Here is a 47,690-nt window from a genome sequence, read left to right as displayed (position 1 = left end):
TTAGTTTGCTTATCGTTACATCAATTTTTGCAATTATCTATATCATTTTGCAATCTTTCTTAGTTTTTATTAGTAAATAAGATGCGTTTGCCCTGATCGCGCACCCTCCCCTTACTAACTATGATGTACACACAAGTTTTGGAGAGTTGCCCCACAGCCTTTTATCCCCCCAACCCCCCTTAAAAAAGGGGGGCAAAAACTTCTCAAAGTCCCCCTTTTTAAGGGGGATTTAGGGGGATCTCCAACGGTTTTGATTTTGTACAAAGATGTGTGTACACCGTAGCTTGCTAAGGGGGGATGGCATTACGCGGGAGGTGAATTTTCTGACAAATCATTTAGGATTGCTATAGAACTAGGTTAATTCTTTTTTATGTCTAGAGACGATAAATCCGAAGCTTTACGAAGGGGCGCATCTGAGATTATCGGTTATGAAGACTTTTTAACTGAACTAAAAACACGAATTTCTAACGTTCAATTATGGGCGGTAGTTGCAGTCAATAAAGAATTAGTATTACTTTACTGGCAAATTGGGCGAGATATTCTGAATCGCCAACAGCAGCAGGGTTGGGGTGCAAAAGTTATTAATCGTCTGGCGGCTGACTTGCAGAAAGCTTTTCCAGAGATGAAAGGCTTTTCGCTTCGCAACCTCAAGTATATGCGGGCATTTGCCGAAGCTTATCCAGACGATCAATTAGTGCAACAACCTGTTGCACTAATTCCCTGGGGTCATAATGCCCGTATATTGGATACCATTAAAGACCAAACAGAACGCTTATGGTACGTACAACAGACTATCGAGTATGGGTGGAGTCGGAATGTTTTAGTTCACCAGATTGAAAGTAAGTTGTATCACCGTCAGGGTAAAGCAACCACCAACTTTAACCGCACTCTGCCTCAAGCCCAATCAGAATTAGCACAGCAATTGTTGAAAGATCCTTACACTTTTGATTTTCTCAATTTAGGGAAAGATTTTCTAGAACGGGATTTAGAACGGGCTTTAATTAACCACATCCGCGATTTTTTAATAGAGTTAGGAGTGGGTTTTGCTTTTGTAGGTAGTCAATATCATCTTGAAGTTGGTGGTGAAGATTTTTATATTGATTTATTGTTTTACCACTTGCGTTTACGTTGCTATATAGTAATTGATCTAAAAATTGAAGAGTTCAAGCCAGAGTATTCGGGTAAGATGAATTTCTATGTTAGTGCGGTGGATAATTTATTGAGACACCCAGATGATCAGCCGACGATTGGGATGATTTTATGCAAGAGCAAAAATAAGGTAATTGCCGAATATTCTCTGCGAGATATACATAAGCCCATTGGTGTTTCGGTGTATCAGCTAAAAGATATTTTACCGGAGGCTTTGCAAGGTAATTTACCAACGATTGAGCAGTTAGAAGCTGAATTGCAAACTATGTCTATTGACATAGAAACACCAGATAAGTTGTAAATGTCATTCGCCAAATTTAACCTACAGCCTGCTGCCGTCGATGCTGTAAAAACCATTGATACAACTCTGGATTATTATATGTCTGCGTCCATGAGTCGTGCTCGGCTTCTGGGTAAACTGTAAATTTTACATTGTTGTTGTGGGCTTTGAGTGCAGAAACCATTATTTGCGACTCGCTTAAAGGAACTACACGATCCTTTCCTCCGTGAAATGCCCACACGGGAAGATTTTTTAACTGATGTGCTACTTCTGGATTACCACCACCACAAATGGGTGCGATCGCTGCAAATCTTTGGGGCTGTGCTGCTGCTAAATGCCATGTTCCGTAACCACCCATGCTTAAGCCAGTCAGGTAAACCCGATCTGGATCAACCGGATAGGATGAGATAACCTGATCTAGAAGGTAGTTCAATCGCTCTACATTCCAATCTGCACCGCGCGGACATTGGGGAGAAATGACAATAAAGGGAAAATCCGGTTGCTTCTCTACAATCTTAGCAACGCCGTGCTTTTTCACGTTATCTAAGTTAGAACCTCGCTCACCCGAACCGTGTAAACATAGGATTGTTGGTAAAAGTGGCTGTTGTGTTTTGTTGCGTAGGCGTAGCCCGTCGTAGACATCGCTTCTAGTAGGACTTAACCCATCGGGCAAGAATAGCAGGTAGTTGTAGCTGTCCTTAGAAGTAACTTGCTGTTGTGTTGACGGTATATTATTCATAACTATTGTTAATAATAGCTAATATTAATTAGTATCTATGCTCCCATGACGATCGCCACTTGATATACAACCTTGCCAAAGGGATTATGTCAGATCAACTCTGCAAAATATCATAGGCTAAAAAACATCTAATTTGCATAACTGAATTAAAAATAAGTCTTGTGAGATAGGCAACATGAGCGCCATAATTATGCAACTTTAAATACCGATTAGCTTATTACAGCTATTTGCAGGTAAATAGACAATGCGGTAGGGGCAATTGATGAATTGCCCCTACCGAGTGTAGTTTTGCTTAAAGAAGTATTACCAAATTCGATTTCCATTTTCGTCAACTCGTGCTTGCCGAATTACATCGGAAATCTCTTCAGCATCTTTGACGTGGTGGAGTGCCTTCTTTTCACCATTGGGTTCATCTACAACAAAGTAAGTTGGGACTGTGATTCTGTCGCCTGTAATATCTGGTACGTCATCAAGAGCTCTCTGTTTAGCCTTCTCTTCAACTGATTGAGGCTCATCAGCAATTCTATCTCCTGGATTTGCAGTTAAGTTTCTTTCTTTCACATTTGGCTCGTCACGAGAATCCCGATCTTCGCTGACTGGTTGATGAATTTGATTTTCTTGATTATTACTCATGGCTGTTTCCGGTATTAAAAAATGTGACTTGACTAAAAACAGCTTAAAAAATCAAAGGCATAAAGAGTTCTTTCTCTAGAGAGAGTTTGAGAATAGATTTTCTGAGAAACATATCTGGAGTTATATTTTAGCTCCGAGGTTTATAAATGACCTCTTACTCTAGAAATAAATAATAATAAACAAAAGCAAACTTTATGAAAATTAATCCCCAATTACAAAATCGACCTCAACCACTTTCTTTAATGCGATCGCGCCGTAGTATATTAGTAGACCTCTGTCGCTAAATCTAATCATCATGGAACATTCTTCTACAAATGGCAAAACTCCAGCGAGGATAAAAACGCGTCGGGATTTCTTAACCTATATGCTAGGTACTACAGTTGCATCAGTAGCGATGGGATATCTATTTCCCAAAGTCAGCCAAAGTCGTGAGATAGACCTAGAAACCCTTTGCTCACTTTATCCAAAGAATTCACGCTGTCAAAATTATCTTCCAGGATCAGTAGCACTGGCTAAAGACGACAAAGAAATTGACGCTAATACACTATTAGCAACCGCAAAGCCGGGAATTCCAATTCTGGTAAAAGGCTTACCAGACCATAGCGTTGATTATCTGATTATTCAAGACGGGCCAAAGATTGCAGAATACGCGATCAATCCAATCTGCACCCATTTAGGATGTACAGTTGAATGGGATCTTGAGAAGAATCACTTTATTTGTCCTTGTCATGGATCTCAATACGATTCTCAAGGGCGAGTCGTTCATGGGCCAGCTAACCGTTCCTTACCACTAATCACGGTAGTAGTCAAGCAAAACCAAATTCGTTTAGTCGATCGCAAACCTGCCGTAGATCCTCGTTAACCTACCAGGATCAAATCAAATTTAACAATACCACCATACTTTTTCAGCAATTTATAAATCATGAAATACTAACAAAAATTACCCCATGATTTAAATTTGTCGGATAAGCTGACAACAGCAGTTTAATTCTCAAAACCATGACCGCAAGTAGCCCCAAAATTTTAGCCCTGGACTTTGATGGAGTAATTTGCGACGGATTAATTGAATATTTTGAGGTAGCATGGCGTACCTACTGTGAAATTTGGTCTCCTACAAACGATACACCACCAGATGATTTAGCTTTGAGATTCTATCGCCTACGCCCTGTAATTGAAACTGGCTGGGAAATGCCAGTTTTAATCAAAGCCTTGGTAAATGGAATTCCTGATCAAAAGATTCTTCATGAATGGGGAAGTATCACGCCACAACTGTTGTTAGATGACAAGTTACAAGCAAAAGAAATTGGCGCGAAACTAGATAATCAGCGAGATGAGTGGATTACCAAAGATTTATCTGGTTGGCTGAATCTGCATAGATTTTATCCGGGTGTAGTAGAAAAAATAAAATTAACTCTTGATAGTGGAGTTAAGCTATATATTGTGACAACTAAAGAAGGGCGTTTTGTCCAGCAGTTGTTGCAACAAGAAGGGGTGAATTTACCACCAGCATCAATCTTTGGGAAAGAAGTGAAGCTTCCTAAATATGAAATTTTGCGAGAATTAATCAAGTCAGCAGTAGACAAGTCAGTTAGTCTCTGGTTTGTAGAAGATAGACTCAAGGCATTACAGTTAGTCCAACAACAAGGAGACCTTGAGGATGTGAAACTTTTTCTTGCAGACTGGGGCTATAATACCCAACCAGAAAGGGAAACTGCCCAAAATGACCCGCGAATTCAGTTGTTATCACTTTCTCAGTTTGCCAAAGATTTCTCAGCTTGGCTTTAATATATTAAACATCTGATGAAAAACAATGCAGAGACGTAGCATTGCTACGTCTCTACAATAGATTTCTTGCATAAATCAAAAAAAAGAACCCCACCCCGCCTTTAACTTACGTCAAAGTCTCCCCTCCCGAAGAGCGGGGAGGGGTGTTAGGGGACTTTTGTAAGAGGTCTAATATTTCTGAATAATAAGAAATTAGGAAAACTCCTAAATCCTAAATCCTAAATCCTAAGTCAGTTTTATGCTTGATCTCACAAAACTAGCGCGACAAATGCAGGGTTTAAGTCAGCATCTTACCTTAGAAGCTGCTGCCAGTCGTCAGCGTTTAGAATTGGCACAACAACATCTCAAAAATGCTTACGAATGTCAACAAGATTTAATCGATCGCCAGGAAAAATGGCGCGATCGCATTTCCTTTGCTAATGCTACCCCGATTGAACCCCTAGAAACCTGCATTGATATCCCAGTTCCGCCAAAAATTCATACTGTCATTGCTACCGATGGTTCCCAAATTGCCCCCAACCATCACGAAATTGCTTATTGTTATCTCTTAAATATCGGCAGAGTCATCTTACACTACGGACAAAATCGCCATCCGTTACTCGATAGTTTGCCAGAAGTATTTTACCGCCCAGAAGATTTATATATGTCTCGGCAGTGGGGAATTAGAACTGAGGAATGGATGAGTTTTCGCCGCACTGCTTCAGAAACAACGGTGTTAGCAGAACTTGCGTGTGGTGCAGTTCAAGGGGGAACACCAGCCCTAGCGATGGTAGATGGTTCGCTAATTTATTGGTTTTTAGAACAATTGCCGATGGATGCACGCGATCGCATTTTACCCCCGATCCTCGAAGCTTGGCAGCAGATGCGTGATGCTCAAATTCCGTTGATGGGCTATCTTAGCGCCTCTCGCAGCATCGAAACAATGAACTTTTTACGGTTGTTAGCTTGTCCCCATCCAGCGCCAGACTGTAAAAGTCATTGCCCAAATCAGCTAGAAAAAGTACCTTGTAAAATTTTTGAACAATTGCGAGATACTTCTGTTTGGGCTACCCGACTCAAACCAGGACAACGCAGCACCCTTTGGCGCAGTAATTCCCCCATTCTCGAACTCTACGGCGATCAAACCATTTACTTTTGCTACGTCCACGTTGGTACTGAAATCGCCCGAATTGAAGTTCCGGCATGGGTTGCCGAGAATGCAACCATGTTAGACCAAGCACTGGGACTGATGTTAGCACAAGTGCAAAAAGGATATGGCTACCCTGTAGCGATCGCTGAGGCGCATAATCAAGCAGTAGTAAAAGGTGGCGATCGAGCGCGTTTCTTTGCCCTTCTCGAACAACAAATGATTAAAGCTGGTTTGAAAAATGTGGGAACTTCCTACAAAGAAGCCAGAAAGCGCGGGAGTATTGCTTAAATCAGAGTCTGAAACGAGACGCTGCGCGAAGCGTCTCGTAGGGAAGGGGTACGGGGGATGCAAAGATACGGAGAGCTTATTCTTTCCAGAGTGCCACTTGCTGTTTAACTTCCCTCATATCCAAATAATCGTGAGCAAAAGCTTTCCGTAAAAGTGGATGAGGAATAAATTCATCATATTTTTGAATTTCTGGTGCTTCTGAAGTACTAATTAAATGTTCTGGGGTAATTCTTTGTTCACACAAGGAAGCGATTTCAGTATAAAGATGTTTAAATTTATCCTTGCCTAATTTAATTGTTAAATAATAGGGGTTTACTCCGCCAATACTGGTAATTTCCAACGATTCCCGACAATAGCAGTTGAGCAATCTTTCTAAGGTGCGATAAGCAACTGTACCCATCCAAGGAAAAATGCAGCATTTACCTTTTTCCAATTGCACAATATTCTGCTTATCTAATCCAACCTGCTGCGCCAAATGGCGAACTTGACGTAAACGTTGCAAAGCATTTTTTTGCAAATAACTATACTCGATATTTTCAAATAAAACTTGCTGCATTCGTTGCAAAACTTTGCTATGAATAATACCACCACCACCACGCCAATAAATACTAGCTTTACCCTCAGCTTGTTTCACAAAAATAGCCTTCTTTTTAAAGTCTACTTCTACAACTTCCCAAGTTCTCCCAGCTAAAGCAAATTGATTACCAACAGGAAGTGGCGTGACAATACTGCCAATTTCGGTTGCACCTTGCTTAACAATATATTCTTGTTGTTCAGCAAAGACAGCATAAAACTGAAATTTTCTCACCACCTTTTCTCCTGCCAAACCCAGGATTAATTTACCTTGTTCAGTATGCTGAATATGACCAATATCAATTAAATAACGCAGCAATAGTTGTAAATCTTCTTTGGAAATCGCGGCAAAGGGCGGTAGACTAAAAATCTGTTTCCCTAGGGTATTAGCGGAAATTTCTCCTGCTGCTGTTAAAATACTCATTGTCTGGTGATAAAGCAAACTCAAAGGATATTTAATTGGTCTGATTGGTTCAATCCATTGTTCCTCTAAATAAAGTTGAATGATCGCGATACACTGCAAAAGTTGCCAAGGGATTTGCTCTGGTAGAGAAGCTTCTGGTAATGGCTTATCTTCAGCGCATACAAAGCGCATATCAGCAGCTTCCCCTCTTCTACCGCTACGTCCCAAGCGCTGTAAAAAGCTAGCTACAGATAAGGGTGATTCTAACTGAATAACTCGCTCTAAATGACCAATATCTATACCTAATTCTAAAGTCAGAGTGGCGGCGGTAACAGCTGGATTGTTGGGTTCACGCATGGCATTTTCAGCAGTTTGCCGCAAGCTAGCAGATATACTTCCATGATGTACATGATATATATCTGGTAGTCCTTGTTCTGTAGCAATTTGTCGCAAAGATGCAATTACAGATTCGGTACGGGTGCGATTATTAGCAAATATCAGGCATTTGCGAGACTTGCTGAGGTTGAAAATATATTGTTCATCAGCTTTCACCTCTGATTCATCTACTTCATCAGTAATATAAAAATGTTCTACAGCTAGTTTTATTTGCCGTTTTATGCCGTCGATTTTGGGTGTAATCACTGGCTTATCTGTTCCTGAGCGCAACCAATCTTCAGCTAGTGAGTAATCACCAAGAGTTGCCGATAAACCAATACGGCGCGGTTGTGTTTGTGTCAATTTTGCTAAACGTTGTAATTGGCAAATAATTTGACAACCACGTTCTGAACCCATAAAGGCGTGAATTTCATCAATGATTACAAACCTTAAATCACCAAATAAGCGAAGTAGGTCATTATTTTTGTTAATTAACAAACTTTCGAGAGATTCTGGGGTAATTTGGAGAATGCCTTGAGGATTCTTTAAAAGTTTATTTTTCCGACTTTGAGAAACATCACCGTGCCAGTGCCAAACTGGAATATTTGCTTGTTTTAGTAAGTCGTTGAGACGCTCAAATTGATCATTAATTAAAGCTTTGATTGGACTAATATATAATACGCCGATGGTGGCGGCAGGATTGCTATGTAATAGAGTCAAAACTGGCAGAAAGGCTGCTTCTGTTTTACCAGCAGCAGTTGCAGCAGTAACTAGCAAGTGAGCATCAGTGTCAAATATAACTTGACAAGCGGCAATTTGAACTGGCCGTAATTCAGTCCACTGGTGATGGTAAATATATTCTTGGATGAAGGGTGCGAGTCGGTTAAAAGCATCGCTCATATTTTTTATGCTAATTACAGTAGATTCCAGGTAACTGAACCAAACAGCTATGGCTGATCAGTACAAACATACTCGACTTTGGCAGCAGAGATTGTGAGGAGTTACAAAGTCTTCTACACTGACTGCATAGGTTTTAACTCTCTCTGTTAGGCTCCTCATGACGGACAACGATTCTGAATACATCAGGCAAACTGAAGCCACTCGTGTACGTGTACTAAGCGAAGCACTACCTTATATTCAACAATTCGCCGGTCGCACTGTTGTTGTCAAATATGGTGGCGCAGCCATGAAAGATAGCACACTCAAAGACAAAGTGATCCGCGACATTGTATTCTTATCGTGCGTGGGCTTGCGGCCAATTGTTGTCCACGGCGGTGGCCCAGAAATTAACAGTTGGTTAGATAAGCTGGGCATCGAACCACAATTTAAAAATGGTCTGCGAGTCACTGATGCCGCCACAATGGATGTGGTGGAAATGGTTTTAGTTGGTCGAGTTAACAAAGAAATTGTCGCGCTAATTAACCAAGCTGGTGGATTGGCTGTAGGACTTTGCGGTAAAGATGGTAATCTATTTACAGCCCGTCCCCAAGGTCAAGAAGGCATCGGTTTTGTGGGGGAAGTCAGCAATGTCAATATCAAGATTTTGGATACCCTCGCTAGCAATGGTTATATTCCGGTAGTGTCTAGCGTCGCCGCAGATGAGACTGGGCAAGCTTATAATATTAACGCCGATACTGTAGCTGGAGAAATCGCTGCTGCACTAGGAGCAGAAAAGTTAATTTTACTGACCGATACCAGTGGAATTTTAAAAGATTACAAAGACCCATCTACTTTGATTCCAAAAGTAGATATCCGCGAAGCCCGCGAGTTGATTGCCAATGGTATCGTTAGCGGTGGGATGATTCCCAAAGTTAGTTGTTGTGTGCGATCGCTTGCTCAAGGAGTCCGTGCAGCACACATCATTGATGGTCGCATTCCTCACGCCCTATTACTAGAAATCTTTACTGACGTTGGGATTGGAACAATGATTCTCGGTTCGCAGTTTACGTCGTAAGTGTTAGGAGTTAGGAGTTATCTGCTCCCTACTCCTCACTTTACTGGGGATAGGTGATGAAAACACGCGATCGCCCCCCACTAAATGGTGTACGATGCCAGGAATTATTGATAATCACCGGATTAACTCGGCTTGAGTCTCGAATTACTGGATTAATCGGCGGGGAGTTTCTCACGTTCTGCCTTAGCTGGGGATAGGAATAATCGGGGTAATTAGTGCGTTGTGGCATTAATCCCGTTGCTGGCTCTACAGGTATAGGTGTGGGAATCGGACTACCAGGCGATCGCTGGGCGGAAGTTGGAGCAATACTTACCCCCATAACAGCTAAAGTCATGCCGGCTAGAAGCCAATTCAGTTGCCAATGCTTGATTTTTAACATATTTTGTTCACCTGCATTTGATACCGGAATTTTTGATCAGAAAATAGTCGCTGCTACTTAGTTAAAATTTTAGAAGTTTATCCACTTTCAGATTGCCAGCTTTTGAAAAGATTCCAAAAAGATTGCTGGCATTGGCAAAATTAAACAAAATTAAAATAGTGCTGATTTTTTTATAAGACGTGAGTGCAGAAAGTTTAGACATTGCTAAAACCCGCTACCAGGCTGGAAAAGTTGCCTTTGAAAATGGGCAATACCGCGAAGCCGTAGAAAATTTAGAAAAGGCCAGCGCCCTATTAGCTCGTAATTCTCGCCTTGGGGGAGAAGTAGAAATTCATCTAGTGACAGCTTATGAAGCGGCTGAACGCACTGATGATGCGATCGCTCTTTGCGAAAGACTCAAACGCCATCCCCATTTTGAAACCAGCAAACAAGCCAGGCAGATGCTTTATATCTTAAAAGCACCAAAGCTGATTAGACCCAGCGAATGGATGACTCAAATCCCCGATTTGGGCGCACTTCCCGATAATGAACTCAAAATTTCTGTAGCTGCTAAACCGACTAAATCTTCTGTGCAGCAGAAGCCTAAACCTACAGAGCCAGAATTTGTTGATCTCAGTCAGGTCAATACCAAAGATAATCGCTTTATCTGGGTGGCACTAATTGCCATTGGTTTAACCATCTCGTACTTGGTTTGGTTGAGTTTTTCAGGAACCCCTAGCTGATAAGCTGTCGCGCATTTAATTTGCACAACTAGGGCGCTCATGTTGCCCACCCCACAAGAGATTTATTTTTTGGAGGATGCAAATTAAAAGATTTTTAGCTTATAAAAAACTCCATCCCCTTGTGGGTGGAGTTTTTAGTCATTACTCATTACTTAGAGCTTGCTGAAAAAGAAAGAAAAGTTCACAGTATACAGATTATCTGACCAAAGAAGTATATTCAGGTGCAAGAGTTGAGGGTAAAATGGCTCAAAATCCTTGCATAACCGCGACCAGCAGTACTTTTATGTCTATTTTTCAAAAATAGACCTTTTTCCCAGTCTAACATAATTTAAAATTATCTTCTGGCTAGCTATAGATAACATAAAACTATCTCTGTTCCTGCTTGAATAACTGGTCAACCCTTGAAATTGCTTTTTTATGACTTTTTCAGCAAGCCCTACTTATTACTCATTACTCATTACTCATTACTCATTACTCATTACTCATTACTCATTACTCATTACTCATTACTCATTAGTACCAATGAACGGGAGGATATTTCCTGCTGTGTTCCTTCCTACCCTTCTAGTACGTCGGTCACTCAGCATTAACGTGGGCTACCAACTGCGTTATAACCCCTTAGAATCGATTATATACTCGCTTAATTATTAGTACTTTGTGAAGCTTTTTCTGGAAACTAAATTTTAAATATCTCCTCCAGCACGAAGCACTCTCTATGACACTTGCAACAAATAGGTCATACAGTGCCCCATCAAAAAGTAAACTACCAGCATGGCAGCAGCAGCCAAAGCAACCAATGTACCAGCTAACATGAGAGAAAATTCTTTACTCTCATAGGCTCTTTCCATTAAGTGCAGCGACCACGCTACCAAAGCTACATCAAAAAGTAAAATAGGAAGCAACATATTTCTTAATATTTGTTAATACTTGTAAAATAATATTAACACCCTTTTAAGGAAGTGTGTCTAACCTCAGATGGATGTCATAACATGGAAAATGCTGGATCAAAACAGTGTTCTTACTGGCACATTGCGATCGCGCAAATAATTTTTGATTTCCGCTACGCTTAACTGCCCGTAATGTAATAGGGATGCCAGTAATGCTGCTTCCGCTTTGCCTTCAGTTAGGGCAGTGTAGATATGTTCACAATTACCTGCACCACCAGAAGCAATGACGGGAATTTCTACAGCGTCAGCAATTGCCCGTGTGATCTCGATGTCATACCCGGCTTGGGTTCCATCAGCATCCATACTTGTTACTAGTAGTTCTCCGGCCCCACGTTTTTCAACTTCTTGTGCCCAAACTAGGGCATCTAAGCCTGTATTTTCCCTGCCACCCCGCACATACACATCCCAACCTGGATTTTCTGGATTATTTCTGCGTCGGGTATCAATAGCAACAACTATGCACTGATTACCAAAGCGATCGCTTGCCCGATTAATCAAGTCTGGTTCCCGCACTGCCGCAGAATTAATACTAACCTTATCTGCACCGGCTCGTAACAAAGCTTTAACATTTTCTAAGGATTGAATGCCACCACCCACAGTCAATGGAATAAAGACCTGTTCAGCAGTTCGGTAGACCACATCTAAAATAGTAGCTCGGTCTTCATGAGTAGCTGTAATATCCAGAAACACTAACTCATCAGCACCAGCTTCGTTATAAACCTTGGCCAGTTCTACCGGATCGCCTGCATCTTTGAGATTGACAAAGTTAACTCCTTTTACAACCCGTCCCGCCTTCACATCTAAGCACGGTAAGATTCTTTTAGATAACATAATAACTTTTGTACTTCTGGATAATTGACCGGAATTTAAATTTTAAATTGGAGCGGGTATTCTCAACCGAAAATTTTCACGGATATTGGGTATTGGGCATTGGGCATTGGTTATTCTTTCTCCCCCTGCTCCTCCTGCTCCCCTGCCTCGCCCAGTCCCAAGTCTCAGTTCCAAGTCTCCAGTCTCCAGTCCCAAGTCCCTTAAAAGATAGCTGAATTATGGCGATAATCTCCTCGAAAAAACAGCCTCCAGAACCCAACGGAGAATCAAAGCAGCTTCGAGAGTCGGTGAAAGCACCATCCACAGAAAATATTTTGAAGCCGGAAGCTGCTATTGATGAACAAGAACAGCAGGAAGAGGGTATTCGGCCAAAGCGATTTGCTGATTACATTGGGCAAAAAGATTTAAAGGATGTACTAGATATTGCCATCAAAGCAGCCAAGTCTCGTGGTGAGGTGTTGGATCACCTACTGTTGTACGGGCCGCCGGGATTGGGCAAAACCACAATGGCAATGATTTTAGCATCGGAAATGGGGGTAAATTACAAAATTACTAGTGCGCCAGCGTTAGAACGTCCACGAGATATTGTTGGGCTACTGGTGAACCTCAAGCCAGGGGATATTTTATTTGTGGATGAAATTCATCGCCTCTCGCGGATGACGGAGGAAATTCTCTATCCGGCTATGGAAGATTATCGCTTAGATATTACTATTGGCAAGGGTTCTAGCGCTCGCATCAGAAGCTTGCCGTTGTCAAAGTTTACCTTAGTGGGAGCTACAACCCGGGTAGGTGCTTTAACTTCACCACTGCGCGATCGCTTCGGTTTAATTCAAAAACTCCGATTTTACGAAGTTGACGAACTGACTAAAATTGTACTGCGAACCGCTCAATTACTCAAAACCCCTGTTACAGAAGATGGTGCCGCAGAAATTGCCCGTCGTTCACGGGGAACGCCGCGGATTGCTAATAGGTTACTCAAGCGAGTACGTGATTATGCGGAAGTAAAAATATCTGGGGAGATTAATGAAAGCATTGCATCTGAGGCATTGCAACTATTCCAAGTAGATCCCTGCGGTTTAGATTGGACAGATCGCCAGATGCTAAGTGTGATAATTGAACAATTTAACGGCGGGCCAGTAGGGTTAGAAACAATGGCAGCAACAACGGGTGAAGATACTCAAACAATTGAAGAGGTGTATGAACCTTACCTCATGCAGATTGGGTATTTAACTCGGACTCATCGCGGGAGGATGGCGACAAAGGCAGCATATAAGCATTTGGGATTCACGCCGCCTAATGAACAGTTGTCATTATTGTAATTATGGGCATTGGGCATTGGGGATGAGTCTTTGATACTCGTGAATGAGTCTTTAATACTCGCTGACAAGTCTTTGAACTCCGTGAATGAGTCTTTCTCCCTGACAAGTCTTTGAACTCCACTCCTCTGCCCCATGCCCCATTTTCAACATAGATGCAGGTAAACCTAGATGATTAAGTTGATTGGTATTTTTCTGAGTCTGTTACTTGTGTTCGGCTGGGGTACTCCAGTTATGGCAGAATCTCAACCGCCCATTACTCAAGAACAGTTAAAACAAGGCGATGAGTGGGCAAATCAAGCCTTTGCAGCGACGAATCAAGGTGATTTTGCGACGGCTGAAACTTACTGGACAAAGATTATTGAGCAATTTCCGACAAATGCGGGGGCATGGAGTAACCGGGGAAATTCGCGGGTGAGTCAGAATAAGTTACAAGAAGCTCTGGCAGATTATAACAAAGCGATAGAATTAGCGCCGAATGTCACCGATCCTTATTTGAATCGGGGGGCGGCATTGGAAGGGTTGGGAAAATGGGACGATGCGATCGCAGATTATAATCATGTCTTAGAACTCGATCCCAAGGATGCGATGGCGTATAACAATCGGGGAAATGCCAAAACAGGTTTAGGAAAATGGGAAGATGCGATCGCAGACTACAAAAAATCTAATGCGATCGCCCCAAATTTTGCCTTCGCCCGTGCTAACTACGCCCTCGCTCTGTATGAAACTGGTCAAAAAGAGCAAGCAATCCGTGAGATGCGAAATATTGCCCGTAAATACTCCAAATTTGCTGATGTGCGTGCCGCCCTCACAGCTGCATATTGGGTAAATGGAGAACAAGGCGAAGCCGAAAGCAACTGGGTAGCAGCTTATGGACTTGATAGCCGCTATAAAGATATCGACTGGGTAAAAAATATCCGTCGTTGGCCGCCCAGCCTAGTTACAGCTTTGGATAAGTTCTTGAAAATCCAGTAGAGGTATTTGACCTCCAGATTGTAGCGGCTTTGGATAACTTTTTGACACTTTAATAGGGGCATTTACTATGAGATTGATCAAAATACTCTCTGCACTTACTGTTGAAACTATCAATTGGTTCTATCCACTAGTCTTGACCATTGTGACTTGTTTTCTAGAGGCTTGGCTAATCTTTAGCATATTTCCAGAAATCAACACCCTGGTTCTGATGGCAATATTTCCCATTCTCTACTTGTTCTGGTTATTTCTATTTTTATGCCTGAGTACATTGGGTACAACCCTTCTGTTTCTGTTTGTAAAAAAACCAAGATTTCTAGAAATTGATGTCCTTGAGGATTTGCCATTACTGATTAAAATATCACCCATAATTAACTCTTACAGGATAATGCTACTGCTCGATACATTGCCTGGGCTGAATTACTTAAAAATGTCTCCAACTGCATTGAAATGGCTCAGGAATTTGGCAATGCGAGCCTATTCTCCAAAAGTACATATAGGTAAAAGGTCTCTAGTAGTTGCATGGCTACAAGATCCAGATTTGACATACATCGGCGACAATGTTGTTATTGGCAGTGAATGCCATCTTGTTGCTCATGCTACTAATACATCTGATGGGAAAGTTAAATATATTTCAGAACCAATTATCATTGGAAATAAAAGTACTATAGGTGGTAACACTCGAATCGGAATGGGTGTCAAAATTGAAGAGGAAGCAATAGTAGAAGTAGGCAGCAATGTACTTCCTTACACACGTATAGGACGTGGTGAAATCTGGGGTGGAAATCCTGCTATTTTTCTCCGCAAACGAAATGAATATGTAAACGAGGCAAAACCAAAGTCTTCGTTTCAACAAATAGATTCCTTAGAATTGAATGAAATAATTGCTAATGCTATTCGTTTGACACCAGAAGAGATTTCTGATGACCTAAATAGCAGCAACTGTATGACATGGGATTCCCTCGCTATCATGTCAATTGCTGCTGTATTATATGACCGCTTTTCAATTCGTGTTCCTGCCAAAGATATTTTCCAACTGAATTCTCGAAAGTCAATCGAGCAGATAATTACCGCCCATACAGATAGTTATTCTCTAGAAAAAAGTTCAGACATTGTATCTACTCCTAGCGAAAATATTGAAATCCAAAAAAATCCAGAGCTTTTACCGCTTTACGATCTAGATATCGTCACTCAGGTACTTGCCCGTCGTTTTCGAGAATCGATACCAAAAAGTAATACAAAAATTGTCATTGCTGCCAGTTTTACTGCACAACCACTAGGTTCTACTTTAGAACTCTGGTGTCGAGCTTTCGGCATTCCATTATCTGTTGAATTTGGTGAATTCAACCAATTGGAACAGACTCTTCTTTCTCCAGACAGTGTTTTTATGAATAATCCAAACGGGTTAAATATAATTCTGACTCGCCCAGAGGATTTAATCTCCGATGAAGATCAGGACGGAATGATTCGTGGTGGTCAACTGTTGGATGCTATTAGTAATTATGCTGCAAAGAAAAATGGTCTGATTGTGTCGAATTTACCTCTAGCAGTTTCGCCATTTTTTCATGGCAAGCATCAACAGGTAGAGAAAGTACGCCTTTGGTGGCAAGAACAACTGGAGAAATTGGCAGGAATTTATATTTTAGACTTTGCAAGAGTTGTTGAGGAAATTGGACGAAAAAATTCACAAGATGCTTTATTTGAGTCAATTGCTCGCGCTCCTTATTCACAGATTGTCTATCAGAGACTAGGAATTGCTATTACCCGTTTAGCGCATGGAATATTTATTCCTGCTAAAAAAGTTTTGGCACTTGATTGCGATGGTATTTTGTGGGGCGGTATCGTCGGTGAGGATGGTATTGATGGCATAGCTTTGAGCAATGACCAGCCTGGCCGCAGTTTTCGTCTATTTCAGGAAATGCTTTTAGCTCTCAAAAAACGCGGTATTCTCCTAATACTTGTTAGCAAAAATCAGGAAGCAGATGTCTGGAATGTATTTGACAATCATCCTGATATGGTATTGCAACGCTCAGATATTGCTACTCATCGGATTAACTGGAAGGCAAAATCTGCCAATTTGCGCGACATTGCTGAAGAATTAAACTTGGGTCTGGACTCTTTCGTTTTTGTGGATGATTCCCCAATCGAATGTCTGGAAGTGCAAACTAATTCTCCAGAAGTAACTGTTGTTACCATGCCAAAAGAGCCGGCACTTTATGTTGAAACTCTTTCTAAGCTCTGGTGCTTTGATTCTTCAAATATCACAATCGAAGATAAGATCCGAACAGAACTTATGGCGCAGGAACAACAGCGTCATAAATTACAGCAGGGTGTAACTAGCCTGGAAAGTTATTTAGAATCCTTGCAATTGGTTGTAGAAATTCGGTCTGCCGAAGAAAGAGATTTGCCACGGGTAGCCCAATTGACGCAGAAAACCAATCAGTTCAATCTTTCTTTAATTCGCCGTTCCTTAGCTGAAATTCAAGACCTTCACAAATCCAGTTCCATACTTGTGCTTAATCTTAAAGACCGCTTTGGTGATTATGGTCTTGTTGGTGTAGCGATTCTGAAGCAGAATAACGAATGTTTGTTTATAGATACCATGCTGATGAGCTGTCGTGCTTTAGGACGCGGAGTGGAACAATCTCTTTTGTGGAGTATTTTTGATTTTGCTGCTCAGAAGAATTTAAATAAGATTGTCGCTCCTTACTCTTCAGGTCTGCGAAATGAGCAGGTGAAAAGCTTTCTTTTAAAAATGGGTTTTTCACAAACGCACTCAGATGTTCTGGAAGCCGAGGTAAAAAAGGCTACCAAAAAGCCTGGGCATATAAAAACGCTGGTTTGGATGCCAAATTTGGTGTAGTTTAGGATCTGCTCTGGAGGCAAATGTAATGTTAAGCCTCCAGAAATGCGATCGCATTCTCAAACTTTCTAAACCAAACTAGTCTCCCGAACTGCCTGATTTTGCTCACGCTTCCCGGTAACAATCATCTGTACACCTCCTCCTGGTCCCAACAGCGCCCCCTTACGGGCTGGCTGCACTGGTTTGCTATCAGCTAATTCCATCTGCCAGTGAGATAGCACTGTTGCCAAAACTACCTTCATCTCAAACAGCGCAAATGCCATCCCAATACAGCGACGGTTCCCGCCACCAAAAGGTAAATATTCAGAAGAAGTAAATTGCCGTTCTAGAAAACGCTCTGGTTTAAATTGCTTTGACTGCGGATATAAATCTTCTCGATGATGGGTCAAATAAATGCAAGGAATCACCAAAGTACCAGGATTCAACTGATAACCCATGATTTCTAAAGGATATTTTACCAAGCGATTTAATGCCAACATTGCCACTGGATATAAGCGCAGAGTTTCTGAACAAACAGCACTCAAATAGGGCAAGCGTAAAATAGCATTTGGGTCGGGGTCTTTACCCAAGCTATCTATTTCTTGCAGTAGTTTTTCACGCACCTGTGGTAAATGGTGAATCCAGTACAAAGCCCATGTTAAGGAAGTCGCCGTTGTCTCGTGACCCGCCACCAAGAGGGTAATTAACTCATCGCGTAACTCTACATCCGTCATCGGCTGCCCCTCTTCATCACGAGCTGCCATCATCAAAGCTAGGATATCAGTTCGAGATGGGTCAGGTTGCTGTTTGCGATCCTGAATCTCAGCATATATGAGTTCATCCATTTGCTCTCGTAAACGCAGGAATATACCCCAAGGACTCCAAGAACCTAAATCTCGTTGGAATGATGGGAAAACAAGCATCATTGCTGTAACAAAAGGCTGCTTGGGATTCAGGATTTTCAGCAGCACTTTTTTGAGTTTTTCATAACGTAGCCCATCTACTAGACCAAATACAGCTTTCAAAATCACCTCTAAGGAGATTGTTTGCACAGATGGCAAAACTGTAAAGGATTCCCCAACTTGCCATTGACTAATTACTTGCTCTGTGATGTCGCGAGTTAACTGACCATAAGCTAGCATTCTTTCTCCATGCAAAGGAGGTGTCAACAACTTTCGTTGGCGCTGATGAGGCTTACCTTCTAAAGCGAGTAGTGATTGCTTTCCTAATAAAGGCGATTTAATCCCCGCTGGTTCACCAGAGTCTAACTGTTTTGGGTCTGTGGTAAAAATCTGTTGAATCGCCTGAGGATTACTAGTGAACACTTGAGGAATAAAAACTGGGCCAATTCGGAGGGTGAACGTATCACCATAGCGTTTAGCACAGGCTTCCATGTATTCTAAAGGATTAGTCAGCCACTTATATGTCTGTACCCAAGGATGAGTTTTAGGGCCGTTAGGCAGTTTAAGTGCAGACATTTTTATTAATCTCCCAATGATTAAAGCAAGATTCTTATCAGCAAGTTATTCATGCACCCCTAGCTTGATTAATCTTAGAACATAGATCGGGGAGATGAACTTACCAATTCTTGAATCTGCTTTGGAGTCAATTCCTGCACATTACGCAAAACTACTGCTGCTCCTGCTGCTATTAGTGTCTCACTGTATGCATCACTACGCGCGGCTGTTTCCTGGACGTGGGGCGGTAAAACGCCTACTCCAATCCAAGGGCGAGAAGAATCTAGACCCCGTGCTTTCTCGACGGTATACATATCTGCTACCGTATCTCCCACATACACGATCGCTAATCTTTCCTCAATTCCATTATCTAACTGACGAACTGTGGCGAAAAGTCCAGTGGGGTCAGGTTTCCCTGGCGCATCTTCCATCGCAATCAATACCGGAGATTGCAAACCCAGGCGTTTTTCCAAAACATAGTTAGCAGAAGCACGAGTTGCACCGCTAAAAAATCCCCAAGCAATCCCGGCTTGGGTAAGTTGCTCTAAATAGCTAGGTTGTAATAATAAGGGTTCATTACAGATATACCCTGTAAAATTATTTGGATCTGTCCCTCGGTAACGCGATTGAAAAAAAGCAACGATCGCACTGTAATCTAGTTGCAGTTGTTCGCGGCTCTGTTTTTGGGTTTCAAAGTAGCGGTAAATTAATTCCTGCGATGCTTCCCAATCGTTATTCCACAAGCCTTCAGACTTGAGTTGGTCAATATCTGGTGGGGTTGGCCGATATGCTTGGGTCGTAAAATATTCTACGGTATCTGCGAGGGCCCGGTGATAGGAACCGCTAACATCGCGCACAACGCCATCAATATCGAAAATAGCGATCGCTTTTGCAGAAGTTGGTTCAGTCATGGGTAGAGAGGAAAATAGTTTTATAGAACCCATTTGATATCTTTTAGGCGAAGCAGATTTATCCCCAGATTATCACCAAAATCCAATTTGAACTCTCAGTCAAACCATCAAAAGCTGAAAAAGAAGCTACTGGAAAATCTGGCTTTGGCGTCAACTCTACACGTACTCCACCAGGGTTTTGGTTTGATTGGGTGCATAGGTAATCTTGCCACCATTAAAATATTTGTCTTCCAGCGCTTTACAGCAGTTTTCATGTATTTGAACCACATCTGTCGTAGGGGCACAGCAATGCTGTGCCCCTACCGCGTGGTCTATTTACCTGAAAATAGCTGTAATATTCTGCGCCGCTTTATAGAATTTCAAAGTCCCTCTCCCAAGTTTGGGAGAGGGATTTAGGGTGAGGGCGAAAACTACAGTTCTCAACTTAGATAAGGTTTAATTATTTAATTCTCATTTCTGACGAACTAATCCTTGGGGAAATCCTGGTGGTAGCGACTTGACGAAATAGACCTTGACTGGTTCATCCCGATTTGAGTTCTTCACATAAGATGTACTTAGAAAAGGACGATATTGAGTCTGGTGAGCAAGATATACTTTCATGAAAGCTGTACTAAAAGCCTGAAAATGAATGCGTCCCAATTCTGGGTCACTTCCAGAGAAACGGTTAGAAGATGGTAAAATTACGCTACTCACACCAGCAATCAAATCGGTATGAGTCCCTTTGTCACCAATACCCAAATACTTGTCTTTGGTAGTCAACCAAGAAAATGCTTGTACTTGTTCCAAGAAGACGGGAGTAACCGTGTCTGAGGCTCCACCAGCAATGACTACAGGGATTTCGATTCGGCTCATACCTGCTTGCCCAAGAATACTACTAGTAATTGGATTCAGAGCAATCACAGCTTGAACTCGGCGATCGCGTAAATCTAGGTTGCTTAAGTTTTGTTGTATCTGTTCATAATCAGGAGAATTTTTTCCCAGTGCTAAAGTACGACACTGCAACAACAACGACATATTGACCGAATCAGATTCAGATTTACAATCTTTGTGCAACTGATTAATATTGATGCGTGCGCCAGCTAAGACTAAGGCTGTGTAACCACCGAAAGATTGTCCAATCACACCGACTTGTTGAACGTTGATTTTTCCTTGTAGCCAGGGATCAGATGTTGAACGCTGCTCTAATTGATTAAGTACAAACGTTACGTCTAAAGGTCGGTCAATTAATTCTGTGTCTGCAAATACTTGTTGGCTTTTCCCTGTGAGTAGTGCTTCCATTTGGAGAGAATCACTACCAGGATGCTGAGGAACAACAACAGCAAATCCGTATGATGCTAAATTTTCTGCCAAGTAAGCAAAACTCTCGCGATCGGAACCTAGTCCATGAGAAATGACTACAACTGGTGCAGGTGTTTGACTTTTAGGTAAATAAATATCGGTTTGAATGACTCTAGTTTTAATACTTCCAGTCAGGGATTTACGATTAGTATCCACAAAGGCGATCGCTCTCTTCTGCCAAGAAAACGCCCCTGACTTGTTGTATAACTCCGGTAATTTTGAGATATCTATAGGTGGTTCAGTCGATATTTCTGTATTAGACTGTTGCTCAATTACAGAGAGAGCTTGATTTGTCTCCTTGTTCAGAGTTGAAAGTTTATTCATCAGTGCCAAAAGCTCTTCAGTGTTAATCCGAATACTCTGTGAAGGGAAGTAGCGCATCGTATTCAGGAGTGTTAATCCCTCTGGATCAGCCGCCGCTAGAATCAACGCCGCACGAATTGCATAAAAACCGTTTTGTCTTGAATCTGTTTGAATCAATTCACCCGCAGATTTTAACATCGATTCTCCAATTTCTGAATAGAGAAATTGAGAGACTGCTACGGGACTTAATTTTTGTTTTTCAGTCAAAACCTGGCGCAGTTGAGCAATATCTTCTGGTTTGAGGTACTTTTTATATGATGCTAGTTCACTGCTAATTTTACCTTCTTGAGCATAAGTTTTTAAATCAGTAACAGGAAGAGAAAATTCTAAAAGACTGTAAGAAAATTTTATTTGTTCAGCACCGAGATCTGGCATCATTCCCATACTCAACAGCCCGATCGTGGTACCGACCCAAGAAGGAATTTTAAGTTTCATAGCATGGTGTGAATGAGTAATTTGAATCACAAACAAAATCAGCGTTCTTTCTTTTTACTTTTGCCTTGTTGTACTAGTGGTCTGTCTCATTAAATTTGAGTGATAAGAGAACGAACCGCAAAGGACGCAAAGAGCGCGAAGAAAGAAAGAAAGAAAGAAAGAAATTGAAATTTGATTTACCCCGCCAAATTAATGGGACAGACTACTAGTAGTCCACCACACCAACTTTCATGGGTGAATAAGTTCGTAGTTAGGACTTTAGTCCTTAATTTGAGCGCTAAAGCACTCACTACAAACCAAGCATTGTTGACTTGGCGGACTACTAGAAGGAAAAAGGATTTGACTTGTTTGTTTCATTTGTATCGTGTGGTGCGACGCTCTCAAACAGTTAAGCAGGGGCATCTCCCTGAAACTTGACGACTGTTCCTTGACTCTTTCCATTCAAAGAGGCTAATTCTCCAGATGGAGTAGGTTCAGGCGATTGGGGCGGTTTACCTTTAGAGGCAAAGTCTGTGAGGTTTTTGACCACCACGTAAAGGACGGGCACCAGCAGCAGGCTCATGATCACGGAGATAAATAACCCACCAAACACCGCCGTACCAAGGGATGTCCGGCTGGCTGCACCAGCCCCGGATGACAGTAGTAGGGGAAGGAATCCACACAGGGAGGCGATGGTGGTCATGAGAATCGGGCGGAGTCGCTGTTGAACTGCATGGAGTACGGCTTGGGCGATGGTCATTCCTTTCTCCCGCGATTGGTTGGCAAATTCTACAATCAAAATCGCGTTCTTACTCGCCAAACCAATCAGCATCACCAATGCCACCTGACAGTACAAATCGTTGACTAACCCGCGCACTGAGACAAATAACAGAGCGCCTAAAATGGCAAAGGGTACTGTCAGTAGGATGATGATTGGGTCGATGTAATTTTCGTACTGCGCGGCCAAGATGAGAAACACAGCCACGATACCAAAACCAAAGATCAAAATCGTTTGTCCGCCAGACTTGGCTTCTTCTCTAGAAATTCCTGTCCAGTCGTAACCCAAACCGGGCTGGTCGATTTCCTTAAAGGTCTGCTGCATCGCTGTAATTGCTTGCCCAGAACTGTAACCGGGCGCAGCATTGCCTTGAATCTTGATGGAGCGAAATAAGTTGAAGTGGTTGATGGTTTGCGGCCCAGTAATGGGAGTCACTTTGGCGACTTCATTTAGTAGCACCAGATTACCACTTCGGGAACGGACATTAATTTGACCAATATTATCTGGAGAGTTCCGAAACTGTTCATCTGCTTGGATATATACTCGATAACTGTGCTGAGAGAAGGTAAAATCGTTGACGTACTGCCCACCCATGTAAGCGCCCAGAGTATTCATTGCCTCACTAAAATCGACATTCAGGGCTTCTAAGCGATCGCGGTTAATGTCAATCTGGTACTGGGGGGTGCTGGCAGTAAATTGAGTGAATACTTGGCGTAAAGCGGGGTTTTGATTGGCTTTGGCAATTATTTGTTGTGCGATCGCCAGAAATTGATCGATACTCAGTTGTCCGTTGCTGCGGTCTTGAAGTTGAAATTCAAAGCCACCTGTTACCCCATAGCCAGAGACGGCGGGTAGGTTGGATGTAAAGATCAACGCATCTTGATTTTGGGCAAAGATCCCATTTAGCCGTTGCACGATCCCCTTCACCGAATGTTCGTCACCCTGGCGCTCTTTCCAATCTTTCAGCTTAAAGAAAAATGTCCCCTGATTTGGGCCATTGCCATTCAGACCAAAACCGGCAATGACGAGAGAGGTTTCCATTTCCGGCACTTCTTTTTTCAGAGTTTGAGACACAGTGTTAACAATTTTTTCGGTATAAGCGAGGGAAACACCATCGGGAGCCTGAATCAGACCGACCATAATACCTTGATCCTCATCTGGCACAAATCCACTGGGGACGGAAATATATATAAACGCCGTTGCCGCCAGTCCGAGGATAAATAGCCCCACTACAAACATGCGGATGCGGATCAGGAACTTGCTCAGACTCTCGTATTGCTCCAGTACCCAGCTAAAGCCCCGGTTGAACTGACGAAAAAACCAGCCCAGCAGCCCTCGCCCTTCACCCTCGGTATGATGCAGGAAGAGTCCAGACATACTGGGGGTGAAACTCAGGGCATTGAATAAAGAAATGCCGATGGAGAAGATAATGATCAATGCAAACTGCCGATACATGATGCCGGTCGCCCCCGGAAAAAAGGATACCGGGATAAATACCGCCATCAACACCAAAGAGGTGGCAATCACCGCCCCAGAAAGCTCCCCCATCGCCTCAAAAGCCGCTTGCCGTCGGTCTAAACCTTGTTCCATCTTGGCAGCAATCCCCTCAACGACGATGATGGCATCGTCTACCACCAAACCTGTTGCCAGTACTAATCCAAACATGGTCAACGTGTTGAGTGAGAAGCCGAAGAGATAGGCAAAGGCCAATGCACCAACCAAGGATACAGGAACAGCGATCGCCGGAATAATTGTCGCCCGCCAATCTTGCAAAAAGATGAAAATCACCAGCACCACTAGGGCGATGGCTTCCATCAGCGTCTTGAGTACTTCTTCGATTGAGACTTCCACAAACTTGGTGGTGTCGTAGGCAATGACGGCTTTCACCCCTGGAGGAAAGTTTTTCTCCAGCTCTGCGATTTGCGCTTCCACCGCTTTGGCAGTATTCAGCGCATTGCTGCCCGGAAGCTGATAGATCAACATCGCAACGCCGGGTTTGCCCTGTACCAATGCCGAAGTTGTATAATCCTTCGCGCCTAACTCGGCTCTTCCCACATCCTTGAGTTTAACCAGTGTCCCGTTAGTGTCAGACTTGATGACCAAATTCTCGAATTCCTCGACATCTTTTAATCTACTATTAATGCGGAGCGGGAAATTCGATTTCTGATCCGTCTTCGTGGGCGCTTGACCAATCGACCCTGCTCCCACCTGAACATTCTGAGAAGTTAGGGCACTGCTGACATCCGTTGCCGTTAATCCCCGACTGGCTAGAGCGTTGGGGTCAAGCCATAGCCGCATTGCATATTGGCGTTCACCAACCAAAGTTGCATCCCCAACACCAGGAACTCGCTTGATAGCATCGGTGATGTATAGGTCAACATAGTTACTCAAAAAGATGTTGTCGTACTCGCTATTTTCGGCATAGAAGCCATAAACTAGGAGAATGCTGTTGGAACGTGCTAGGGTAGTTAATCCAGTTTGGCGCACAGACTCAGGTAAACTTGGTTGGGCGATCGCAGCTCGATTCTGCACGTTAACTTGGTTAATGTTGCGGTTGCTAGCTGGATCAAACAGAGTTGAAATGGTGCTGGAACCGTCATTACCACTGCTTGAAGTCATGTATTGCATCCCCTCAACCCCGTTCACTTGCCGCTCAATCACGGTTGAGACGGTATCTTCAACGGTTTGGGAATCTGCGCCAATATAGACGCTGGTGGTTTGCACTTGAATGGGGGCAATTTCTGGTAAGTTGTTAATCGGTAGCAATGGAATGCAAATGCCACCAATCAGCAAGATTAGGATGGTGCAAACTGTTGATAAGACAGGTCGCTTGATAAAGGTGTCTGCGATCGACATGATAATTACTCCTAATGCCGTTTTTTTAGAAAGCTGCGCCAAATCCTAGCTTTTTTTTCAACGCAAAGGTACGCGGAGGTTAGCGCAAAGGTACGCAGAGGTTTTCTAATAATTAGGCGCATCTTCATAGAGAATTCTTTGCGTCCCTCTGCGCTTACCTCTGCGCCCCTTTGCGTTTAAACTAAGACTGTGGTTGAACGGGTACGCCATCACGTAGTTTGAGAAGATTAGACACGGCTAGGCGATCGCCTGGTTTAATTCCCTCTAAAATCGGATAGGCATCGCTTTGCACTTCGCCCAACTTCACAGGTTTTTGATGGACGACGAATTGCGGCTTTTCCTTAGATTTGTCTTCTTGCACCACAAAGACAAAACTCTGTCCACCAATGCGACTCACCACTTGAGTTGGAATCAAAATCCCCGGTTGCTGGCTCCAGACAATCCGAGCGCGAACATATTGCCCATCCCGCAATTTGCCACCAGAATTAGCAAATCGAGCTTTCACTAAAATAGATTGAGATGTACTCACTTGTGGCGAGATAAAGTTAATGCTGCCAGTAGTTAAACGCTTACCTGTGTTGGCATCCAGTAGCTGTACAGGTAATCCCCGACGCAGTTGAGCAGCATTGTTGGATGGCACCGAAATTCGCATATCTAGGGCATCGTTTTTGGTAATTGTGGTCAAGGTTCCGCCAATATTCACGTAATCGCCCACTTTGACGGAAAAATCGCCCACAATCCCATCAAGCGGTGCAACCACCTGTTTCTGGTTCAGGTTTACTTGATTTGAGGCAACTTGAGTCTGGGCTTGCTGCACGTTCGATTGTGCTTGCTTGACACTGGCTTGGCTGGCGTTCATATCATGTCCGCATAATTAGTTATGCTAACCACAGTCAATACACCCCACCCCCAGCCCCTCCCCGCTTGTGGGGAGGGGAGACAAAGCATAGCTTTGGCGGGGGTGAGTTTCTTCGAGTTTAATAAGCAATCAAGCGGACATGATATCACCTGCTTTTTAGCAGCATTTAGGGTAGCGATCGCTGCATCTAAGTTGTTTTGAGCAATATCGAGTTCTTGCCTTGCCTGTGCGCCTTCTGTTACAAGCATCTTGGTTCGCCGGAACTGCACTTGCTGTAATTTCACATCTGCGGCGGCTTTAACTTCATTGGCTTGTTGTTGTTCAAGTTGTGCCTGGGCGGTTACTACAGCCGCCCGATTGGAATTAACCGTAGCAATGGCGCTGGAAACATTGGCTGTAGTCTGATCCAAACTTAAAGATAGAATCGGCGTTCCCTTGCTGACGCGATCGCCACTGGCTACAAATATGCGTTCGATTCTCCCCTGAATTTGCGGTTGCAGCGAAACACGCTGCTGGGCTTCTAATGTGCCAACAAACTCGGAGGTAGATTGAACTTGACTCGATTCAACAGTCTGCACCTTAACCGGAAGAGGCGGTGGCGCTGGTGGTGGCGGAGCTTCTCGCTTGCCTAATAATTGCCAGCCCACAAAGCCCCCACCCCCAATTAGCAGAACTGCCAGTATGACCCAAAGCCATGTCTTGCGCTGTCGCGGGGGTTTAGAAGCGGTTTCTTCAGTATTGATAGGAGCTGTTGACACTGGCGCTAAGACTGAACCAGAGCCGTTTGCAGCACTGTTTTTCAGATCAGCAGTTGGCTCAGAAGATACAGATTCAAATGGGCGATCGAGTGACATAAGATATTCAACTCCGTCGGACAATTTTAGATTTTGGATACTTCGACTTACCTCGGCCCCGGCTCCATCGAGCGAAGTCGAGATGCTCGGCACAAGTCGCTCAGTACAAGTTTTAGATTTTGGATTTTGGATTGACTATTAAGGAATCATTGGTCAAGATTCGTAATTCAGATTAAATCTGGGTTTCCAGGTTTGAATCTGTCGCAAATATTTTTCAAATTGGTATAAATTACACAATTTTCTGACTTACAGAAATGAAGCTTTAGAGAATTCTTGACAAGACTTTAATCTCTGCGTTCAGCAGTCATTTGCCAAATTCTTTCTAAGGTTTGAATTTGCCGTAGCCGAATTGCTATTGGTTTATGATGTCTTGTATGCCGCCTGCCAACCCCAACTCCGATACAGAAGAAGATTGCTGCAACACAAAGACAAGCTACAAACAAAAGGTTGCCAGACAAACTATCAACCTGGTTGGGTGAATAGGTGAGGTCAACTTGATCAACTTGTTCAGTAATTGGAGTTGCAAATTGAGGGCTTGCTGTGAGGTCAGCTGAAGAGAACCTGTTCATAGTAGTATGCTTCTCTTAATCATTAGTATTACCAAAGGCTGAAGTTATTACCAAAGGCTGAAGTTTGCTCCTTGTTGATAGGCAACCTGAGCGGTAGCAAGCTGGGGATTCAACGGATCGATGGCACAATCTCCCCCTGCAAATACTTCTGGAAAATCTGGCAGTTGTAGAGTGGGTTTAACTAGGAGGCGATTGTGTTCATCCCGGTTTTCAGCCGGAATCGGCAGCGAGTCAATCACGGGATTTGTCGCATTTCCAGTTGTCCATATCACCGTAGCGGCGGCTAATCTCCACCGTTGCCCATTGCGCTCAAACTCTACGGTTCCCGGATGCACCGCTTTGACCTCTGATCCTAGCAATATATTCACAGAGGCAGTTCGCTCTTGCAGCGCCGACTGTGCAGTTTCCTGGAGGCGATCGCTTGCGGAATCTTTGAGAATCTCAGAACCACGCTGCAAAATTACAATCTGAATCTCCTGTGGGTTCCCGCCTAAAGGGATGTACCAAGTTGGCAGCAAATCCGCCAGTGTTGCCGCCATTTCCACCCCAGATGCACCACCACCCACGATCACAACAGTCAGCATTGCACGCCGTTCCTCTATATCTTCGGTTTGGGTTGCCAACTGCAAGCGGTTTCGTAAGTGCTGTCCTAACGCAAACGTATCATAGGCGGTACGGAATGATAGCGTATGTTCTTTTGCCCCAGGTATAGCAAGGTAACTTGTAGTGCTGCCCAATGCCAATACCAAATGACTGTAGGAATACTTTAAGCCAGAGTCTAGCTTGACCTGCTTTTGATCCACGTCTATTACTTCTACTGTACCAAGCACAAAGGTAATACCACTGTTGTGCAGCAATGCATCGTAGCGGGGACAGATTAACTCTAGCTTGACTTCGCTACTGAGCAGTTCATATAGCAGTGGCTTAAAAACGAAGCACCACGATTGGTCAATCAAAATAATCGGGCCGGAATGTAAATCTCTAAGATGGAGTGCTGCGAACAATCCTGCAAAACCACCCCCTAGAATCAAAATCGGCGGATTATCATTTTCATGGATCTGTGCTGGCGATCGCATTTGTACTCTCCTTGATTTTTTTTCGGCTGAGTTAGTCCTAGCAGACGAAACAGTTTTGTCTTGTCTAAAAGTAATAATAGACAAAACTGTTTCGTCTTGTCAATGATGTATAATAGAAATCAGTCAATAGTGTTAGTGGATGCCCAGCAAAGCGGGAAATTGAGTGATGAGTAAGGTTAAGAGTGTTGAGCGGGAGTTATCCCCCGAAAAAACTGAAGCGATTCTGCGTGGAGCGATGCAGGAGTTTATGGAGCATGGCTACGCAGGAGCCAGAATCGATAAAATTGTGGCAGCCGCAGGGGTTTCTAAAGCTACAGTCTACCGACGCTTTGCCGATAAGGAGTCATTGTTTACCGCCCTAATCCAACGAATGGCAGAGAAAGTAAACTTTTTTGAGCAGCAAGACTTTCCCTCATGCGAAGAAGAACCCGTTGTATTCTTGAAACTTCATGCTACAAAAATGCTGAACTGTGCTGCTCAAAACCCGCAAGATATAGCACTTTTTAGAATCGTCATTGGTGAATCAGGTCGCTTTCCAGAACTAGGACGCGCTTTTCTCCAAAATGTTGAGAAACCAAATCTTGATTTTCTCACCCAATACTTTGCTACTCATCCTAAACTTCAGCTTACCGACCCAGAAGTTGCAGCTAGAATGTTTATCGCCACGCTGCTCCATATTGTGACTACGCGAGATTTGCTGCATGGTGGAGATATTATGCCAATAGAGAGCGATCGCCTCATCAATGGCTTGCTCGATTTGATTATTCATCCAAGCAAAAGCGTGAGATTATGACTCCGGTAAAAAATCAGAGTCAAGGACTTGCTCTAGTTTGACACTCTCAGGTCTGAAGACACTGAGATTCTTAGTTCATCGACGTACCTTAAAATCATCCATCCTTTCGGCAATACTTAAACCGGAAACCCGTTTATTGAACAAAGTTTCTAGTCTAATTTGGTTGACCCCAGGTGGCTCTCATCTCCCTAAGCGTTAGAGAATCGTTTCTCTAGTTCCCGTATGCCCTACGGTACTTTGTACAATCAATAAATAGTGTTGTTTACTGGTCTGAATGCGCGTTGGCATCCTAGCTCTGTTTATCGTGGTTTACTCGCTACCCACTATCCATTATTTTTTCCTAGCCAGTCGTTTTGGGGTTGGTTATCCATTTGTGCTAGCGGTTATTCTACCTGTGGCATAAGTATATTATTCCACGCCCCGTACCAAAAATTAATTCTGAATGCGGTTAAAACCGTGGTCAGTGAGCTTGCCGAACTGCACGAGTTGCTTATATCTCAGGGCTAAAGCCACTGAGCTTTACGCCTACCAGCTAACTTGTAAAGGGAGATTGTTCGGGGAAAGTGGCGATGTCTAATCCAGTTTCAATCACTGTTTGGTCATTTGATAGACTATTGCGTTAAAATAAGCGATCGCTATCCTAATTAAGTAATGCCCGGAAATTCCCGGAGGTGTGATTGACCAAGTTTATTTTGAAAATTTTGTGGTTAGACGAAAACGTTGCTCTAGCAGTCGATCAAATTGTCGGCAAAGGCACTAGTCCTTTAACTAAGTACTTTTTCTGGCCCAGAAATGATGCCTGGGAAGAGTTAAAGAAGGAATTAGAGTCCAAACATTGGATTACTGACGTGGATCGTGTTGAGTTGCTTAACAAAGCGACAGAAGTGATTAACTACTGGCAAGAGGAAGGTAGAAACCGTCCAATGGCAGAAGCTCAGTTGAAATTTCCAGAAGTTGCCTTCACAGGTAGCGCCTGATATTACACAACATTAGCTAGATTCTACAAGCTGCCACAGTTTGATAGTCTTGTCTCGGCTGCCACTTGCAATTAATTGTGTAACTTTGCTCACAGCAACAGCAGATACTGAGTCTACATGACCAGAGAGAGTAACAATCTCTTCTGCTGTGCTTACCCTCCAAAGTTTAACTGTTTTGTCGCAACTTGCACTTAGGAGTGTTTCGCCATCGGCACTAAAAGCCACAGCCACCACAGACCAAGAATGGCCTACAAGTGTGCAAATTAGCTGACCAGTGTTTACCTCCCACAATTTAATAGTGTTATCATCACTACCCGTCGCCAAAATTCGACCATCAGGACTAAAAGCGACTGTCAAAACCGCCCATGCATGACCCGAAAGGGTGCTTAACAAGCTATAGCATGGGCGGTTTTCAACAGGAGGCAAAGGGGCAGGGGGCAGGGGGAAAGTGGGAATGTCCTCCGCCCCTTGTGAGTGGTCTTTTAACTCAGCACTATTCATATCCCCCTGCCCCCGTTCGGCTACGCTCACGGCAAGCCTGCTCCCTGCTCCCCTGCCTCTTGTTGGTATCTGCCACAGGCGAGTTGTCCTGTCATAACTAGCGCTGGCTAAAAGTTTTCCATCGGGACTAAATGCCACTGAGCTTACTTGCAATTGGTGTCCAGTTATGGTATTTACTTCTCTACCAGTATTTACATCCCAGAGTTTGATTGTCTTATCCCAGCTACCGCTAGCGAGAATCTGCCCATCTGGACTGAAAGCAACTGATTTTACAGCGTGGGAGTGTCCCAATAAGGTGCAGATTTCCTTTAATGTCTCAACCTGCCACAATTTGATACTTTTATCATCGCTAGCAGTTGCCAGAATTTGACCATTTGGACTGAAGCTAACTGATTTTACAGCTTGGGAATGTCCTGATAAGCTAGCTAGGACTTTTTTAGTATTTAAATCCCACAATTTGATGTTTTTGTCATCACCACCAGAGGCTAAAGTCTTACTGTCAGGACTGATGGCAAGGGCGTTCACACTACTCAATGTCCCAGAATGCCCAGTTAAAGTATGCAAGCATCGCCAAGGAGAATTTTGGATTTTGGATTTTGGATTTTGGATTTTAAATTCCATACCCATTGCTTGCATAACTTCATTAGCTGATTGAAAGCGGCGGTTAACAGGGTTTTGCAGCAGCTTGTTGAGAATTTGCGCCAAGCGATCGCTTACCTTAGTAGTAAGATATTGTTGCCAGACCCAACAATCGTTAGCAATATCAAATAAATCAAAGGGAGGAATCTGGGTAAGTAAGTAAATGCAAGTAACACCTAAGCTATATAAGTCACTAGCAAAAACTGCTTTCCCCTTCGTTTGCTCTGGTGCAGCGTATTCTGGACTGCCGATACTGGTTTCAGATGTTAGCCGATCAATTTCTGTGAAGATTTTCGCAGTGGTAAAATCGACTATGACGAAATCCCCCTTTTTGGTAATTGGGGATCTACGGATGATATTGTGGGGTTTAATGTCGCGGTGGATGATGTGGCGTAGGCGTAGCCCGCCGCAGGCATCGCTAATAAACTGCAAAACTGGCAACACATCTTCTAAAAGTTGCCAAATCTGAGTTTCATTAAAAGCGCCTTCCTCTTCAACCACCTGAGCTAAATTACTGCCTACAATAAACTCCTGTACTAAATAAAAATGCCCGTTCTCCTGAAAATAAGCGAACATTGTAGGAATTTGGGGATGATTCCCTAATTCCTCTAGCTGTTGCGCCTTTTGCTCAAAAGTTTTAAATGTTTCGGATTCGGGCGATAATTCTTGAACGACGCAAGGAATTGGCGGAAACTCACCTTCATCTACAGCCAGGAAGGTTTTACAGAATCTTCCTTTACCAATCTGTTTGAGTAAACGATAACGTTCTTGTAAGAGCAAAATTTCTCCACCAGAGTTATAGAGTGGGCATCCTACCCACTCTACAAAAACAGAACTTACGGAAACAATAGGGGACTGACAAATAAAAAAATACTCAACTACTTATTGTGGGGTGGGCGTCTCGCCATTAGTGTCAAGTTAAGCTAAAACTTCCTACGTCAATAAGCATTTATGCTTAAAAATGTGGTTTGAAAGGGACAAAAAACGAACTTTTTCAGGGATTATTAATGCTTTGTTTATCAGCATCACTCCCAGTTTGCGTATAAAACTCATAAAAAAGTTCACATTTATACTTAGTTCCAAACAAAACCTATGGTTGACAAATGGGTTTTAACCTTAAGTTGACACTAATGGCGTCTCGCCCGCCCGTATACAAGGGCGGGCGAGACGCCCACCCCACAAGATTGGGTAATTTATTTCTTGTCAGTCCCTAGCCGAAAAGAATTATTTTCAGGTAGGGGCAATTCATGAATTGCCCCTACCTGATGTTGCTAATGTTGCTTATCCATTGGAAAATTCACAACTATCGGTGGAAGACCGTTTTCTGCGGTTGGTTCTGCTTTGGTAATTACTGGTTGTGGATGCAAAGGCGTTGGTGTCAATTCACCCTTACCGGCTTGATTCCATAAAATCATGGATAGTAGTCCATCCACTAAGCCGTTATTGCTGCCATTACCGCTAACTAAGACATCTGGAATCAAACGGACATGGCGATCGCCGATAATTTGCATCAGTTGCATTGCTGTATAACCTTGGGAACCCAAAGCTTCCACCCCAGCACTGTATGTTTCAGCTTTGGCGTTACCTGTGGCTCGAATCCCTTCAGCCTCAGCCATTGCCCGGAGTTTTGTCCCCTCAGCTTCACCGTTCGCCTGCTTAATTTGAGCTTGGGCTTTCAAGTCAGCAATATGTACACTCTGCTCTGATTTCACCATTTCTTGCTGAATATCAGCCAGTGCGGTTTCCCGGACAAGTTGTTGCCGTTGGGTTTGTGCCATCTGCTGGACTTCGTAAGTCTTGCGTTCTTCTTCGGCAATTTTCCGATCTGTCTGTGTCTGCATTAGTGATGCTGGTGGCTGAATATCACCAATGAGGGTGTCGATCGCTTGCACGTCATAAGCCCGCAATGCTGTTTTAATATACTCAGCAGCCTCAGTTTGTCGCTCACTCCGAGCAGTCAGAAAGTCTAGTACAGTACAGTTTTGGGCTGAGTTGCGGAAATAATTACCGATGGTCGGTTCTAATACATGGTCTACCAGATTTTGCATTGCACCAACGCGAGAAATTACCTTCGGGGCATCTAAAGCACCCACATGGATAATTTGGGCTACTTCCAAATCAAAGGCAAACCCATCACGCGATCGCACAGTTAAAGAAGCTAATTGAGCATCATAGCTGTGGCGTTCAGTACGAGCTGACCAGTTTAAGACAATGTTGGTCGTTGGCACTAGTTCCATCTTCATAATCCGAGAATTAATCGGGTGCTTACCAGGATATAGCGGTTCGACCCATACACCCTTATGTCCCTGATTCACCAAATTACCGTGGGTAAAAGCTGCACCACTGACATCTTGATGTGCCTTACCCACGAAAGAAATCACTACACCCACATACCCAATGGGAATTTCTGTCATCGGTACTTGCTCAACCTGCACAAACCAAGGATTCAAGTTCCAAGAACCAGAAAGCAAAGTCTGCTCTTGTAAACCTCGCCGCCCACCTCCATTAATAAATTTTTGACCATTTTGGAAGTTGTCGTGTTCGTCAATTATGGGGCCTGCGAGTTCACCAGCAGAAATTGGTACACCATCTAAGGTAGTGACAATGCCAACTTTGTCAGATGCCAGACTGTACACCCGCAACTGTTCTGGAGTCATGCCATGAGCGCTGGCATTTGATGCCATGATGACTTTAAACAGGGCAGTATTCATGCGGTATGTACCAGCCGTGAGAAAACCCATTTGCCGCCCTTTTTCCCCGCCTTGGGTGAGGAATTTCCGAGCATCTTGGAAGTTGTCGCAATCCACAATTTTACCCAAAATCCGCTCTGGTGGGTTGGATGCTCCATCTGCCGCCACAATCAAGGCGATTTCACCTTGGGGAACGACAATTACCGATTCTTTTTTTACAGAATACTGCCAAGGCCAATGGCCCCAGTGCCAACCAGGAGCTAAAGTATCTGCCTGCAAGCCAGCTTCGCCGTTGAGGGCAATCAAACTGCCGGCGGGGAGTCCGCGCCCGGAAAGGGTAAATTTCCTCACGACAATGCCAACTTCACGTTCGCCAATAACCACCAATCCGCCAAAGAATAGGGGGATGAATATGACGAAACCGCCGACAAGTACGATGGGAACTAGTACAAAAGGATCAATTCCAGCAGCTTGATATTGAGTCGTGCTAGTTTGTAACTGGGCAATATTTGGTGTAGTCTGATTTAGCTGGGCTGATGCCGAAGTGATTTCTTTGGGAGTAGTTATGTTTACAGAAGTAGCATTGGCAGAATGCATACTACCAGCCATCGCTAAGGTTGCTACGATGGATGCTGCAAAATTAGCTACCTTATTTTGTTTACGCTTACCAAGGGAAAATGAAAAGCTTTTCATAATTTGTGCCCATTTGGGCAACTAATTAGCTAAGTTAACACTTCACCAGGGCAAGCCTTGATTTCTTAAACTTGACGTAATTTTTTTTTTAAATTAATAAATATGTTGTAGGTTGGACATTACCCAACCTACAAAGTTGAAATAGAAATTGACATACTCCCTGACCTGAAAGTTCAGGGATTCTGGATTAAAACAGCAACAGCAGGCATAGCCCGTCTTACATCACCTAGCCCAACAGACAATGCCCTGCCTGTTGGCAGTATTCTACCAAAAAGCCGTCCTTTATGACCGGGCTTTAGACCCAAATTTTCGGTAAAATTAGACCAAACCGCCAGCCGCTTGAAAGCGAGCGCGGGCGCGTTTGAAGCCTTGGGTTGCCTTGATTTGGGCTTGGCGATCGTCTCCTGAAACTTGATTTAGACTTGCTTCTGCTTGGTTGTAAGCAGCACGAGCTTCATCAAGGTTAATTTTGTCGCCACGTTCAGCGCCGTTAACCAGAATTGTCACTTCATTTTCTTCGACTTCGGCAAAACCACCCAAAAGAGCGATCGCTTGCCAATTCTGATTTTTGGCGGCGCGAACTCGCATCACACCAATATCTAGGGCGGTCAAAAGTGGTGCGTGTCCAGTTAGGATACCTAGTTGACCAGTAGTGCTAGGCAAAACGACTTCTTCAGCTGGGGCATCCCATACTGTTTTGTCTGGGGAAATTACACGAACGGTTAATGTCATTTATCTTTTGTCCTGTGTCTTTTGTCTTTTGTCAGTTGTCTTTTGCCATTAGCCATTAGCCATTGAACTAATGACTAATGACCAATGACCAATGACTAATGACCAATGACTAACCTTTCATTTTTTCAGCTTTGGCGATCGCTTCGTTAATATCGCCAACCAAGTAGAAAGCCTGTTCTGGCAAAGCATCCAACTCACCAGACAGAATCTTTTGGAAGCCTTTGATGGTATCTTCCAACTTCACGTACTTACCAGGAGAACCGGTAAATACTTCTGCCACAAAGAACGGCTGAGACAAGAAACGCTCAACTTTCCGGGCCCGTGCTACAACGAGACGGTCATCTTCAGACAATTCATCTAGACCCAGAATGGCGATAATGTCTTGGAGTTCTTTATAACGTTGCAGAGTTGATTGCACCGCCCGAGCCGTATTGTAGTGTTCGTCACCTACAATGTTAGGCTGAAGCATGGTGGAAGTGGAATTAAGCGGGTCAACTGCGGGATAAATTCCCTTCGATGCCAAACCGCGAGACAGCACTGTTGTACCGTCCAAGTGGGCGAAGGTGGTAGCAGGTGCGGGGTCGGTGAGGTCATCCGCAGGTACGTACACTGCTTGAATGGAGGTAATGGAACCCTCTGTAGTCGAGGTAATCCGCTCTTGCAGTTCACCCACGTCGGTTCCCAGTGTCGGCTGATATCCTACGGCTGATGGCATCCGACCCAGTAGCGCCGATACTTCCGAACCTGCTTGTACAAACCGGAAGATGTTGTCAATAAACAACAGCACATCCTGCTTGCTCACGTCCCGGAAGTATTCTGCCATTGTCAATCCTGACAGACCAACCCGCATTCTGGCTCCAGGTGGCTCGTTCATTTGACCATACACAAGAGCAATTTTGGAATCATTAAGGCTCTCGTTATTGATTACCCCAGATTCGATCATTTCGTTGTAAAGGTCATTGCCTTCACGGGTGCGCTCACCCACGCCAGCAAAAACGGATACTCCACCGTGCTGAGTAGCGATGTTGTTGATCAACTCCATCATGATCACGGTCTTACCAACACCAGCACCGCCGAATAGACCAATCTTACCGCCGCGTCGATAGGGAGTCAGAAGGTCAACAACTTTAATCCCAGTCTCAAACACTGAAGGTTTGGTTTCCAGGTCGGTGAATTTGGGGGCAGAGCGGTGGATGGGTAGAGTTGTCTCAGCGTTTACAGGTCCCCTGTTGTCCACAGGTTCGCCAAGGACGTTGAAAATCCGGCCCAAAGTGGCTTTACCAACTGGTACGCTGATGGAAGCGCCTGTATCGGTGACTTCAAAACCACGCACTAAGCCTTCGGTGGAACTCATCGCCACAGTCCGCACCTGGTTGTCGCCCAGCAGTTGCTGTACTTCAACGGTGATGTTGATTTCCTGTCCAGCTTCGTTGGTGCCTTTGATTTTCAAAGCGTTGTAGATTTGTGGCAATTTCCCGCCGGGAAATTTAACGTCTACAACTGGCCCAATGATTTGGGTAATGTAACCAATGTTTGTTTTTTCTGCGGTTGTGACCATGCTGCGCCTAATGAGTGAAGCTAGATTTCAGATAAGGTCGGAGAAGACATAATAATAAGCAATGTCACCTTTCACTCTAGCACCGGACGGGGACATAACTCCCTTAGTAATTCCTTAAAAAGGAGTTTGGCGGCTGTGGTTGTAGTCTTCATCCTGACCTTGATCCCTAATCTCATTTTTGAGATGCGATCGCCCTAACTATCACACGCTGTAGCTAAAGATGCCAGTTTCTAAATTTACTAGCTATTTACACTTACACGAAAAAAGCTAGATTTTGATACCTGGCTTTTGTTTGATAAATTAAAGATTCTATTAGCAGTGAACTTGCTGCTTTTGCTTGCGCTTGAATTTAGAGGTGATACCAAAAGCACCCAAACCAAGCAAGCCAATCAAAGAAGCTGGTTCAGGAACAGCAGCAGTGTGATATGTTACATTATCCAGCACTAGAGTAGCATTGTACCAATTTACACGAACTTCATCAACCAGTCCTGTATAACCCGATGACAGAAAAGTTGGTGTAGAAGAAGGTGTAAGTGATGCAGATGTTGCCTGTAGTGTTCCTCCATTGTAGAGTGAAAAGCTTACTGGAACAGAGAAATCATATCCAGCAAAATAACCGCCATCAAATATTACGGGTGATGCAAAGTAGAATGGAATGCTGGTGGTTGGCCTAACACCCCATTTGCTAGTGTTCCCATAGATTCGGTTCGGAATTGACTTAGGAGGGTATGGGTTTTGAGCAAAACCGTAATAAATCCAATTATTATCCCATTGGATTCCACCATAGCCATCGGGTACTAGAAGGTTATTATCTGTTGGAAGGTTATTACTTGTTAGATCGTCAAATGTTACGACAGTAGAGGCATTGGCATTTGTAGAAATGGCTACAGCTGACAAAGTACAAGTCAAGAGTGTAAGCGTTGCGCGGAAAACGTGATAGGTCTTCATTAATTAACCTCGCTGTATCTAAATACACACAAATTTAGAAGCAAAATTACAGCAGTTTTCATGTATTTAGACCACAATTATAAGACCTAACCCCCAGCCCCTTCCCTACAAGGGAAGGGGAGAAAATCAAAGCCTCTCTCCTCGTAGGAGAGAGGTTTGGAGAGAGGTCTATTTGTGGTTCATTTACCTGAAAATCGCTGTAAACAAAATCTCCTCTAGCAGGCGAAGATTTAGCCTTTCGTTGCGATCGCACAGACAAGCAGTATTTACTAGGCTACTGGTATATTATTATTAACTTGATTTCAGCTAAATCGTAGCACCATGAACATTATTGGTAAATAAAGTTGAAAAAAAAGTATTATTACTGATGTTCACTAAAAATTATAATAGTAATTTGTATTAATCTAAAATATAAAAATTGCCCAAAGTATACTATATAGGAGATTTCCGAGAAAGAAAATACCTGTGTTGGCGAGTTTCGACACTTCGACTCCTTTCGACTGCGCTACCTCGGCTCCGCTCGGCACAAGTCAAGGCAAGCCGCTCAGTGGATCATATCTACAAACTACATTTCCAAAACTTCTGAATATCCATAAGATAAAGATAGATGCAAAAAACTGCTTTTAGCCAAGCTGCGATGTCTGGTTTGGCCGTAGCTGTGGCTTGATTTTCACACTTTCACCGAGCAACAGCTTATGAATTTATCGTCAGCGCGACAATATTTTTATCAGGAGATCCAGCAGTCTGACGATCGCATTGACCTGGCAAAGGCAGCTTTGTATATTGCACTAGAAGAATATCCCAACCTAGACCCAGAGGAATACCTCAACGCCCTTGATACAATGGCATGGGAGTTACAAGAACGCCTGCCTTCTTCACGATATCCTTTGCGGATAGTTCAAAGTATTAATCAGTATCTCTACGATGATTTAAAGTTTTCTGGTAATAAAATTGACTATTATGATCCTCGCAACAGCTTTTTGAATAATGTAATTGACCGCCGATTGGGGATTCCCATTACCTTGGCGCTGGTTTACCTAGAGGTTGCTAGACGGATTGATTTTCCGATGGTGGGTGTGGGGATGCCAGGACATTTTCTGATTCGCCCAGATGTTCCAGATATAGAGATTTTTGTGGATGCTTTCAATGGCGGTGAAATAATATTTGCCCAAGATTGCGAGGAACGGCTTTCTCAACTTTATCAGCAACCTGTGACGCTGCAACCAGAATTTTTAGCTGTAGTCAGTAATCGGCAATTTTTGGCACGGATGCTGACAAATTTAAAATTTATTTATATGAAACAGGAAGAGTTAGAAAAAACGCTAGCAGCAATTGAGCGAATTTTGCTGCTGTTTCCTGGTTTAACTTTAGAAATGCGCGATCGCGGTTTGATCTATTATCAACTCGGTTACTACCCCCAAGCCGTAGACGACTTACAAAATTATTTAACAAAAGTTCCTGATGCCCACGATGCATCTATGATTCGGCGGTTACTTACCGAATTGGGGAGTGGGGAGTAGGGAGTGGGGAGTGGGGGGATAATCACGAATTACGAATTATAGTTGTTCTTCTGCGACTCGTTTGAGGCGGCGCAGTTGGGCTTGCATATCTTCTTTTGTCCAAGATGCGGCAAAGGTGTTGAAGCCCCAACTAACTAGAGGGTTAGGGATATCGTACTCAAAACGGTTGAGTAAGAGTGTTCCCTTTTCTGTGGGTTGACATTCCCAGCGATCGCGCCCTTGAAAAAATCCCTGAAATTCCCAGACTACCAAACCCGGTTGTCGTTCTACAACTACGCTATTCAACGTGGGTTTCAGTAAAGGAATTTGAATGATAAAACGGCTTTTACTGCCGATATCGGTACTCCAAGCTTCGCCCACAGGTTCGCAACGGAGGACGGGATTGAGCCAACGGTGCATGAGAGTTAAATCGCTAATACAGCGCTCCACCACCGTAGCTGTAGCATTAATTTGAATCGATTGTGACAAAACTTGGGACATTCCACATCTTTGGTGCTGTTGCTGCAACTTAGAGTAACGCAAAATTTAGGGGAGTGGGGAGATGAATTAATAACCAATAGACATCTCCAGGAAAGAAAAAAGACCCCTCTCCAAACCTCTCCCCGAAACGGAGAGAGGCTTTAAAACCCCCCTTCCCTACGAGGGAAGGGGGTTAGGTCTGGGTGCAAATTTGTGGTATCTAAATCTTTTTCGGAGATGTCTAATGCCCAATGCCCAATACTGAATGCCCAATGAATTGATATATATGTATGTGTTTACTGGTAAATTGATAGGCAAAACACTGACTCAGTGTTTGCGGCGAATACTTAAGCATAATTCCCGAAAACCATGAACACAACTTGGCAAGGAATAACCCAGGTGATTGGAGTTAATTTGTCCACGGTGCAGCAATTTTTGGCACAATCATCGCCCAGCCTGCCACCGATACAACCAGCAGTGAATCAAGGAATTGCTGATGTGCAAGGTATTGTTCAACAGTTGATTCTGTTTACGCCCCGTCTACTGGGGGCGGTGGCAATTTTGTTAGTCGGTTGGCTAATTGCAGCGATCGCAGCAGCAGTAACCCAAGGAATCCTCAAGCGCACAAACATCGATAACCGCATTGCCGCAGGGGTAACAGGTCGTCAAGATGTTCCCCAGGTGGAGAAAATCGTCTCCGGCTTAGTTTTTTGGAGCATTATTCTGTTGACGGCGGTAGCTGTTTTACAGACATTGGATCTAGAGGTAGCCTCTCGACCCCTGAATAGTTTTCTTGATCAACTTATTGGCTTTTTGCCCAAGTTGGTTGGTGCGGGAATCCTTTTAGCAACCGCCTGGTTTTTGGCAACCATTGTCAAGATTATCACTGTGCGCTCATTGCAGGCATTCAATCTGGATGAGCGTTTGAATCCAGAACCAGAAGACACAGTACCTAGCCTCAATCAGTTGTCTCTAAGTGAGACCATTGGCAATGCTCTGTATTGGTTTATATTTTTACTGTTTCTCGCCCCAGTTTTAGATACTCTCGGACTGAGACAGGCTCTACAACCAGTACAAGCTCTAATTACCCAAGTTCTGCTAGTTCTGCCGAACATTTTAGCGGCGGCTTTAATTGCTGTAGTTGGCTGGTTCATCGCTAATGTAGTACGGCGGATTGTGACGAACTTGCTGGCGACAACTGGTATCGACCATTTAGGCAGTCGGTTGGGATTATCTGCAAGTGCAGGGGTGCAACCTCTATCGAGTATTCTCGGCACAGTTGTCTATGTTTTGATTTTGATTCCTGTAGCGATCGCAGCCCTCAATGCCTTGCGAATTGATGCGATCTCAATACCTGCGATCGCCATGCTGCAACAGGTTCTCAATGCCCTACCTGCCATCTTTACAGCCGTAGCAATTTTGATTGTGGCCTATTTCATCGGGCGGTTTGTCGCGGATTTAGTGACAAGTATTCTCACCAATTTAGGCTTTAATAACATTTTCACTATTTTGGGTCTGACAACACCCAGCAGACGAATCGTAATTTCCACAGAATCAACAACCCCCAATATTCCCAGCCGCACTCCATCGGAAATTGCAGGCATTGTTGCCTTAGTGGGTATCATGCTGTTTGCAACGGTGGCGGCGGTGAATATCTTGAATATTCCCGCCCTGACAGCATTAGTGTCTGGTATTGTGATCATATTCGGGCGGATTTTGGCGGGATTGGTGATCTTTGCCATTGGCTTATTTCTGGCAAATCTCGCTTTTAACATCATTACCAGTTCCGGCGATCGCCAAGCCCAGATTTTGGGTCAGGTGGCGCGGATTGCCATCATTGGTTTAGTCTCGGCAATGGCACTGCAACAGATTGGAGTTGCTAGTGATATTGTGAATTTAGCCTTTGGACTTTTATTAGGTGCGATCGCAGTTGCTATTGCCCTAGCCTTTGGTCTTGGGGGACGCGATATTGCACGAGAGCAAGTTCAAGAATGGCTAAACTCTTTCAAAGGTAGAAACTAAAAATTGATGAAGGCGCAATTGACTTTGTAAATATCGGTAAGTGCAGCCCATAGCATCAATAGTCAAAAAAATCTACCGGCAATTGTGCTTAAAAGATTGAAAATTAGAGTTTAGAAGCTCGGAGTTTGAGTGTATAACTTGACGTTTCAAGTTATACACTCAAACTCCGAGTTCTGAGGTTGAAATTCCAGGTTAAGAGTCGCGCAATCTCGTTTCCAGAATATTTTTTAAATTAACATACACAAAAGATATAAACCGATTACTATCTCTTTAAAAAATTCGCAAGTAAATTCATTATTAATGCTGAGGTGATTATCAGTTTTAGAAAGAGAAACTGGAGCAAACACTTCACACCAGAAATGAAAGGTTACTAAAAAATGGATTTTATCAACCAAGCACAGAATTTTGCAGATACGGTTAAAGATAAAGCTCAAGAAGTAGCCAACAATCTAGTAACCGGGATGGATGAGGTAGTTGATGGAATCAAAAACGCTACTGTCGAGATGACTACTTCAAGTATCCATACAGTTAATGATTTACAAAGTTTGTCAACCATAGCAGCACAATCAGGTTTTCAAACTATTCAAAATGTTAGTAAAACATTTGAAAAAACTGCTGTTGGAGTTGCTGCATCTAGTATGGTTATGGCTGATGCTTTGCAAAATTTACCAAAGACAGCTGCCGAATTAGCCCTAGAGATGCCCAAGATTGCAAATAGGCTGAGATATCGTGCTGGTGTTCGGGTGGGAGACTTACCTCGCTCTGATGCCGATGTCATGAAGCTTTTTGAGAAAATTCCTGGCACATCAAAGCTTGGAGGCAAAGAATATACAATTCGTCAATTTCTTCGGGATAAGCATGGTAGCCACATCAATCCACGTTCCCAAGGTGGATCGAATGCTGCTGATAATATCCTTTGGGAAGTAGGTGCTGACAATCTCCATCGGGGTGCGAAAGTAATGACTGTTGGCGAGCAGTTTTATATTCGGGTTTATAATGCAGTAGATTCTATTGTCAGCAATTCTGCAACAATTGCTAAACTTGGCATTACTGCAACGGGAACAGCTATTCTCACCCAGGTTGTAGTAACCGCGATTTCCTACTCTTTGGATCTTTATCGGGGCGACATTACTGTTGAAGAGTATAAAAAGTTAATTTTTGAAGCAGCAAGGGCAGCAGGTATTGCTACACCAATTGTTTTTTTGATATTGGTGGCTGTGTTAGCTTTATTTCCAGAATTTACAATTATTTTGTCGTCACCACTAGTTGTTGCAGGTTTTAATTCTTTATTTGGTATTGCTATTGCTGTACCCATCATTCACTCGCTAGTGCGTCATGTCCAAGCTGGAGGTTTTGGGATAGAAGCTGCTGATGCTTACAAGACTGCATTTGATGGTTCTACGCTCTGAAATAAGCTGTTTCAGTGGGACTGGGAATAGTACCCCTCTCGTGCGTAAGCATAGCTCGCCGGAGGCATCGCTGCGCGAACAAAACTTGGTTGATGTCTGAATCCCCTTCCAAGTTTTCCTAATCCCCAGCGATGCACTGAGCTTGTCGAAGTGTCCCTAGTCCCCAGTCCCTTTTTCAATCTATCAAAATAGTGAATTTATTTAATAACTAATGACGCAAAAACTTCTATCTAGGGATCGATATGGTTAATCAGCCAAATGAAGTAAAAATAGTATACTAAATCACATGAGATTGTATTCTATGAAATTGAACTATGTTACCAAACAGCTTTCCACAGTAAAACGCTGGATGGCTACAACAGTGTTTTGTATGTTAGCGATCGCTTTCCTTTGGCAAGGCGCATTTTTCTCGAACACCTCAGCAATGGCTGATCCGGCTGCAACCTTGATCGCATCATCAGACGCAGGCGATCGGGTTCAAGAAAAAGCCAGTGAAGATGCTGGACGAGCCAAGAATTTCATCCAAGATGCGGCAGATAAAGTTAAGCAAGCTGCTAAGAGTAATGCCAATAAAGTTGACCAAGCATCAGACAATGGTAGCTTTGTTGAGCGCAAAGCCAAGAGAGATGCGGCGACAATTCAAAAAAGAGCAAATGAAGATGCCGATCGGACTCAAAAAGCAGTAGATAAAACCAAAAATGCTGTTGAACGCACTGTTGATAACATCAAGGATGCTTTTGGTAAATAGAGAATAGATATAGAAATTCTATTTTGTAAGAATTTTAACCCGCAGATCCCCGACTTCGTAAAAGTTGTCGGGGATCTTGTTGTTTACTTGCGATCGCTCACAAAATTAGCTGCTGTTACCGAAGAATAGAAGAAACTATTGTTAAATATTTCCCAGTAATTATGCTAGATATATAGTTAGAAATGAGATATTTAACTTTCTTTTGTACTAACTTTAAAAGGCAAAAGTGAGTAATTCACTTAGGAAACTTCCGCAACTTGCTTCATCAAAACTTGTTTTTCTATACGGACTACAGACTATTTTTAAGTAGCATCACTAATTGACAAATGTGTTATAAGTTTAACTGATTGCAACCTTATTTGACAAATTGTGAATGGATCACAAATTTTTCACCATTATCAATTAAGAAGTTATACTTTCCACTACAACTTAGTAACAATATAAGAGTTTGATTCTGTGGACAACCCGACCGTGGGAAAATCAAAATACCGAAACTCGAAGTTAGAGAGGAAAACCTTATAATATGCATCTGAGCGAAATCACCCATCCTAATCAGTTGCACGGTTTATCTGTTCGCCAACTGCAACAGATTGCCCGTCAGATTCGAGATAAGCATCTCCAAACAGTAGCAGTTAATGGTGGACACTTAGGACCAGGGTTGGGTGTTGTCGAATTAACACTAGGGCTTTACCAAACACTGGACTTAGATCGCGATAAAGTGATTTGGGATGTAGGACACCAGGCTTATCCCCACAAACTGCTGACAGGACGCTACGATCGCTTCCACACCCTCAGACAAAAGGACGGAGTTGCAGGTTATCTCAAACGCTGTGAAAACAAATTTGACCACTTTGGGGCTGGACACGCTTCTACAAGTATTTCAGCCGCATTGGGCATGGCTTTAGCGCGAGACTTAAAAGGGGAAAAATTTAAAGCCGTTGCGGTGATTGGCGATGGGGCACTAACTGGAGGTATGGCTTTAGAAGCCATCAACCATGCCGGACACATGCCGAAAACTAATCTGTTAGTTGTTCTCAACGACAACGACATGTCTATATCTCGCAACGTCGGTGCGATTCCCCGCTATCTCAACAAAATGCGCCTTAGCCAACCGGTGCAATTTATTAAAGATAATCTTGAGGAACAGTTGAAGCAAATTCCCTTCGTGGGTGAATCCCTGTCTCCCGAACTCGGACGCATCAAAGAAGGGATGAAGCGCTTGGCTGTTCCCAAGGTAGGCGCAGTTTTTGAAGAACTTGGCTTTACCTACATTGGACCAGTGGATGGGCATAATCTCGAAGAATTAATTGCCACCTTCCAACAGGCACATCAGATACCAGGCCCAGTCTTGGTACACGTCGCAACAGTTAAAGGCAAAGGCTATGAAATTGCCGAACTAGATCAAGTTGGCTACCACGCTCAAAGCCCCTTCAACGTAGCAACTGGCAAAGCCATTCCTTCTAGCAAACCTAAACCCCCAGCTTATGCCAAAGTCTTTTCTCATACTCTAGTGAAACTTGCCGAACAAAACCCGAAAATCGTCGGCATTACTGCGGCGATGGCAACGGGGACAGGCTTAGATAAACTCCAAGCAAAACTACCCAATCAATATATTGATGTTGGCATTGCTGAACAACACGCAATTACCCTAGCAGCAGGACTTGCAACCGAAGGGATGCGCCCCGTTGCCGTTATTTATTCTACCTTCTTGCAACGTGCCTACGACCAGATCATTCATGATGTCTGCATTCAAAATCTGCCAGTATTCTTCTGCTTGGATCGGGCAGGAATTGTTGGTGCTGATGGACCCACACACCAAGGTATGTATGACATTGCCTATCTGCGTTGCATTCCCAACATAGCAATAATGGCACCCAAAGACGAAGCAGAACTGCAAAGCATGATAGTAACTGGTGTTAACCATACCAGTGGACCGATCGCAATGCGTTATCCTCGTGGCAATGGCTACGGCGTTCCCTTGATGGAAGAAGGTTGGGAACCTTTGGAAATCGGCAAAGGAGAAATTCTGCGTACAGGCGATGACGTGTTAATCGTCGCTTATGGCACAATGGTTTATCCAGGGATGCAAGCTGCGGAAATTCTCAGCGAACATGGCATTGAAGCAACTGTAATTAATGCCCGTTTCGTTAAGCCTTTGGATACCGAGTTGATTTTGCCTTTAGCTAAGAAAATTGGCAGGGTTGTCACTTTAGAAGAAGGCTGTGTGATGGGTGGGTTTGGTAGTGCGATCGCAGAAGCTTTACTAGATGCAGATATACTAGTTCCTGTCAAGCGATTCGGTGTACCAGATGTATTGGTAGATCATGCTGAACCCAATGAATCTAAGACAGAACTAGGCTTAACTAGCGATCAAATAGCAGAGAGAGTGTTGCAAGCTTTCTTTAAGCAGCAAGTATCTGCTGTGGTTTAGTTAATTCTTTGTAAAATGAATCGCCCACACTTGTTACTCAGGTGTGGGCGATTTGCTTATGAAAACGGCAAGTTTAATATTAGTAATATCATGTTCGGTTAAACCTTAGTCAATTACCGAAAATTATCAGGTATTAAATAATTACTGAAATTTATTTTCATTTCTCCATTATCTGTATACTTAATTTAGTTAATTAGTAGGATCATTATACCATCAATTCAATAGCAGGATCAATTTAGTAGCAGGCGATCGCTTTATAGTTTTCATGGGTTCGACGAATGAAGTTTAACCCCGTATTTTGTCGTGGTCTTTTTCAAAAACCAAACCAAATTCCGATTGATTGAGAGTGAAGAACAACATAATAATTAATATTTAATATTAATTATTGAGTTCAAAAAAATCATGTAATAGATATTACATGATATGTCAAATTCTGTCTGCACATTTTAAACCCAAAAAAGCACAGTAAAACTATGGCTATTCAAGGAACAAACAGGAACGATAATTTAGTCGGCACTTCTGGAAATGATACGATTCAAGGCTTAAACGGTAATGATACCCTTTCTGGGCTAGGTGGTAATGATCAATTATCAGGCGGTGCAGGTAATGATGTCTTCAAATTGGCATACTATCAAGAAAAGGATGTCGTCATTGATTTCGTCCGAGGACAGGACAAAATTGACGTCAGAAGTCTGAATATTAGTGATTGGACTACCTTGCAAACGCTAATTAGTAATGACAATCAAGACAATGCTTTGATTACGACTTTTTTTGGTGG

The 47,690-nt window shown here is 43.3% G+C and carries 37 protein-coding genes and 1 pseudogene; 18 read left to right on the top strand and 20 right to left on the bottom strand.

Annotation, left to right across the window (positions count from 1 at the left end; translation table 11 throughout):
- The first annotated feature begins 370 nt into the window (after positions 1-370).
- A complete protein-coding gene (locus tag V7K50_RS25900) occupies positions 371-1,450 on the top strand; it encodes a PDDEXK nuclease domain-containing protein (protein WP_334965139.1) in 1,080 nt (359 codons plus the stop codon).
- A 16-nt stretch (positions 1,451-1,466) separates the two neighbouring features.
- On the opposite strand, the gene V7K50_RS25895 is transcribed toward V7K50_RS25900, so the two are convergent.
- Positions 1,467-2,168 (bottom strand): prolyl oligopeptidase family serine peptidase, encoded by a 702-nt coding sequence (locus V7K50_RS25895; RefSeq protein ID WP_334965137.1) that lies wholly within the window; start codon positions 2,166-2,168, stop codon positions 1,467-1,469.
- A 303-nt stretch (positions 2,169-2,471) separates the two neighbouring features.
- Positions 2,472-2,801: a hypothetical protein gene (locus V7K50_RS25890; protein ID WP_334965135.1), complete on the bottom strand. Its 330-nt coding sequence runs from the start codon at positions 2,799-2,801 to the stop codon at positions 2,472-2,474.
- A 295-nt stretch (positions 2,802-3,096) separates the two neighbouring features.
- Here V7K50_RS25890 and V7K50_RS25885 point away from each other — a divergent pair, with 295 nt between their 5' ends.
- From V7K50_RS25885 to V7K50_RS25875, 3 genes are all read left to right on the top strand, one after another.
- Entirely contained in the window at positions 3,097-3,663 is a 567-nt protein-coding gene (locus V7K50_RS25885; RefSeq protein ID WP_334965133.1) for a Rieske 2Fe-2S domain-containing protein, read from the top strand.
- Positions 3,664-3,800: 137 nt separating this feature from the next.
- On the top strand, positions 3,801-4,586 hold the full coding sequence (locus tag V7K50_RS25880; RefSeq protein ID WP_334965131.1) for an HAD family hydrolase: 786 nt from the start codon (positions 3,801-3,803) through the stop codon (positions 4,584-4,586).
- Positions 4,587-4,824: 238 nt separating this feature from the next.
- Positions 4,825-6,003: a DNA double-strand break repair nuclease NurA gene (locus V7K50_RS25875; RefSeq protein ID WP_334965129.1), complete on the top strand. Its 1,179-nt coding sequence runs from the start codon at positions 4,825-4,827 to the stop codon at positions 6,001-6,003.
- Between the two features lie 76 nt (positions 6,004-6,079).
- On the opposite strand, the gene V7K50_RS25870 is transcribed toward V7K50_RS25875, so the two are convergent.
- Positions 6,080-8,254 carry a DEAD/DEAH box helicase gene (locus V7K50_RS25870; RefSeq protein ID WP_334965127.1) on the bottom strand — a complete coding sequence of 725 codons (2,175 nt, stop codon included), beginning with the start codon at positions 8,252-8,254 and terminating at the stop codon, positions 6,080-6,082.
- 157 nt (positions 8,255-8,411) lie between these two features.
- On the opposite strand from V7K50_RS25870, the gene argB reads away from it, so the two are divergent.
- Positions 8,412-9,308 (top strand): acetylglutamate kinase, encoded by an 897-nt coding sequence (gene argB / locus V7K50_RS25865; protein ID WP_334965125.1) that lies wholly within the window; start codon positions 8,412-8,414, stop codon positions 9,306-9,308.
- Positions 9,309-9,348: 40 nt separating this feature from the next.
- Here argB and V7K50_RS25860 read toward each other — a convergent pair whose 3' ends face one another.
- A complete protein-coding gene (locus tag V7K50_RS25860; RefSeq protein ID WP_334965123.1) occupies positions 9,349-9,687 on the bottom strand; it encodes a hypothetical protein in 339 nt (112 codons plus the stop codon).
- Between the two features lie 179 nt (positions 9,688-9,866).
- On the opposite strand from V7K50_RS25860, the gene V7K50_RS25855 reads away from it, so the two are divergent.
- Positions 9,867-10,409: a hypothetical protein gene (locus tag V7K50_RS25855; RefSeq protein WP_334965121.1), complete on the top strand. Its 543-nt coding sequence runs from the start codon at positions 9,867-9,869 to the stop codon at positions 10,407-10,409.
- A 713-nt stretch (positions 10,410-11,122) separates the two neighbouring features.
- Here the strand turns inward: V7K50_RS25855 and V7K50_RS25850 are convergent.
- Both V7K50_RS25850 and hisF read right to left on the bottom strand, forming a co-directional pair.
- Positions 11,123-11,314: a hypothetical protein gene (locus V7K50_RS25850; RefSeq protein WP_069071057.1), complete on the bottom strand. Its 192-nt coding sequence runs from the start codon at positions 11,312-11,314 to the stop codon at positions 11,123-11,125.
- Between the two features lie 99 nt (positions 11,315-11,413).
- Positions 11,414-12,187, bottom strand: a complete 774-nt coding sequence (gene hisF / locus V7K50_RS25845) for an imidazole glycerol phosphate synthase subunit HisF (protein ID WP_334965119.1) — start codon at positions 12,185-12,187, stop codon at positions 11,414-11,416.
- 218 nt (positions 12,188-12,405) lie between these two features.
- On the opposite strand from hisF, the gene ruvB reads away from it, so the two are divergent.
- The 3 genes from ruvB (at position 12,406) to V7K50_RS25830 (ending at position 17,338) form a co-directional block, all read left to right on the top strand.
- Positions 12,406-13,506: a Holliday junction branch migration DNA helicase RuvB gene (ruvB, locus tag V7K50_RS25840; RefSeq protein WP_334803913.1), complete on the top strand. Its 1,101-nt coding sequence runs from the start codon at positions 12,406-12,408 to the stop codon at positions 13,504-13,506.
- Positions 13,507-13,674: 168 nt separating this feature from the next.
- Complete coding sequence (locus V7K50_RS25835; RefSeq protein WP_334965117.1) at positions 13,675-14,478, top strand: tetratricopeptide repeat protein; 804 nt, start codon at positions 13,675-13,677, stop codon at positions 14,476-14,478.
- 466 nt (positions 14,479-14,944) lie between these two features.
- On the top strand, positions 14,945-17,338 hold the full coding sequence (locus V7K50_RS25830; protein WP_334965115.1) for an HAD-IIIC family phosphatase: 2,394 nt from the start codon (positions 14,945-14,947) through the stop codon (positions 17,336-17,338).
- Positions 17,339-17,406: 68 nt separating this feature from the next.
- Here the strand turns inward: V7K50_RS25830 and V7K50_RS25825 are convergent, their stop codons facing one another.
- The 8 genes from V7K50_RS25825 to V7K50_RS25790 form a co-directional block, all read right to left on the bottom strand.
- Positions 17,407-18,795 carry a cytochrome P450 gene (locus V7K50_RS25825; protein ID WP_334965113.1) on the bottom strand — a complete coding sequence of 463 codons (1,389 nt, stop codon included), beginning with the start codon at positions 18,793-18,795 and terminating at the stop codon, positions 17,407-17,409.
- 74 nt (positions 18,796-18,869) lie between these two features.
- The gene (locus V7K50_RS25820; protein ID WP_334965111.1) at positions 18,870-19,685 is read right to left on the bottom strand and encodes a TIGR01548 family HAD-type hydrolase; all 816 of its coding nucleotides are present in this window, start codon (positions 19,683-19,685) and stop codon (positions 18,870-18,872) included.
- A gap of 450 nt (positions 19,686-20,135) precedes the next feature.
- Positions 20,136-21,821: an alpha/beta hydrolase gene (locus V7K50_RS25815; protein WP_334965109.1), complete on the bottom strand. Its 1,686-nt coding sequence runs from the start codon at positions 21,819-21,821 to the stop codon at positions 20,136-20,138.
- A gap of 388 nt (positions 21,822-22,209) precedes the next feature.
- Positions 22,210-25,434, bottom strand: coding sequence for an efflux RND transporter permease subunit (locus V7K50_RS25810; protein WP_334965107.1), 3,225 nt, complete (start codon positions 25,432-25,434; stop codon positions 22,210-22,212).
- A gap of 181 nt (positions 25,435-25,615) precedes the next feature.
- Positions 25,616-26,293, bottom strand: a complete 678-nt coding sequence (locus V7K50_RS25805; protein ID WP_334965105.1) for an efflux RND transporter periplasmic adaptor subunit — start codon at positions 26,291-26,293, stop codon at positions 25,616-25,618.
- The gene (locus V7K50_RS25800; protein ID WP_334965103.1) at positions 26,290-27,240 is read right to left on the bottom strand and encodes an efflux RND transporter periplasmic adaptor subunit; all 951 of its coding nucleotides are present in this window, start codon (positions 27,238-27,240) and stop codon (positions 26,290-26,292) included. The genes V7K50_RS25805 and V7K50_RS25800 overlap by 4 nt, the downstream gene beginning before the upstream one ends.
- A 191-nt stretch (positions 27,241-27,431) precedes the next feature.
- On the bottom strand, positions 27,432-27,716 hold the full coding sequence (locus tag V7K50_RS25795) for a hypothetical protein (protein ID WP_334965101.1): 285 nt from the start codon (positions 27,714-27,716) through the stop codon (positions 27,432-27,434).
- Between the two features lie 47 nt (positions 27,717-27,763).
- Entirely contained in the window at positions 27,764-28,792 is a 1,029-nt protein-coding gene (locus V7K50_RS25790; protein ID WP_334965099.1) for an NAD(P)/FAD-dependent oxidoreductase, read from the bottom strand.
- 166 nt (positions 28,793-28,958) lie between these two features.
- On the opposite strand from V7K50_RS25790, the gene V7K50_RS25785 reads away from it, so the two are divergent.
- From V7K50_RS25785 to V7K50_RS25775, 3 genes are all read left to right on the top strand, one after another.
- Positions 28,959-29,585 carry a TetR/AcrR family transcriptional regulator gene (locus V7K50_RS25785; protein WP_334965097.1) on the top strand — a complete coding sequence of 209 codons (627 nt, stop codon included), beginning with the start codon at positions 28,959-28,961 and terminating at the stop codon, positions 29,583-29,585.
- 255 nt (positions 29,586-29,840) lie between these two features.
- Entirely contained in the window at positions 29,841-30,092 is a 252-nt protein-coding gene (locus tag V7K50_RS25780; protein ID WP_334965095.1) for a hypothetical protein, read from the top strand.
- Between the two features lie 170 nt (positions 30,093-30,262).
- Positions 30,263-30,562: a 30S ribosomal protein PSRP-3 gene (locus V7K50_RS25775; RefSeq protein WP_069071048.1), complete on the top strand. Its 300-nt coding sequence runs from the start codon at positions 30,263-30,265 to the stop codon at positions 30,560-30,562.
- A gap of 12 nt (positions 30,563-30,574) precedes the next feature.
- Here the strand turns inward: V7K50_RS25775 and V7K50_RS25770 are convergent, their stop codons facing one another.
- The 5 genes and pseudogenes from V7K50_RS25770 to V7K50_RS30840 all read right to left on the bottom strand — a co-directional run.
- Entirely contained in the window at positions 30,575-32,482 is a 1,908-nt protein-coding gene (locus tag V7K50_RS25770; protein ID WP_334965093.1) for a serine/threonine-protein kinase, read from the bottom strand.
- Positions 32,483-32,973: 491 nt separating this feature from the next.
- The gene (locus V7K50_RS25765) at positions 32,974-35,085 is read right to left on the bottom strand and encodes an SPFH domain-containing protein (RefSeq protein WP_334965091.1); all 2,112 of its coding nucleotides are present in this window, start codon (positions 35,083-35,085) and stop codon (positions 32,974-32,976) included.
- 318 nt (positions 35,086-35,403) lie between these two features.
- A complete protein-coding gene (gene atpC / locus V7K50_RS25760; RefSeq protein WP_334965089.1) occupies positions 35,404-35,817 on the bottom strand; it encodes an ATP synthase F1 subunit epsilon in 414 nt (137 codons plus the stop codon).
- A gap of 109 nt (positions 35,818-35,926) precedes the next feature.
- Positions 35,927-37,375: a F0F1 ATP synthase subunit beta gene (atpD, locus tag V7K50_RS25755; protein WP_334965086.1), complete on the bottom strand. Its 1,449-nt coding sequence runs from the start codon at positions 37,373-37,375 to the stop codon at positions 35,927-35,929.
- Positions 37,376-37,687: 312 nt separating this feature from the next.
- A pseudogene (locus V7K50_RS30840) lies at positions 37,688-37,783 on the bottom strand (PEP-CTERM sorting domain-containing protein); the annotation flags it as partial.
- 1,235 nt (positions 37,784-39,018) lie between these two features.
- On the opposite strand from V7K50_RS30840, the gene V7K50_RS25745 reads away from it, so the two are divergent.
- Positions 39,019-39,843: a SirB1 family protein gene (locus tag V7K50_RS25745; RefSeq protein ID WP_334965082.1), complete on the top strand. Its 825-nt coding sequence runs from the start codon at positions 39,019-39,021 to the stop codon at positions 39,841-39,843.
- 36 nt (positions 39,844-39,879) lie between these two features.
- On the opposite strand, the gene V7K50_RS25740 is transcribed toward V7K50_RS25745, so the two are convergent.
- Positions 39,880-40,323, bottom strand: a complete 444-nt coding sequence (locus V7K50_RS25740; protein ID WP_334803895.1) for an SRPBCC family protein — start codon at positions 40,321-40,323, stop codon at positions 39,880-39,882.
- A gap of 348 nt (positions 40,324-40,671) precedes the next feature.
- On the opposite strand from V7K50_RS25740, the gene V7K50_RS25735 reads away from it, so the two are divergent.
- The 5 genes from V7K50_RS25735 to V7K50_RS25715 form a co-directional block, all read left to right on the top strand.
- Positions 40,672-42,324 carry a mechanosensitive ion channel gene (locus tag V7K50_RS25735; RefSeq protein WP_334965080.1) on the top strand — a complete coding sequence of 551 codons (1,653 nt, stop codon included), beginning with the start codon at positions 40,672-40,674 and terminating at the stop codon, positions 42,322-42,324.
- Positions 42,325-42,701: 377 nt separating this feature from the next.
- Positions 42,702-43,733, top strand: a complete 1,032-nt coding sequence (locus tag V7K50_RS25730; RefSeq protein ID WP_334965078.1) for an HNH endonuclease — start codon at positions 42,702-42,704, stop codon at positions 43,731-43,733.
- A gap of 301 nt (positions 43,734-44,034) precedes the next feature.
- Positions 44,035-44,481, top strand: a complete 447-nt coding sequence (locus V7K50_RS25725; RefSeq protein ID WP_334965076.1) for a hypothetical protein — start codon at positions 44,035-44,037, stop codon at positions 44,479-44,481.
- Positions 44,482-45,004: 523 nt separating this feature from the next.
- The gene (dxs, locus tag V7K50_RS25720; RefSeq protein WP_334965074.1) at positions 45,005-46,912 is read left to right on the top strand and encodes a 1-deoxy-D-xylulose-5-phosphate synthase; all 1,908 of its coding nucleotides are present in this window, start codon (positions 45,005-45,007) and stop codon (positions 46,910-46,912) included.
- A 473-nt stretch (positions 46,913-47,385) separates the two neighbouring features.
- On the top strand, positions 47,386-47,690 hold a 305-nt coding region (locus tag V7K50_RS25715; protein WP_334965072.1), incomplete at its 3' end, for a M10 family metallopeptidase C-terminal domain-containing protein.

The organism is Nostoc sp. (genome assembly GCF_036917135.1).
Classification (GTDB): Bacteria; Cyanobacteriota; Cyanobacteriia; order Cyanobacteriales; family Nostocaceae; genus Nostoc.
Note: the sequence above shows the minus strand (reverse complement) of the source record. Positions and strands in the feature narration are given on the sequence as shown.

What these genes read in the sequence shown, in the direction of transcription:
- ruvB (WP_334803913.1), top strand. Translation starts at nt 12,406, where the DNA reads ATGGCGATAATCTCCTCGAAAAAACAGCCTCCAGAACCCAACGGAGAA.
- V7K50_RS25875 (WP_334965129.1), top strand. Translation starts at nt 4,825, where the DNA reads ATGCTTGATCTCACAAAACTAGCGCGACAAATGCAGGGTTTAAGTCAG.
- V7K50_RS25790 (WP_334965099.1), bottom strand. Translation starts at nt 28,792, where the DNA reads ATGCGATCGCCAGCACAGATCCATGAAAATGATAATCCGCCGATTTTG.
- V7K50_RS25870 (WP_334965127.1), bottom strand. Translation starts at nt 8,254, where the DNA reads ATGAGCGATGCTTTTAACCGACTCGCACCCTTCATCCAAGAATATATT.
- V7K50_RS25825 (WP_334965113.1), bottom strand. Translation starts at nt 18,795, where the DNA reads ATGTCTGCACTTAAACTGCCTAACGGCCCTAAAACTCATCCTTGGGTA.
- V7K50_RS25820 (WP_334965111.1), bottom strand. Translation starts at nt 19,685, where the DNA reads ATGACTGAACCAACTTCTGCAAAAGCGATCGCTATTTTCGATATTGAT.
- V7K50_RS25805 (WP_334965105.1), bottom strand. Translation starts at nt 26,293, where the DNA reads ATGAACGCCAGCCAAGCCAGTGTCAAGCAAGCACAATCGAACGTGCAG.
- V7K50_RS25725 (WP_334965076.1), top strand. Translation starts at nt 44,035, where the DNA reads ATGAAATTGAACTATGTTACCAAACAGCTTTCCACAGTAAAACGCTGG.
- V7K50_RS25745 (WP_334965082.1), top strand. Translation starts at nt 39,019, where the DNA reads ATGAATTTATCGTCAGCGCGACAATATTTTTATCAGGAGATCCAGCAG.
- V7K50_RS25815 (WP_334965109.1), bottom strand. Translation starts at nt 21,821, where the DNA reads ATGAAACTTAAAATTCCTTCTTGGGTCGGTACCACGATCGGGCTGTTG.
- V7K50_RS25890 (WP_334965135.1), bottom strand. Translation starts at nt 2,801, where the DNA reads ATGAGTAATAATCAAGAAAATCAAATTCATCAACCAGTCAGCGAAGAT.
- V7K50_RS25895 (WP_334965137.1), bottom strand. Translation starts at nt 2,168, where the DNA reads ATGAATAATATACCGTCAACACAACAGCAAGTTACTTCTAAGGACAGC.
- V7K50_RS25900 (WP_334965139.1), top strand. Translation starts at nt 371, where the DNA reads ATGTCTAGAGACGATAAATCCGAAGCTTTACGAAGGGGCGCATCTGAG.
- argB (WP_334965125.1), top strand. Translation starts at nt 8,412, where the DNA reads ATGACGGACAACGATTCTGAATACATCAGGCAAACTGAAGCCACTCGT.
- atpC (WP_334965089.1), bottom strand. Translation starts at nt 35,817, where the DNA reads ATGACATTAACCGTTCGTGTAATTTCCCCAGACAAAACAGTATGGGAT.
- V7K50_RS25735 (WP_334965080.1), top strand. Translation starts at nt 40,672, where the DNA reads ATGAACACAACTTGGCAAGGAATAACCCAGGTGATTGGAGTTAATTTG.
- V7K50_RS25880 (WP_334965131.1), top strand. Translation starts at nt 3,801, where the DNA reads ATGACCGCAAGTAGCCCCAAAATTTTAGCCCTGGACTTTGATGGAGTA.
- V7K50_RS25785 (WP_334965097.1), top strand. Translation starts at nt 28,959, where the DNA reads ATGAGTAAGGTTAAGAGTGTTGAGCGGGAGTTATCCCCCGAAAAAACT.
- V7K50_RS25835 (WP_334965117.1), top strand. Translation starts at nt 13,675, where the DNA reads ATGATTAAGTTGATTGGTATTTTTCTGAGTCTGTTACTTGTGTTCGGC.
- dxs (WP_334965074.1), top strand. Translation starts at nt 45,005, where the DNA reads ATGCATCTGAGCGAAATCACCCATCCTAATCAGTTGCACGGTTTATCT.
- V7K50_RS25810 (WP_334965107.1), bottom strand. Translation starts at nt 25,434, where the DNA reads ATGTCGATCGCAGACACCTTTATCAAGCGACCTGTCTTATCAACAGTT.
- V7K50_RS25740 (WP_334803895.1), bottom strand. Translation starts at nt 40,323, where the DNA reads ATGTCCCAAGTTTTGTCACAATCGATTCAAATTAATGCTACAGCTACG.
- hisF (WP_334965119.1), bottom strand. Translation starts at nt 12,187, where the DNA reads ATGTTATCTAAAAGAATCTTACCGTGCTTAGATGTGAAGGCGGGACGG.
- atpD (WP_334965086.1), bottom strand. Translation starts at nt 37,375, where the DNA reads ATGGTCACAACCGCAGAAAAAACAAACATTGGTTACATTACCCAAATC.
- V7K50_RS25830 (WP_334965115.1), top strand. Translation starts at nt 14,945, where the DNA reads ATGCGAGCCTATTCTCCAAAAGTACATATAGGTAAAAGGTCTCTAGTA.
- V7K50_RS25765 (WP_334965091.1), bottom strand. Translation starts at nt 35,085, where the DNA reads ATGAAAAGCTTTTCATTTTCCCTTGGTAAGCGTAAACAAAATAAGGTA.
- V7K50_RS25860 (WP_334965123.1), bottom strand. Translation starts at nt 9,687, where the DNA reads ATGTTAAAAATCAAGCATTGGCAACTGAATTGGCTTCTAGCCGGCATG.
- V7K50_RS25850 (WP_069071057.1), bottom strand. Translation starts at nt 11,314, where the DNA reads ATGTTGCTTCCTATTTTACTTTTTGATGTAGCTTTGGTAGCGTGGTCG.
- V7K50_RS25885 (WP_334965133.1), top strand. Translation starts at nt 3,097, where the DNA reads ATGGAACATTCTTCTACAAATGGCAAAACTCCAGCGAGGATAAAAACG.
- V7K50_RS25730 (WP_334965078.1), top strand. Translation starts at nt 42,702, where the DNA reads ATGGATTTTATCAACCAAGCACAGAATTTTGCAGATACGGTTAAAGAT.
- V7K50_RS25795 (WP_334965101.1), bottom strand. Translation starts at nt 27,716, where the DNA reads ATGAACAGGTTCTCTTCAGCTGACCTCACAGCAAGCCCTCAATTTGCA.